This window comes from Acidovorax sp. SRI_002, from assembly GCF_057586455.1.
In genome coordinates this window covers 56117-109689 of the sequence record NZ_JBYCZW010000010.1, presented here as the reverse complement: position 1 = coordinate 109689, position 53573 = coordinate 56117, and the positions used below count along the sequence as shown (strand labels likewise).

Sequence of the window (53573 nt, the reverse complement as noted above, 5' to 3'; positions counted from 1 at the left end):
GATTGAAAGGCGCCTGGGCCCCAGCGACGCACTGTTGCCTGTGGCGCTCGACGTGACCGACGAAGCCCAGGCACGCCACGCTGTGGGCGCCGCGCTGGAGCGCTTTGGCCGCATCGACGTGCTGGTCAACAACGCGGGCTACGGCCTGCTGGGCGCTGTCGAGGAATCCACCGCCGACGAAGTGCTGCGACTGTTCGACACCAACGTGTTCGGCCTGCTGCATGTGACCCGGGCCGTGCTGCCCGCCATGCGCGCGCGCCGCGCAGGGCACGTGATCAACATCTCGTCGCTGGGTGGCGTGCGCTCCAGTGCCGGTTTTGGCGTGTACTGCGCCACCAAGTTCGCGGTGGAAGGCCTGACCGAGGCGCTGCACGCCGAACTGGCACCGCTGGGCATCCATGCCACGGCGGTGCAGCCCGGGTACTTCCGCACCGAGTTCCTTGATGGTGCCTCGCTGGCCGTGGCGCCAAGTGTGCTGGACGACTACGCCGCCAGCGCGGGCGCCGTGCGCGAGGCTGCGCGCCGCATCAACCTGAACCAGCCCGGCGACCCCCTGCGCCTGGCCCAGGCCGTGATGAAGCTGGTGGCCAGCCCCACGCCGCCGCTGCGCCTGCCACTGGGCACCGACACGCTGCAGACCATTGCCGACACGCATGCCTTCGTGGCGCAAGAGACCGCGCAGTGGCGGGCCGTAGCGGCGTCCACGGATTTTCCGGTGCAGGAGCGTGAGGAGGCCCAGGCGCTGTCTGCTGGATAAAAGCTCCTGATTTAATAGCTGTTAGTGCTTGTGGGATAAGCGCTGTAGGCTATTTTTGCTCTCAATCAATGGCGATGGTGTGGTTGGATGGAATGGCGGATGCCCTGCCAGCCGGCCACCCCTGCAATGGTGTGCAGGGCCTCACACCGGCCGCGCAAACTCCATCACCCAGTTGACTTCCCAGGTGGCCCCACCGTCGTCCGAAAAAGCCTGCTGCCAGCGCGGTGCGCCGGTGTGCATCTGCGACCACTCGAAGCGCACGTGCACGGGGCGGCCCTCGAAGTTCTCCTGGCCTTCGAAGATGCCCACGCCATCGCGAAACCCGCCCACCACGGGCGGATGCAGCAGCCCGGTGGCCGCGTCCACGCCGCCGGTGGTGTTGTCCAGCCAGTAGATGCTCCAGCGCTGTGCCTCAGGGCTGAACACGCGCAGCGCCATGCCCACAAAGCCGGGCTTCCAGGTGGTGGGGATGAAGTCGTCGTAGTTGCCGATGCCGCCGGGCAGCGGCCGCGCGGTGCCGGTGGCGTCGAACACCTCCCAGTCGTTGCAGCCCTGAAGCCGGTGCACCAGGCGCGTGTTGCGGATGTGCCAGGAGCCCATGAGGAAGTCGAAGTCGCGGGCGGCGTGGTGGCCGGTGGCCGGGGTTGTGGTGGTGTCTTGCATGGTGTTCGGTGATGGGGTTGCGTGAGGGGAGAGGGATCAGAACGACGATCAGGGCGACGCCATGGCCTCGTTGGGATGAACCCAGCCGGGCAGCGCGCGCAGGGAGTCCAGCCAGCGCGACACATGGGGGAAGTCCTCTTTGGCCAGGCCCGCCTCGGGCAGCCAGAAGAGATACGCAGAGCAGGCGAGGTCTGCGATGGTGGGGCCGGAGGGCACCAGGAACGCCGAGCTTGCGAGTGTTTCGTTCAGCGTGGCAAGGTCTGCCATGGCGCGTGCGCGCAGGTAGGCCAGAACCTCGGCGGGCTGTGGCACCCACCGCAGTGCAAAGCGCAGGTTGGGCACGCTGAAGCCAATGCGGTTCGTCTCCCAGAAAAGCCATTCCAGGATGGCGCTCCCTTCCGCCGCAGCGCCACAGAACGCGCGGGTGCGCTGCGCCATATGGAGCAGGATGGCATTGGATTGGCAATAGGCGGTGCCGCCATCGACGAGGACCGGCACTTCACCGAAGTGGCTGGCTGCCACAAAGTCCGCCGGGCGCTCGGCCCGGGGCGTATCGAGCGCAATGGGCTGGTAGCGGTGCGGGGTGGCAGTCAGTAAAAGCAGCGACCGAACCTTGTACGAATGGCCGGAACCTGCTGCGCCGTACAGCAGCGGGGAGGCGGGTGTGGACATGGGCTCTTCTCCTTTCCGATCAGGCATGCAGCGCCGAGCGCGCCGTGGGCTGCAGCCGGTGCGCCTCGGGCGACCGGGTCAGCCAGGGAGCAAGCCCCGGGGCTACGTCCCGCGCCCAGGCGCCGCTGTTGGCAAAGGACTGCAGCGCCGCTGCATCGCCAAACAGCGCCAGCCCCAGCAGCACATGCTCGCCCGCGCGCACCGGCAGGCGGGGAAAGGTGTTGGGGCTGGCTTCGGTGCTGTACCACGCCACCTGGCGCGCACCGCCGCGCTGCAGCGCGGGGGCCATGCGGCGGCGGCAATAGTCCAGCAAGGCCGGGGTGGCGGGCTCGTGCAGAGAGAACACCGTGGCGTCCAGCACACCCGCCGCAGTGCCTGTGGCGCCCGGCGCGGGCCGGGCGTGTTGCGGCAACGTGGACGCCGCCCCGGGCCACGCGGGGCGCAGCAGCAGCACGTTGTCAGAGTCGATCATGGTGGCGTTGGCGGCAGCGCGGTGCGCCGCCCACACGGGGCCGCCATAGAAGGCTTCGAGCGCGCGGTGGCGTGCGTCCATGTCGGCAAAGCCGCGCAGCCAGACAAACAGGTCGGGCTGATCGAGGTCGCGGAACTGGCCCAGCACGCGCATGCCATGGGCCTCCTGTGTTTCAACGAACTCGCGGTCGAAGAGGTCGATCAGTGCGTCGCGCTGCCCTGGGTGCAGGGTGTATTGGCGCAGTTCGACGATGGGGTGGTGGTCGGCGGTGGGCATGCGGGCTCCGGGTTCGTGGGGGTAAGACAAGCTCATGATCGGAGTCTGCGCCGCAATACCTGCCAACCCATGGCAGGTATTTGCGCTATCTTTCGCCTTCACCCTAGTACCCCCAGTACCCCACACAACCGCCTGCCCATGCGCGCCAGCCGCCTGCTTTCCCTTCAGATGCTGCTCGAAACCCAGGGCCGCATGAGTGCGCAGGCGCTGGCCGAGGCACTGGAGGTCTCCGTGCGCACGCTGTACCGCGATGTGGACCAGCTCAGTGCGGCCGGTGTGCCCATCTATGCCGAGCGCGGGCGCAACGGTGGCTTTGCGCTGCTGCCAGGCTGGAAGACCACGCTCACCGGGCTCACGCCTTCCGAGGCGCAGGCCGTGTTCTTGAGCGGCCTGCCCGGGCCCGCGCAGGACCTGGGGCTGGGCGGCGATGTGGAGGGCGCGCGGCTGAAGCTTTTGTCGTCGCTGCCCGCTTCGTGGCGCGAAGACGCCCAACGCGTGAGCACCCGCCTGCACCTGGACCCGGTGGACTGGTACCGCGAGAGCGACCCCACGCCCCACCTGCCCACCGTGGCCGCTGCGGTGTGGAGCGGTCACCAGATCGCGATGCGCTACGAGAGCTGGGCCGACACGGTGGAGCGTACGGTGAGCCCGCTGGGGCTGGTGCTCAAGGCGGGTGTCTGGTACCTGGTGGCAGGGCCTGCGGGTACGACAGAAGGCGGACCGCGCACCTACCGCGTGTCGAACATCCGGGCTGCCACGGCGCTGGCCACACCCGTGCGCCGCCCGGCGCAGTTTGACCTGGCCAGCTATTGGGCGCAGTCGATCCAGCGTTTTGAAGCAGGGATCTACACCGGCGAGGCGGCGTTGCTGGCCACACCGGCCGGGCTCAAGGGCCTGCGCGCGCTCAGCAGCGCCGTGGCCCGCGCGGTGGCTGCGGCCCCGCCGCCCCGCCGCAAGGACGGGCGCGTGGCCGTCACCATTCCCATGGAGTCGGTGGAACACGCCTGCGGGCAACTCATGCGGCTGTCTCCGCAGGTGGAGGTGCTGCGGCCTGTGGCGTTGCGCCGCGCGCTCATGGAGCGGGTGGCGGCCACGGCGCGCCTGTATGGGTTGCCGTGATCTGGGTTGTGGGGGGTGCTATTAAATTTGCAGCTGTTTGCACAATGTAGATAAGCGCTAGGGCCTAAAAATCTTCTAAAACTGAGCAGGCACTTCAACGCAGACCGTGCCCTGCCACTGCAGCCGCCCTGCCGGTTGGGTGGTGTTGGGGGTGTCACATGCGCGACACGTGCCCCCACTACCTTCGACAGGCTTTAACAATGGCCTGCGGTGATGCAAACAGTGATGGTGGTGTCGGGGGCGTCCGAGCGGTTCTGGAACCAGACCCCCTTTCGTTCGTATTTGTTCAATGCGTTTTCGCTGCTGCTGCCCTCGGGGGAGCAGTTTGTGATCCGGGCGATGGAAGACGCTGTCACGCGCCTGCCCGAAGGGGCACCTTTGCAGGAAGAGGTGGCCCAGTTCGTGCGCGAGGAGCGCGCCCACCAGCGCGCGCACCGCTTGTACAACGCGCAGTTGGCGGCCCAGGGCTACAACGCCATGGCCCTGGAGGCGCGCATCGGGCGCGCCGTGCAGGGCCTGGAGCAGGCGCTGGCCTGGAAGGAGCGCCTGGCCCTGGCGGCGGCGCTGGAATACCTGACAGCGCTGATCTCGCGCCAGGCACTGCGCGGCGAGGGTTGGCTGGTTCACAACGCGTCCCGCCAGTCCAGCCTGTGGCGCTGGCACTGCGAAGAAGAGGTGGCGCACCATGGCGTGGCGCTGCGCCTTCTCAATGAGGTGGGCCAGGTGGGCTATGGGCGCCGTTTGGGGCTGTATGTGCTGGCGTCCCTGATATTGCTGGGCGATGTGGCGCGCCACACCTGGGACTTCTTTCAGACCGATCGCGCGCAGGGCCGGTTGACCTGGGGTGGTGGTGCCCGGTCTGCGGCGGGGTTTGTGCTGCGGCAGGGCATGGGCCTGGCCCGCATGGCGGTGGGGTGGCTGGGCTACGGGCTGCCGCTGCACCGCCTGGTGCCTGCGCCGCACGCGGGCCGAAACGCAGAGAAGACCCGCATCGAAGTGCGCCCGCTGAAGGCCCGCGACATTCCCCGCCTGCTGGTGCTGGAGCACCGGAAGTGGAGCGACGACCAGGCCGCCAGCGCGCAGGCCATGGCGCAACGCATCGCGGCCCACCCGCAGCTGTGCATGGGGGCGTTCTGCCCGCGCACGGGCGAGGCGCTGGCCTCGCTGTTCCTCAAGCCCATTTCAGCGGCACAGTTGCAAAGCGCCCGCACCTGGGCCGATTGCGCGGAGGTTGGAAGCCAGGACGGGGCACAGCCCAGCCGTGACCTGTTTGGCATCAGTCTGAGCAGCGTCAGCCCGCAAGGGGTGGAGGCGATCTTTGCGTTCTTCTGGCCGCGTGCGCTGAAGGCTGGCTGGCGCCAGATTTACCTGGGCTCGCCCGTGCCGGGCCTGGCCCGCTGGCGCAGGAGCGAGACCCATGCCCCGGTGGAGTCGTATGTCTACGCCACCCGCCGGGGCATGCCGCAAGACCCGCAGCTGCGCTACTACTGGCAAAAGGGCTTCAAGACCATCGTGGCCTGCAAGCCAGACTACTTTCCGCATGCCGCGTCGCTGGACTACGGGGTGGTGGTGCGGGGGCGCATCCCGTTGTCGTCCCTGGCGCCGCTGTGGCGCCATGTGCCGCTGCCCTGGTTGCGGGGGATGCAACGCTGCATGGCCAGGGTGCTGTGATGGCAGACCATGAAAGCGCGTGGGAGCCGCTGGGCGCGCAGGTAGCTTCCGTGGCCGAGGCCGTCGGCCGCCGCGAGCCCTGTGTGTTGCGCCAGCGCGCGGCCCATTGGCCCGCAGTGGCGCAGTGGACCTGGGAGCGCCTGGGGGCGCTGGCCCCCGACCTGCCCGTGCGGCTGGTGCAGGGCAACCGCGAGCTGGGCGCCACCGTGTTCCAGCCTTCCACTCTGGGCGCTTATCTCCAGTCCCTGCAAGGCCCCGCCACCGCCGGTGAGGCGCCGCTGTACCTCAAGGAGTTCAACCTTCTGGGTGCCTTTCCCACGCTGCGCGCCGATGTGCGTCCGCAGGAGCTGTTTCCGCCGGGGGCACTGCACGATGCCCAGACCTGGATCGGCCCCGCAGAGGCCAGAACGGGCTTGCACCACGACTACCTCGACAACCTTGCCGTGCAACTGGTGGGGCGCAAGCGCTTTTATCTGCTGCGCCCCGGGGCGGTGGAGCGGCTGGGTGCCGTTGCCGCCAAGCATGACCGCTGGGCGGCCCTGGCTTCACTGAATGCTGATGCCGTGGTGGACCGAGGTGTGGTTGCAGGCGACGCCTGGGTGGTGGACCTGGAGCCCGGGGACGTGCTCTATGTGCCCGCGCGCTGGTGGCATGAAGTGGTGAACCACACCCCCAGCGTGTTGCTGAGCGGGTTTTTTGGCACCCGCACGACGGTGTACGCGCAGTGGGTGTGGCGCCAGGCTGTGCAGGGTGCACATCTTGCAGGCCTGTGGCGGCGTGGGCACTGCACCTGCCATCCGGCGCGGGTCTAAATCCCCCGCTCCACCATGTCCAGCAGCCGCTGCCCCAGCCCGTCCAGTAGGGGCTGCGGCGTGCCGCGCAGTGGCCCGTCGATGCTGAGCAGCGCCATACCGTGCACGGTGGACCATGCCAGGTACTCCGCGCCGGGGCGGCGCTCGGCTGGCAGGGCGCCAGCGGTGACCAGGTCATCCAGCGCGGCGCTCAGGTGCTGAAAAGGATTCAGGCCCGTGGCGCCGCCCATGGCCGGGTCGGGATGGGTCTGCACGGTGAAGCGGCCTCCGAACGCGGTGCGGAACAGGCCCGTTTCGGCATGCGCAAACCGCATGTAGCCTGCGCCCACGGCGCGCACCTTGGCGTGGGCCTGTTCGGTGCGGGTGCCGGTGGAGGGTACCTGGGCCAGTTCGGCCTCCATGAAGTGCGCGGCAGCGGCCACGGCGGCGGCGCGCACGGCGGCCAGCAAATCGTCGCGGTTGGCAAAGTGGCGATAGGCCGCGTTGGGCGCCACCCCCGCGCGGCGTGTGGCCTCGCGCAGCACCACAGCGTCGGGGCCACCCTGTCGGGCCAGCTCGACACCGGCGTCCAGCAGCGCGCGCCGCAGGTCGCCATGGCGGTAGGTGGCGCGCGGGGCGGGGCCTGCGCTGGCAGTCTTGGCAGTGCTAGCGGCGAGGGCGTTGCGATTGGTTACGGGCATGGCGGACTTGGATGTGGACACTGTCCATTATCTTTGCTATTGTTTGTGGACGGTGTTCACAATGAGGTGGACACTTTCTTTTTATGACCCTCCCAGGCCTTCATGCGATGAACGGCCTGGTTTGCAAGGAGACCCCATGAAAGTCGAGTCCTACCTGATGTTTGAAGGCCGTTGCGAGGAAGCGCTGGACTTCTACCGCAGCGCCCTGGGCGCCAAGGTCGGCACCCTCATGCGCTACAAGGACAACCCCGAGCCCGCAGCAGGACAGGGTTGCGCCGACGGCAGCGGCCCAGGCCCCACGCCCGAGATGGTCATGCACGCCGAATTCACCGTGGGCGAGACGACGCTGATGGCATCGGACGGCATGGGGTCGGGCAAGGCCAGCTTCCAGGGCATCTCGCTGGCGCTGAGCCCCGCGAGCGAAGCGGAGGCCCAGCGCCTGTTCAATGCGCTGGCCGACGGTGGCCAGGTGCAGATGCCGCTGGCCAAGACCTTCTTCTCGCAGGCCTTCGGCATGGTGGCCGACCGCTTCGGCGTGCCGTGGATGGTGGTGGCGCCCGAATGAGCGAAGCGCACCAGAGCCCCAACACAGGTACGGTCATGCTTGCCCTCTATGGACACCCTTTCTCGTCGTACACCCAGAAGGTGCTGACCGCGCTGTATGAAAACGGGACTCCCTTTGAATTGCGCAATCTCGACCCCGCTGCGCCGGGCAACCATGCGCCCGAATGGCTGCGCCGCTGGCCGTTGGCAAAGTTTCCGCTTCTGGTGGATGGCGATCACACGGTGGTGGAGAGCAGCATCGTGATCGAGCACCTGCAGATGGCCCACCCGGGGCCCGTGCAGCTGATACCGGACGACCCTGCAGCGGCGTTGCAGGTGCGGTTCATGGACCGCTTCTTTGACCTGCACGTGATGGCGCCCGTCCAGCACGCGGTGAACGCTGCGTTGACTGGCGACCCCGCCAAGCGCGTTGACGGCGTGGCCTGGGCCGCTGACAAGCTGGAGAAGGCCTATGCATGGCTGGAAGGCGAATGGGCCCGCCGCACCTGGGCTGCGGGCGACGGCTTCACGATGGCCGACTGCGCAGCAGCGCCCGCGCTGTTCTATGCCGATTGGACGCACCCCATTGCCGCCAGCTACCCCCTGCTGCGCGCCTACCGCGCGCGACTGCTGGCGCGACCCTCATTTGCGCAAGCCGTGGAGGGCGGCCGCCCCTACCGCCACTACTTTCCGCTCGGGGCGCCAGACCGTGATTGACGGGATCGCCCCCCCAAGCTGACTGAATTGCCAAACCCCAACCACCAAGGAGACCGAAATGATGAATGCCGAACCCCACGCCATGCACCGCTGGCTGCAGCAGCTGATTGGCGACTGGACCAGCGACGCCAACTGCGACGCTCCACCCGGCGAGTCCGGCGCCCCCGCTCAAGAGCAATCCACTGGCTCCGAGCATGTGCGCGCCCTGGGCGACCTGTGGGTGCTGTGCGAAGGCACGGGCACCATGCCCGGCGGGGGCGAAGCCCACATGCTGATGACGCTGGGCTACGACCCCGAGAAGAGCGTGTTTCGCGGCACCTGGGTGGGCTCGATGATGACCCACATGTTCGTGTACGAAGGCACGCTCGATGCCGACCAGAAGGTGCTGACCCTGGAGACCGAAGGCCCGAGCTTCAAGGACGACGGCAAGACCGCCCGCTACCGCGACGTGATCACGCTGGTGAGCGCAAACGAACGCACCTTGACATCGTTCGGGCTGCAGCCGGATGGCAGCTGGTCGCAGATGATGCAGGCAACGTACCGGCGCAAGTGATGGGGGCGGGCCCCGGTCCGCGTCCGCCGAACGAATACGTGGCGCCCACAGGCGGGCGCATCCCTTGGTCAACCTCACAGGAGTCAAGCTATGTCCTACATCGATGGTTTCGTGATCGCGGTCCCCACCGCCAACAAGCAGAAGTTCATTGAGCACGCGCGCCATTTCGACGCGATGTTCATCGAGCTGGGCGCGATCCGTGTGATCGAAGGTTGGGGCGACGACGTCCCCGACGGCAAAGTCACCGATTTCCGCCGCGCGGTCCAGGCCACGGCCGAGGAGACGGTGGCCTTTTCGTGGGTCGAATGGCCCGACAAAGCCACGCGCGACGCGGGCATGAAGAAGATGATGGAAGACCCGCGCATGGACCCGTCCCAACCCGGCAACCCTCCCATGCCCTTTGATGGCAAACGCATGATCTTCGGCGGCTTCGAGCAGGTGGTGGAGGTGAAGGCTTGAACAGCCGTCGAAACTGATAGCAATCGGTGCTTGGTGGACAAGCGCCAGGGCCGGACTTGGCTAGGGATGTCCTGCACGACCCGCCCGAGGCCGTGCCATCACAGACCGCAGGGAGTTATGCAGGTCATCCTTATGTGTTCTGTAAGAGCACGCGGTGCAAAGCCCCCACTGTCCTGCCCGCCGCATCGCACTGTTCCACCCACAGCACTTCTGCTCAGGCACCATAGGCTCCATATTCCACAGGCATACCGCCCGATCGTGGCGGTGCACAACATGAGGAGCCCCCGTATGTCGTCGCCCACACCTGCTGCAGCAAGCACCGCTCTGGTGCCCATCGTGCGCGCCCAGCTGCTCGGTCCGCAGTGGCCCACGCTCGACCCGTTTCTTTTCTGCGCCCACCACGACGATGCCTACCCGGCAGGCAACGCAGCGTTCGGCCCCGCCGTGCCGATTGAAGACCGCCAGATCGGCAGCGACTTCAGCGGCAAGGACGGCTGGAGCATGTACCACGGCGACACCGTGCCGGGCTTTCCGGGCCACCCGCACCGGGGTTTTGAGACGGTGACGCTGGTGCGCAAGGGCCTCATCGACCATTCCGACTCGCTGGGCGCGGCCGCGCGTTTTGGCGGCGGCGACGTGCAGTGGGTCACCGCTGGCAAGGGCATCGTGCATTCCGAAATGTTCCCGCTGCTCAACGCCACGGAGCCCAACCCTCTGGAGCTGTTCCAGATCTGGTTGAACCTTCCTGCCAAGAACAAGATGGTGGCACCGCACTTCACCATGCTGTGGAACGAGCGCATCCCGCGCCTGGTGCACCACGACACTGCAGGCCGCGCCACCACGGTGACGGTGGTGGCCGGTGCGCTGCCCGGCGCGCCCGATCCGCTGTCGCCGCCGCCCGAATCCTGGGCCTCCCAGCCCGAAGGCGAAGTCGCCATCTGGACGCTGCACCTGGAGCCCGGTGCTGAATGGACACTGCCTGCGGCGAAGGGTGAGACCACGCAGCGCATGCTGTACTTCTTTGTGGGCGACAGCCTGCGCGTCGGCCCGCAAGACGTGGACCGCCACGCCGCGCTGCAGGTGCGGGCCACCGAGGACTGGACCCTGACCAACACTGGTACCACCGCCGTCGAATGCCTGGTGCTGCAGGGCCGCCCCATTGGCGAGCCCGTGGCGCAGTACGGCCCGTTTGTGATGAACACGCAGGCGGAGATCATGCAGGCCATGAACGACTACCGCCGCACCCAGTTCGGCGGCTGGCCTTGGCCCGACCAGGATCCGGTGCACGGCACCGAGGCACGGCGGTTTGCGCGGTATCCGGGGCAGGCGGAAGAAGAGCGGCCGGCAGAGGCGGCGGCTGGCGCGTAAGCCGGGGCGGCGCGCCCCGCCCCCGAGGTGCCCGGCGGCCACCGGGCGCCTCGTGGACAATGCACGCTTTTAGCGCAAGCAGATACCACCATGGCCACCACCATCACCAAAGACACCGCCGTCACCATCACGTACAAGGTCACTACACCGCAGGGCAAGCCGCTGGACGCGGGCAGCCTGTCATACCTGCACGGTGGCTATGAAAACATCTTCCCCAAGGTAGAAGCCGCCCTCGAAGGCCAGGCCGTCGGCTTCACCACCGCGCTGGACCTGGCCGTGGAAGACGCCTTCGGCGCCCGCGACGAAAGCCTGGTGCGCACCATCCCCAAGACCGAGTTCCCCCCGGGCGTGAAGGTGGGCGGCCAGCTGCAGGGCATGGGCACTGACGGCCAGCCCGCTCTGTTCAACGTCGTCAAGATCAAGGGCCCCGAAGTGCACCTGGACGGCAACCACCCGCTGGCCGGGCAGGCGCTGAAGTTCAGCTGCAAGGTCACCGAAGTGCGCGCTGCCAGTGCTGAAGAAATTGCACACCGGCATGTGCACGGGGCGCACGGCCACCAGCACTGATCACGACAGATTGCTACACGGCCCCCAGCACCGTCGCAATCCCCTGCCCGCCGCCTATGCACTGCGTTGCCAGCGCATAGCGGCCCTTCTCCCGCTGCAGCAGCGCCGCCGCCTTGCCGGTGATGCGCGCACCTGTGGCGCCCAGCGGATGGCCGATGGCCAGGCCGCCACCGTCCAGGTTGATCGCGTCCTCGCGCAGGCCCAGCTCGCGGATGCAGGCCAGGGCCTGCGATCCAAACGCTTCGTTGATTTCCACCACATCCAGATCTTGCGCTGCAATGCCTGCGCGCGCGAGTGCCTTGCGCGTGGCTGGCACCGGGCCCATGCCCATGTAGGCGGGGTCTACGCCCGCAGTCGCCATCGCCAGGATGCGCGCCAGCGGCGCCAGGCCGTGGCGGGTGGCATACGCCTCGGTGGTGACCAGCACGGCCACTGCGCCGTCGGTCAGTGGCGATGAGGTGCCTGCGGTGACCACGCCATCGTCCCTGAACGCAGGGCGCAGCGCGGCCAGGGCCTCGGGCGTGGTGCCGGGGCGGATGCAGCCGTCCTGCGCCACCACATCGCCGGATGCGAGTGTGATGGGCACGATCTCGGCCTGCAGCCGCCCGGCGTCGCGCGCGGCGGCGGCCTTGCGGTGCGATGCCACGGCCATTGCCTCCTGGTCGGCGCGCGTCACCGCATAGCGTTGCGCCACGTTCTCGGCCGTCTCGCCCATGCTGATGTAGGCGTCGCTGTGTTCGTACAGCGCGGGGTGGGGCGAGAAGTTGAAGCCGCCCTGCGGCACCATGGTCATCGACTCGACGCCGATGCACAGGTATGCCTCGCCCAGGCCCGCCTCGATCTGCGCGGCGGCGATGTGGATGGCTGACATGGACGAGCCGCAGAAGCGGTTGACCGTCATGCCGCCCAGCTCCTGCGGCAGGCCCGCGAGCAGCGACACGATGCGCGCGATATTGTTGCCCTGCGCCGCCTCGGGGTAGGCGCAGCCGGCGATCACGTCTTCGAGTGTGGAGGGGTCAATGCCGGTGCGCTGCAGCAGGCCGGTGACCACCTGCGCGGCCAGGGTGTCAGGGCGCATGTCGGCCAGCGCGCCCTTGCGCGCAAAGTGAAAGGGCGAGCGTGCATAGGCGGTGATCAGGGCTTTCATGGCGATGCCTTTCGGGGGTGACGTTTGGTGGGGTGGGTTGCGGGTTAGGCGGCAGCGGCGGCCAGGTAGCGGCGTGCCGGGTCGCGCAGCGACAGGAAGGGGCCCAGCGCGCGGCGGGCGTCTTCCAGTGCGGTCCATTCATGCACGGCTTCTAGCGACGGGATGGTCACCTCTTCACCCTGGTCCAGGCCTGCCAGCGCTGCGTCCACCATGGTGTCCACATCCATCAGCATCTCTTGCGGCAGGTGGGCGATGGGCGTGCCCGCGCGGTCCCAGATCTCCGTGCGTGTAGCGCCCGGCAGCACAGCCTGCACGCGCACGCCGTGGCGGCCCAGTTCGGCCTGCAGTGACTTGGAGAGGTTAAGCACATAGGCCTTGGTGCCGCTATAGGTGCCGCTGAACATCTCGGGCACCAGCGCCAGCACCGATGCGATGTTGATCAGCGTGCCCGCCTTGCGTGCTGCAAACCCCTTGGCCACGGCCGCTGCAAGCCGCGTGGGCGCCACCACATTGAGCGCAATCATGCGTTCCACCGCATCGATGTCGGACTCGAGGAACGTGCCGCTCACGGCCATGCCTGCGTTGTTGAGCAGCAAGGTGATGCTGGCGTCCGACTGCAGGCGCTGCTCCACGCGGGCCCGGTCGGCGGGGTTGGTCAGGTCGGCCTGCAGCACCTCGGTGCGTACGCCGGTCTCGCGTGCCAGGCGGTCGGCCAGAGCCGTCAGGCGTGCAGCGTCGCGGGCCACCAGCACCAGGTCATAGCCGCGCCGGGCCAGGCGGTCGGCATACACCGCTCCTATGCCGGACGATGCGCCGGTGACAACAGCCGTGCCCAGGGATGGCATAGAGGTGCGGGATGAATGGGATGCAGCAGTGGACATGAAGGCTCCTGAAGAAAACAGAAAGAAGGCGAAAGATGCTTTATATGATGATCATCATGTTTAAATTATATGACGATCATCATTTAAAATGTCAAGCGGGTGATTTCAGACAGCGCAGCAAACAAGGGGAATGCGATGAAAGTCAGCAAGGAACAGATGGCAGAAAACCGTGAGCGCATCCTGGACACGGCCGCGCAGCTGTTCCGTGAGAAAGGTTTCGATGGCATTGGCGTGGCCGACCTCATGAAGAGCGCGGGGCTGACGCACGGTGGCTTCTATGGTCACTTTGCATCCAAGGACGACCTCATGGCGCAGGCCACCGAACGCGCGCTGGGCAAGCTGCACACCGCTTGGGCTGCGCTGGCGCGCGACGCTGCACACAACGGGCAAGACCCGCTGGGAGCGGTGGAATCTGCCTACCTGTCAGCCCGACATCGCGACGCGCCCGGCCACGGCTGCCTGCTGGCCGCGCTGGGCAGCGACGCCGCGCGCCAGGGCCCCGCCGTGCGGCAGGCCGTGACCGATGGGGTGCAAAAACAGGTGGACGCCCTGGCTACGCTGATGCCCGGCCGCACCAAGGCGGTCAAACGCCAGCGCGCGCTGGCCGACTACGCGAGCATGGTCGGCGCCATGGTGCTGGCGCGCGCGGTGGACGATCCGGACTTTTCGGACGAGATCCTGCAGGCCACGGCGGCGGCGCTGCGCGTCTGTGCACCACCTGCAGCTTGAGACCCTGGAGGGCTGTTCATGTGATCGCGGCTGAGAAAGCGGCGCGATCGGCCTGCATGTCAGGGCGCGGTGGGCGTGGCTGGAGCGGCCGCAGTGGGCGGGGACGTTGGCGCGGCGTCCACCTTGCGTCGGGGGACGAACTGCTCGTCGAGCAGCGCCTCGATGCGGGCAAAGATCTCGTGGCGCGAGAACGGCTTCTTCATGAAGTCGTCCGCGCCGATGCGGTTGGCGTAGAACTGCTCGGTGGCATGCTCGTTGCCGCTGATCATGATCACAGGGATGTGCTGCGAAGCGGGCAATTTGCGGATCGCGCGCAGCGCGTTGAACCCGTTCATGCCCGGCAGGATGATGTCGAGGAAGATCAGTTCGGGCGCTTCCTCTGCGATCAGGGCGAGGCCCTGCTCGGCGTCGAGCGCCTCGCGGGTGTCATAGCCTGCAGATCGAAGTGCCTTGCGCAGCACGGCCACAACAGTCGGCGAGTCGTCAATGATCAGCACCGTGGTGCCCTTGCGGGCGTTGACGCGTTTGCGCTGGCGGCGTTCCACGGGTGCCGCTGGTGGGAAGGGGGGGGCTTCGGGCTTCCCCGTCGGTTTGCGCACACTGCCCAGAAGCCGGTCGAAGATGCTCATGGTGCTGTCTCGTTTCTTTCGTTCTTGGATGGCGGGCGGCGGGTCATTGCGTTCGCTGGGTTCCAGCGGATGGCCGCAGGATGGGTGAGTGACGGGCGCGTTCGCACATCTCGTGTCCACAGGGCGCAAGTATTCCAGATGCGGCCGCCGCTCCGGGCGGCGTGTTCCGTGTCATGGTGAATGAGCGGGCTACGGTCCCATCCCAGTCGAACAACGTCGCCTCGCAAAAACTTCAAAATTGATAGCTACTAACGCTTTATAGATAAGCGCTAGAGGCCAAAAATACTCGAAGTATGGCCTGTCACTGCGCACCGCCGCGCACCAGCCCACGCCCGCGCAGCACCGGCTCTGCCGCCAGCCGCTCGCGCGCAAACTCCACAAACGCGCGCACCTTGGCCGGTGCGCGCCGCCCGGCGGGGTAGACGATGTGCACGGGCACGGGCGGCAGTTCGTGCTCGGCCAGCACGATGCGCAGCCGCCCCGCGCGCAGGCTGGCGGCGGCCTGGTAGGCCAGGCAGCGCGTGAGGCCCAGGCCTGATTCGGCAGCGGCGATGTCCACCTCGTTGCTGTTGCTGATCCATGCAAACTGCGGCTGGCCCGTGGCGCCGTCCTTGAACTTCCAGGGCGCCACGGCCCGCGCATCGAATGAGAAGCCGATGGCGCGGTGCGCGGCAAGCTCGTCGGGGTGCCGGGGCTCGCCGTGTTGCGCCAGGTAGGCGGGTGACGCCACCACCAGGCGGCGCAGCGCGCCCACCTGCACCGCAGTGAGGCCCGAGTCGGGCAGGTGCGCGATGCGGATGGCCACGTCCATGCCTTCATCAAGCAAATGCACCAGCCGGTTGACGAACAGCGTGCGCACCTGCACACGCGGCTGGGCGTGCAAAAAGCCCTGCACGATGGGCGCCACGTGCTGGATGCCGAACATCTGCGGTGCGGTGATGGACAGCAGCCCCTGGGCCTCGGCCTGTGCACCGCTGGCTGCCTGCTCGGCCTCGTGCAGGTCGTTCAGGATGGGGCGGCAGTCCTGCAAAAAGCGCTCGCCCGCTTCGGTGAGCCGCACCAAACGCGTACTGCGCTGGAACAGCAGCACACCCAGCCGCGCCTCCAGCGCCGCAATGGCGCGCGTGACGGCCGTGGCGGAGCAGCCCAGCCGACGGCCTGCCACGGCAAAGCCGCCCGCATCGGCCACGGTCACAAAACAGCGCAAGGTGTCGAGGTAGTCCATGTGACCCATTATTGCGGATGCCGCAATTATGAAAAGCGGTGATTGGCTATTCACATCGCAGCTTGCAATAGATATCGTCGAGCCATCTTTTCACTCACCCACCGACGAGGCTTCACCATGTTCCCCTCCACCCCGCTCCAGCTGTACCGCATGCCCATCTCGGGCCATTGCCATCGTGTGGAGCTGATGCTGTCCCTGCTCGGCTTGCCCTATGAACTGATTGATGTGAACCTGCTGCGCGGCGAACACCAGCGCGCGGAGTTTCTGGCGCTCAACCCGCTGGGCCAGGTGCCCGTGCTGGTGGACGCGGGCCAGGTGCTGAGTGACAGCAATGGCATCCTGGTGTACCTGGTGCAGCGCTACGCCCCCGGCAGTGCCTGGCTGCCACAAGACGCCGTGGGGCAGGCTCAGTTGCAGCGCTGGTTCAGCCTGGCGGCGGGCTTTCTGGCGCCGGGCATCGGAGGGCCGCGCTTTGCGACGTTGACGGGCCGTGCCGTGAACGAGGTGGCGCAGGCCACCGGCAAGCGCCTGCTCGCCTTCATGGAGGACGAACTGCAGGGGCGGGCCTGGTTGCTCGGGGGTTCAGCGCCCAGCCTGGCCGATGTGGCCATGGTCAGCTACACCTCGCAGGCCCACCTGGCGGGGCTGCCGCTGGATGCCTACCCGCGCATTGCGGCCTGGGTGGCGCGCATGCAGGCCTTGCCGGGCTATCCGGTGCTGGCCGACCAGCTGCCCGCTGCCGAGCAGGTGGCGGCATGACAGCCACCGTGCCCGCTGCATCGGTTGTGGTGCCGGTGCCGCCCGAGGCATTCCACCCCGGTGAGCAGGCCTTGCAGGCGCGCGTGGGTGTGCGCGAGCGCATGGCGGCCGTGGGTGCGATGGTGCTGCGCGACCACATGCCCGACCAGCACCGTGAGCTGTTTGAAAAGCTGCCCACCTTGCTGCTGGGGACGCTGGATGAACAAGGCCAGCCGTGGGCCACGATGCTCGCTGGCCCACCTGGGTTTGTGCACACCCCCGATGCGCAGCGCATGGAGATCGCGACCGCGCCGGATTCCCAGGACCCGGTGCTCACACACCTGGCGCCTGGCGCGGCCGTGGGCGTGCTGGGGCTGGAGCCGCACACGCGGCGGCGCAACCGCATGAACGGGCGGGTGGCAGCGTTTGGCGATAGCGGCCTGGACGTGCAGGTGGTGCAGAGCTTTGGCAACTGCCCCAAATACATCCAGGCGCGGCAGCCAGGCCTGCGCGCTGCGCTGGCCGCTCCGGGCCCGGTGCAGTGGCTGGGCGCCGGACTGGACGCCGACGCCATTGCGCGCGTGCAGCGTGCCGACACCCTGTTCATTGCCAGTGCCTCGGCGCCACGCCCTGGTGCCGGGCACAGCGAAGGCGTGGATGTATCGCACCGGGGCGGCGAGCCAGGCTTTGTGCAGGTGGCGCACACGGAGGCCGGCGTGGTGCTGAGCCTGCCGGACTACCCTGGCAACCAGTTCTTCAACACCCTGGGCAACCTTGCGCTGCACCCGCTGGCAGGCTTGCTGGTGGTGGACTATGAAGAGGGCGGCTTGCTGCACATTGCCGCGCAGGCCGAGGTGCTGTGGGACCGCGCAGCGCGTACTGCCTGGCCCGGCGCACAGCGTGTGCTGCGGCTCACGGTGTTGCGCGCCCTGTGGCGGCCGCAGGTGCTGCCGTGGCGCTGGACACCGCCGGTGTCGGCCCCTCAGTTCCGGGTGATGCGCGAGGCGGCGCTGGACTGAGTGGGGCACCACCAGCGGGCCGCGCACGGGGTGCCGTTGTCCCCGCGATGCGCCTGCGCGGCACGGTGGCCTCGGCCTCCACCATCTTGGCGCTGCGCTCGTGCGCTGTCTGCGCCAGCTCGGTGATGAGCGCGGCCTCGGGCAGGTTGTGCCAGTAGCGCGTGGGCATCTCCTTCTTCATCATGGCCAGCTTGAGCCGCGCGGGGTTGAAGATGTGGCGGTAGTAGGTGAGCCACAGCGCCTCGCCCGCATCGGGCGGCGGCGCGTCGCTGCGCTGCGCGCCGGGGCCGGTGTGCAGCTGGTGGCCGTCCCAGCGCACGCTGGCGTCGGGGGTGAGGATGGCCCAGCGCATCTGTGTGAAGCGGCGGATGAAGAAGCCCGCGTTGGCCACGGTGATGTAGTGGTCGGGCTCGAACCAGGCCATGTGCAGGGTCTGGCCGTCGGGTTCCACCACGGGCCGAAAGCGCACAAAGGCGTGCATCTTGTGTTTGTCGCGCCCCACGGCACGGGCCATGTGGTGGGCCAACATGCGGTCGGCGTCCAGCGGGTCGTGTCGCGCGCTGTCGGCTTCATGGCCGCCCTGCGCCATGCGCCACAGCAGGCGGTACATCAGCGCAAAGCGGCCCCGGTCGCGGTGCAGGATGAGCTGCTCGCACAGGTGCACAAAGTCGGGCGGTACGCGCAGCGGCGGCGCATCGGGGGCTGGGCTGGGCCGGGTGTCGCTGGCTGCAGGCTCGGGCGCGAACAGGTCCTCAGCGGCATCCGCCTGGCAGCGCCAGTCCACAGCCTGCGGAGGCACGTTGGCTTGCACCAGGGCGCGTGCCGCTTGGCGAAAACCGGGCCAGTCGGTGGCGTGGTCCAGCGTGATGGTGTGGCGCTGCATCCGTGCCGCTCCAGCTCAGAACAGGCTGCGCTGCACCGGCGGCGGCGTCAACTGCGCGGCGAGGTCGGCAGCGTCCAGCGCACGGCCGGGGCGGTAGTCGGCCGCTTCCACAAAGGGCAGCACTTTCTTCAGCGGCACATGCAGCCGCGCCAGGTCCGCATGCCGCAGGCGGCGCACGCGGCGCGCGGCCAGCAGGCGCTCCACCGTCTGCACACCAAAGCCGGGCACGCGCAGCAGCAGTTCGCGCGGGGCGGTGTTGAGGTTGACCGGAAAACGCTCGCGGTGCGCCAGCGCCCAGGCCAGCTTGGGGTCCATGTCCAGCGCCAGCATGCCGGCCTGGCTGCCTGGGTTGCCTTGGCTGGGCGGCACGATCTCGTCGTGGGTGAAACCGTAAAAGCGCATCAGCCAGTCGGCCTGGTACAGCCGGTGCTCGCGCACCGTGGGTGGCGCGGCCAGTGGCAGGGCGCGGGCCGCGTCGGGGATGGGGCTGAAGGCCGAGTAGTACACGCGCCGCAGCCGGTGCACGCCGTACAGCCGCGCGCTGGTGGCGAGGATTATGCGGTCGCTGGTGGCATCGGCCCCCACGATCATCTGCGTGCTCTGCCCGCCGGGCGCAAAGTGCGGCACGCTGGCCCGGCGCGTGGTGCGCGATTGGGGCATCGACACGATGGCCTGTGCAGCCTGCTCTTTGCGCGCGGCGCGCGGCGCGCGACTCGCCGATGTGCACCGCCATGCGGGCCATGGAGCGGTCAATCGCGGCGCTGTCTTTTTCTGGCGCCAGGGCCGTGAGGCCTTCGGCCGTGGGCAGCTCGATGTTGATGGACAGGCGATCGGCATAACGGCCAGCCCGCTCCATCAGCTCCGGCGCTGCATCGGGGATGGTCTTGAGGTGGATGTAGCCGCGAAAGTCGTGCTCTTCGCGCAGCACGCGGGCCACCTCCACCACCTGCTCCATGGTGTAGTCCGGGCTCTGGATGATGCCGCTGGACAGGAACAGCCCCTCGATGCAATTGCGGCGGTAGAAATCGAGCGTGAGCTGCACCACCTCATCGACCGTGAAGCGCGCCCGGGGCACGTTGCTGGTCACGCGGTTCACGCAGTACAGGCAGTCGTGCTGGCAGAAGTTGGTGAGCAGAATCTTGAGCAGCGAGATGCACCGCCCGTCCGGCGCATAGCTGTGGCAGATGCCCATGCCCTCGGTGGACCCCATGCCGCGCCCGTCCACCGAGTTGCGCGGCGCAGCACCGCTGGATGCGCACGAGGCGTCGTACTTAGCGGCGTCGGCCAGGATGGCGAGTTTGGATTGTAAATTCACTGTATGAATTTACAGTAAATACAATGCCTGACGCCAGCCTGTGGGAAAGCTGGCGGAGGTCAATACTCCTGAATTGATAGCTGCTTGCGCATGATGGATAGGTGCAGGCAGCCAAAAAGGCTTGAACTTGACGAGGTCAGACCGTTTCCAGTGCCATGACTGCGGTCGCCGTGTTCGAGATCGGGATGTGGTAGTTGCTGTGCACGCGCCGCACGCCCGCGCTGGCGGTGGCCAGCGCCCCACGCATCGCCAGCCACATCAGCAGCTCCACGCCCTGGGTGCCGGTCTTTTCCACCAGCTCGTGCACGCTGAACTGCGTGGCCCATTCGGGGTTGGTGGCGAGGCTCTCGATGAACTGCAGGTCAAACGCCTTGTTGATGAAGCCCGCGCGCTCGCCATCGAGCTGGTGGCTGAGGCCGCCCGACGCAATCACCGCCACATTCTTGTCGCTGTCCCAGCTCTGGATGGCCTGGCCCACGGCCTTGCCCAGCGCGTAGCAGCGCCTGGCCGAGGGCAGCGGAAACTGCACGGTGTTGATGCACACCGGCACCACCGACACCGGGCAATCGCCCTCGGGCCAGAAGAGCTTGAGCGGCAGTGTGCAGGCGTGGTCCACCAGCATCTCCTGGCAGGTGGTCACGTCAAACTCCTGGTCGATCAGCGTGTTGATGAGGTGCCACGACAAGTCCACCTCGCCCGGAAAGGGCGGCAGCGTGGGGATGCCCCAGCCCTCGTCGGCATTGTTGTACTGGGCCGCCGCACCCACGGCAAAGGTGGGCATCTTGTCGAGAAAGAAGTTCAGGCCGTGGTCGTTGTAGAACATCACCACCACGTCGGGCTGCTTCTCGCCCAGCCACTGGCGAATGGGCGGAAAGCCGTCGAAGAAGGGCTTCCAGTAGGGCTCGTTCTGCAGGCCCTTGTGGATGGCGTTGCCAATGGCCGGGATGTGCGAGGTGCCGAGGCCGCCGATGAGTTGTGCCATGTTATTTTCCTGATGAAGGTTGTTGTGGCGTGTGTCGCCTCAGGCGGCGCCGGGCCGCCCCAAGCCGCCTGCGGCCCCCGGGGGGGCAGCGAACCACACGCAGTGGGGAGCGTGGGGGCTCAGTCTTTTCCTGCGGCCACGAGCTTGGCCTTGAATTCGTCTTTGGTCATGCCCGTCTGCTGCGCGCCGATGTCCTGCATGTCCAGCTTGAAGATGCCCGCGAACTTGGCCAGGTAATAGGCGTTGCCGCCCGCGGCAATCAGCTGCAACACGTTCTTGGCGCGGATGGCGGCGGCCTGCTGCTCGTTCAGGCCGTATTGCTTCATGTACGCCTCTTCGTCGGCCAGAAAGGCCTTGCGGTTGGCCTCGTCGTTGAACGAAAAGCACATCTTGTTCAGCGCATAGCCCTTGCGGGCCTGGTCGCCATCGAACGGCGTGGTGCCGGGGATCGGGGGGTTGCGGGAAGGCATGGAAGTCTCCGGGGCTTGATGTAAGTCAGCCCGCAGTGTCGCGACGGCATTGCCAAAGATGAAGGGGCCCAAGATCATTGAATGCATGAGCAAATTCGATGGATCAGCGCTGGACGGGCACCTGCTGAAGCTGCTGTTGGCCGTGCTGGAGACGGGCAGCATCACGGCGGCGGCTGATCGCCTGGGCGTCACCCAGTCGGCCGTGAGCCACCTGCTCGACAAGCTGCGCGCCATTACCGGCGACCCGCTGTTTGTGAAGCGCGGGCGCGGCATCGTGCCCACCGCCCGGGCCGAGGCCCTGGCCCAGCCCGCGCGCGACATGCTGCACCAGATGCAGCGGTTTGCCCAAGGGGCCGAGTTTGACCCGAGCGCCTGGCAGACCGAGCTGACCATCGCCGCCAACGACTTTCAGCGCGACCTGCTTTTGCCCGCGCTGGCCGCGCGCCTGCGCACTGCCGCACCGGGCGTCACGCTGCGCGTCGTGCCCAGCGGCGCGCCCAGTGCCGAGCTGCTGCGGTCTGACGCGTGCCAACTGGTCATCAGCCCCCGCCCGCCCGAGGGCACCGACATCGTGCAGAAGCGTCTGTTTGAAGACCAATACCGCGTGTTCTATGACCCGGCCGTGCGCAGCGCTCCGGCCTCAGAGGCGGAGTTCCTGGCGGCGGACCACGCCACGGTGGCTTACGAGGCGCACCGGGGGCTGGAACTGGACCGGCAACTGGAAGCACGTGGCGTGCGCCGCCGCCTGGTGGTGCGCGTGCCCGGCTTTGCCGCGCTGCCCGCGTTTGTGCGGGGCACCTCGCTGCTAACTACAGCGCCGTCGCTGATGGGGCGTACCGCGTTGGCCGCGCTGGCGGGTGTGCCGGTGCCCGTGGCCTGCCCCAGTCTGCCCATGTACCTGATCTGGCATGTGCGCTACCAGCAAGACGCGGCACACCGCTGGCTGCGGGCGCAGCTGCAAGATGTCTTGGCCGCTGTGTTGCCTGTGGAAGGAGCCTGACCCGCAGGGTCAGTCGCGCTGCCGTGACAGCGCCTTTCGCAGCCGCCGCGCCGCCCGTTCCCGCAACGAAGGCGCGGGGCGCAGCACCGGCCGTGGGTGGGCCTTGGCCTGTTCGCACGCCGCCAGAAAGTCATTCAGGATGGCCGTGTCGTCCAGCGTGTCTGAACCCTGCTTGTGGAACTCCGGGTGCCATTGCGTGGCGGCGATGTAGCCGCGCCCTGGCGCGGGCTTGAGGCGAATCGCCTCGGGCACGCCGTCGGGCTCGCTCAGGGCCTCGACCACAAACTCGGGCGCCACGCGTTTGATGCCCTGGTGGTGGATGCTGTTGACCCGCGCGCGCGGCATGTTGGGGTACAGCTTGGCCAGGTGCGAGTCGGGCAGGATGTGGATGTCGTGAAAGTGCTGGTCGTAGGTGCTGGCGTTGCGGTGCTGCTGCGCACCGGGGTGCTGGGTCTCGATGTCCTGGTACAGCGCGCCGCCAAAGGCCACGTTGATCAGTTGCAGGCCCCGGCACACGCCGAAGATGGGCTTGCCCACCTGGGCAAAGGCCTTCACCACGGCCAGGTCGTACAGGTCGCGCACGCGGTCGCCCACCCACTCCTCGCGCAGGGGCTCCTCGCCATAGTTGCCCGGCCACACGTCGGCGCCACCGTGCATCACGATGCCGTCGAGCCACTCGGCATAGTGGTCCAGCGTCACGTCGCCGCGTGCCGTCTCGCCCGTGGGGCAGGGCACCATCACCACCATGGCACCGGCCGACATGAGCCAGTGGGCGATGGACTGCTCGACGTACTGCAGCGTCTTGCCGGTGAACAACGGGCGGGCGGGGTCGGCGTGTTGAAAGCAGGCGGACAGGCCAATCTTGAGGCGGGGGGCGGCGGGCATGGGTGGTGGGCTCCAGGGAACACGCGCGGGGCGTGTGATCAATGCAATCTTGGGTTACCAATTTGTAGCACCGCCCCCGCGCCACGTCTGTAGGAAGGGGCCGTGCAGGACCGCGCGAGGCCTGCCGCCGGTAAAGCAGTGCTACGAAATGTGGCTTTCTTCATGAAAATGCAACCGTGCGGTGTCTCGCAAGAGGCCGGTTGGGGCGGTGGGCTGGCCATAATTTCGGCTCGCCGGGCGCCAGGGAGGCTGCGCCAGGTGGTGCCCCTCCAGCCTTCCCCGAAAGCCCACGACATGTCCCACAAGAAGCATTGCCTGCCCGCGCTCACGGCGCTGGCCACGTTGACCGCCCTGGCCTGGCCGCTGCTGGCCCAGGCCGCTGTGCCAGCAGGTGCTGCCGCCGAGATCGTCAGCCTGCAGGGCACGGGCGACCAGCGTGCCGCAGCTGCAGCCGACTGGCAGCCCGCTCGCCCGGCCCAGGCCCTCGCCACGGGCGATTTCGTGCGCACCCGGCAAGCCGCGCGGATGGCCCTGCTGTTTGCCGACGACACCCAGCTGCGCCTGCACCAGAACACGGTGCTGCAGGTCAAGGGCGTGGCCACACCCGCCCAGCCGGTGACCACGCTGCTGCTCAACGCGGGCCGGGCCTGGACGCAGACGCGCCGCGCCGATGGCTCCCGGCTGAACCTGGAAACCCCGGCGGCCACGGCGGCGATCCGGGGCACCGACTGGGACATCAGCGTGGAGGACGACGGCCGCACCTTGCTGACCGTGCTGTCGGGCACGGTGGAGTTCTCCAATGCGCAGGGGCAGGTGTCGGTGGGCGCCAACGAGGCCGCCTATGCCGAAGTGGGCAAGGCACCGGTCAAGCTGGTGCTGAGCCAGCCGCGCGACCGCATCCAGTGGGTCAACGCCCTGCGCGCCGACCCGCTGCCGCACCTTGCCGCCGAGACCGTGCCCGAAGCGCTGGCCCCGGTGCACACCGCGCTGGTGGCCCGCGATCTGCCCGCCGCGCGTGCCGCGCTGGCGCAGGCGAAAGCAAACGGCAGCGCACCCGCACCCTGGGTGGCCGTGATGGAGACTGCCATCGCGCTGCAGGCGGGCGATGTCCTCGCTGCGCGCGAACAGCTGGCCCGCCAGGCGGCCACGCCGGCCGCCCCGCTGCCGGTCTGGCTCATGCAGTCGGACGTGTTGCTCATGGAAGGCGACGCGGCCGCTGCGGCCACCACGCTGCGCGCCGCCCTGCAGCGCTGGCCCGCGCACCCGGCCCTGGTGGCCCAGCTGGCCCGGGTGCAACTGCTGAGCGACCGCGTGGACGAGGCCACCGCCACGCTGGCCCCGGCACAGGGCACGGCGCATGCAGAGCTTGCGATGGTGCGGGCTGAATTGGCCCGCCGCCGGGGAGATGCCCCCGGCACGCTGAGTGCGTACACCGAGGCCACGCAGCTCGCGCCGCAAGACGCCCGGGGCTGGCAGGGCCTGGGCAGTGCCCACACCGAACGCGAAGACGCCCGCCCCGCCCGCGCCAATCTGCAGCAGGCGCTGGCGCTGTCGCCCCAAAACCCCGGCGCCTGGGGCGAACTGGGCACGCTGGAAACCTTCACCAACCAGTTCACCGAGGCGGGCCAGGCCTTTGCCACCGCTTTGGGCGACAACCCGGCGGACTACGTGGCACTCACCGGCCAGGGGCTGCTGCACCTCAAGCAGGGCGACCCTCAGGCCGCGCTGGATGCCTTTTTGCGCGCGGGTGTGATGGAGCCCCGCTACGCCCGCGCCAAGACCTGGACGGCCGTGGCGTACTACCAGCTCGGCCGCCACCAGGACGCTCTGGCCACGCTGCGCCAGGCCAGCAGCCTGGACGACAAGGACCCCGTGCCCTACATGCTGCTGGCGCAGATCCACACCGACCTGTTCCAGCCCGGCGAAGCCGTGGAGGCTGCGCGCGCAGCGGTGCAACGCATGCCCTACCTCAAGTCGCTCAACCAGGTCGCCAACGACCAGAAAGGCAGCGCCAACCTGGGTGCCTCCATGGCCTTCTTTGGCATGGAAGACTGGGCGCTGGAACTGGCGCAGCAGAGCTTCTATCCGTACTGGGGCGGAAGCCACCTGTTCCTGGCAGACCGGTATGCGGGCGAGTTCAACAAGAACTCGGCGCTGTTCCAGGGTTTCCTCACAGACCCGATGGCGTTTGGGGCGAGCCAGCGGTATTCGTCGCTGCTGCAGCAACCCGGGGCGCATGGGGCGGTGGGGGTGACGCTGGACAAGGAGGATGCACGGTCGCGTGCACCCGCCATCACGCTCAATGGCATGAACAACAGCTATGTGCCCACTTCCTGGTTCTTCAAAGCGCAGTCGGTCAGCGTGAGCGAGTTGCCTTTTGATCTGCTGAACAATCAGGCCCCGGCGGTGCGGGGCGGTTATGGCGATCTGACCGGGCGCGCCGTGACTGCAGGTGTTGGCATGCAGCCTACGGAGCGCATCAATCTCTTTGCCTATGTGAACCAGTTCGAGGCACGTATGCGGAGCCAGAATCTGTTTGAGACGTCCATTGACAACACGAACAGCCAAGGCGCTTTGGGCCTAGCGTACCGCTGGGGGCCGACGGAGCAGACATGGATCAAGCTGGGCCGCAGTGTGGAAAACAACGAGTATCTGCGTTACCCCACGGCGTATATCGACCCACCTTTGGTGACGGTGACGGGCTTCAGCACTGCACCACGCAAACAGTTGACCGATCTGCAATTGCGCCACACTTTGGACACGGCACCGGGCAGTCGTTGGAGCCTTGCACTTGAGCACGTGCGTGAGCGGCAGAACAATGTGTTGGCAGGCGAAACCGTGGTGGCGGCCGACATCCCCGGCGTGGGGCTTTACACGGACTATTTGATTGCGCTGGGCTACAACCGGATTGACCGGCGGTACACCGGCCTTACTCTGGCGACCACCCAGCGGCTGGACGCTGCGTTGAATCTGGATGCCGCACTGGGGATTCAACAGATTCGCCACCGCGTCGATGGCCTCACCAGCTACTACTTGGCGAACCTTGATGTACTTACCGAAGAAAATGCTGGCCGCGCAGAGATGGAGCGCGTCGTCACCCCCCGCGTAGGCATGGTGTGGCAACCCGCCGCAGGCACCACCGTGCGCATGGCCTACCAGGACTGGCTGCGGCCACTCAGCGTTTCCACCCTCACCAGCGTGGAAACTGCAGGCATTCCCGTGGAAGACCGGCTGGTGGAAGCTGGTGGCCGCCACAAGCGCACCGTGGCGCAACTGGGCATGGAACTGGGAGCCAATACGTTCCTGAGCCTGCGTGCAGACCATCTGCGTGTGCGCAACCCCGGTACCGTGGGCGTAGACCTGCGCACCCCCAGCCTGCCGTTCCTGGAAGAAATGCGCAACGTCCAGCTGGTCAACCTCTCCACCACCGATCTGCTGGAAGACACGCCCAGCTTCGACGCTGGCACCCTCAAGACACTGGGTGCCGGTGTCAACCATATGTTCAACCGGCGCTGGTCGGGCTACGCCAAGTACCTCTACCAGGGCAGCGAAAGCCATATCTACGACACGGAAGGGCCGGCAGGGCGCATCCCCTACATTCCGCGCCACACCGCAGTGCTGGGCGCCACCTGGGTCAGCCCGCAGCGGTTTTATGTCAGCGGCCGTGCGGTGTACCGGTCGGAGCGTTTTGAAGACAAGGAAAACCTCACGCGCATGGCGCCCGGCTGGGGCCTGGACCTGATGGGTTTCTGGGAATCGCAGGACAAACACTGGGTGGTGGGCGTGGCCGCATTGAACCTGTGGGCGCCGAAGTCAGACCGCAGAAAGACCCGGTATGTTCTGGACGCGCGCTACCGCTTCTGATTCCGCATCACCAGCGGTCCGGCGCCAGCAACAGGTCTACGCGCTGGCAGCCTGCGCGCTGGCGCTGCTGCTGGTGGGGGCGGCCACGTTCAGCCGCACCTGGCACGCGCTGGAGTTCAAGACCTTCGACGTGCTCACGGCCTGGACTGCGCCGCAGCGCACGGCGCTGCCCGTGGTGATCCTGGCGATTGACGAACCTACGTTTCAAGAGCTGCAACACACCTGGCCCTTCCCGCGCAGCGTGCATGCAGCGCTTTTGCAGCGTTTGCACGACGAGGGTGCCGCCGCTGTGGGCCTGGACATCGTGTTCGCCGACCCATCAACCGAAGCCGAAGATGCCGCACTGGCGCAGGCCATCGCAGAGACCGGCCCCGTGGTGCTGGCCGCCACCCGTGAAAAGATCGACAGCAGCAACGCTGCGCTGTGGCTGGACGTGATGCCACTGCAGCGGTTTCTGGACGCCGGAGCCGATGCGGGCGATGCCGGGGTGGAGCCCGACGATGACTTTGTGGTGCGCCGTGTGCCCGTGGCGCGCGAGGGTTTTGCCCTGCGGCTGGCCCAGCGCGCGGCCGAGGCGCGCGGCAAGCTGCCGGTGCTGCGCCACTTCGACTGGATCGGCTACCGGGGCCCGCGCGGCACGTTTGACACGCGCTCGTATTACCAGGCGCTGGAGCCGGGCCTGCTGCCAGCGGGCTTCTTCAAGAACAAGATCGTGCTGGTGGGGCGCTCGGCGCGCACCGCGACCGAGTTGTCGCGGTCGCAGGCCGACCTGTTCAATTCACCGTTTGGCACCGCAGGGGGCGAGCGCCTGTTTCCCGGTGTGGAACTGCAGGCCACGCTGGTGGACAACTACCTCACCGGCGGCGGGCTGCGCACCGTGCCCGAAGGCTGGACGCTGTCCCTCGTAGCGCTGCTGGTCCCCTTGCTGCTATGGGGCAACCGCAGGCTGCACCCGGCGGGCGCCGCAGCGCTGGCGGCGGCGCTGGTGGCGGCGATAGCGGGAGCCTCGTGGTGGCTGTTCGGGCGCTTTCAGCTGTGGTGGCCGCCCTTGCTGCCTGCGGCGGCGGCATTGGCGGTCTACGGTGCAGCGGCGCTGGCGGGTTATGCCTTTGTGCGCCGGCGCGCGCGCCAGACGCGGGTGATGTTTGCGCAGTATGTGCCGCCCGCCGTGGTCTCGCGCCTCATTGCGCAGCCCGAGCTGATGCGCCTGGGCGGAGAGGCGCGCGAGGTCACGCTCATGTTCACCGACCTGGCCAACTTCACCACGCTATCGGAGCAGCTGAGTGCCGAGCAGACGGTGGAAGTGCTCACCGCGTATTTCAACGCCATGACGCCCATCGTGCACGCCACGGGTGGCACGGTGGACAAGTTCATCGGCGACGCGGTGATGGCCTTTTGGGGGGCGCCGCTCGACGACCCGCAGCACACCGAGCACGCGGTGACTGCGGCCATCTCCATGCAGCAGGCCATGCAGGTGCTGGTGGCCGACCTGCGTGCGCGGGGCCTGCCGCCCATCCACATGCGCATTGGCCTGCACACGGGGCGGGTGGTGGTGGGCAACGTGGGGTCGGAGCAGCGCTTTTCGTACACCGCGATTGGCGATGCGGTGAACCTGGCCGCACGGCTGGAGGGCGCCAACAAGGCCTTTGGCACCGGCATCCTGCTCTCTGCCGCCACCGCCGCGCAGCTGCCTTCCTCGGTGGCTCTGCGCGCGCTCGATGATGTGGTCGTGAAGGGAAAAACCGAGCCCGTGCGTGTGTTCACACCGTGTGGCGATGCCGCTGTGCGGGACGCCAGCCTGGCCGCGCTCAATGCCTTCCACGCGCGCGATTGGGACGGTGCCAGCGGCTATCTGGCGCAGGTGCTGGCACGCGTGCCTGGGGATGCGGCGGCGCTGCGCCTGCAGCAGCGCGTGGCAGAGGCGCGCGCCTTGCCCGTTGGCAGCGACTGGTCGCCCGCCGTGGCGCTGGACAAGTTGTAGGAGCCTGTTCAAGGTCTTTTCGGGGTCGCACAAGGCACTTGCCCGAAGGGTTGGAGTGAAATCGGGCCGATGAACTCGGAGCTTTGGCGCCCCGGCTGCTTGCATGGGCACGAGCCCATGCGGCGCATCTGAAGCATCCACTCATCCCGATTGCACTCCAATGCGATCCCCGAAAAGACCTTGAACAGGTTCTGAGGATGTTTTGACATGTGTTTTCCGGGGTCAAGGCCTGCGGTGCCATCATGGACCCCTGAGTAACGTCATCTGAAAGGAACTCTGATGCAAGTACAAGTGAACACTGACGACCACATCCACGGCGGCGAGTCGCTCGCGCAATGGATCACGGACGAGTCCAAGAGCCGCCTCACGCGCTTTCAGGACCACATCACGCGGCTGGAGGTGTTTCTGTCAGATCTGGATGCGGGCAAGTCCGGCGCCAATGACAAACGCTGCCGCATCGAGGCCCGCGTGACCGGCCGCCAGCCCGTCACTGTGACCGACGAAGCCGACAAGATGGCCAACGCCTTCATCGGCGCAGTGGACAAACTGGCCCGCGCGCTCGACACCGACCTGGGCCGCGTCAAAGACCGGCACGGCCGCGACACGATCCGCACGGCCGTGGAAGAGTGAGTTTTGAGTGAAATTGGCTGCTAGCGCTTGATGGATAAGTGCCAGCAGCTATCAATTCAGGAGTTTTTCGGCCAAACCCTCGCGAGCCCCACGCGGGGGACGCCTGGCAAGGGCCGCCCCGCAGCGAGGGCGTCGTCCCCCTTCAGGGGGAAGGCGCCGCAGGCGACTCAGGGGGTATTCAACTTCACAAATCCAGCACCAGCAGCTTGCTGCGCGCGCGCGAGCAGCAGGGCATGAACTGCTCGTTGGCTGCCTTTTCTTCGTCGGTCAGGTACATGTCGCGGTGGTCCACCTCGCCCTCCAGCACGCGCGTGAGGCAGGTGCCGCACACGCCCTGCTCGCACGAGGTCAGGATGTCGATGCCCTCCTTGCGCAGGGCTTCCACCACCGACACGTCGGGCGCAATCGCGTAGACCTTGCCCGTGCTGGCAATGCGCACGTCAAAGCCCTGATCGCCCGAGGTGTCCTGCGCAGGGGCGCCAAAGTATTCGAGGTGGATGTGGTCCTGCGCCCAGCCCAGGGCCTTGGCACTGTTCACCACGTGGTCGATGAAGCCCGCCGGTCCACATACATACAGACGCTTGTCGGGGCCGGGGGCTGCCAGCACGGTGGCGATGTCCAGCTTCTGTTCGGGCGGGCCCGCATCGAAATGGAAATGCACACGCGGTGCCATGGCCGATGCGGCAATTTCGGCAGCAAACGCCGTGCGTTCGGCAGAGCGCGTGCAGTAGTGCAGCGCAAAGTCGGCGCCCGTGCGCGCCAGCCGGTCGGCCATGCACAGCAGCGGCGTGACGCCAATGCCACCGGCCAGCAGCACCGTGCGCTGCGCGGGGTGCAGCGCAAAGTGGTTACGGGGTGTGCTGATGGTGATCACATCGCCCTGGTGCACGCTGTCGTGCATGGCGACCGAGCCGCCACGCGACGCTGGATCGCGCAGCACGGCAATGCGGTAGCGGTGCGATTCGTGCGAGGCGTTGCACAGCGAATACTGCCGCGTCAAACCTCCGGGCAGATGCACATCGATGTGCGAACCCGCGCTGAACGGGGGCAGCGCGGCGCCGTCCACGCGCGCCAGCTCGAAGCTGGCAATGCCTTCGGCCTCGGCCTGCTTTTTGACGACGCGGACCTGGATCGTTTCCTGCGCGGTCATGCGGCCACCGCCGGGGGTGCAGCGGCGGCCTGCTCGGCCGCGATGATGCGGTCCAGGATCTTGCGCGACTGCACGCCGCCTGCGTCGATGTTCAGCATGAGCAGCTTGCGGTCGGGGTAACGCAGCAGGTTCTGCTGCTGCTGTTCCAGCATGTCCTGGTCTTCGGCAAAGATGTTGCCCTGGCCCTCGCGGATCTGCGTGGTGAGCGAGGGGTCTTGCGGCTTGAAGTTGCGCGCCATGCCCCAGAAGTAGTGGATCGAAGTCTCGGTCTCGGGCGTGATGAAGTCCACCACGATGCTCGATGCCTTCTTGTCCGCCGGCGCGTCATAGCCGCCGTTGCCCGCCAGCGCCACGCCCACCTCGATCAGCACATGGCTGGGTGGTGTGAAGTGGCAGATCTGCCAGCGGTCCACCGGCTGGTCGTCGGGCAGGCCGTTCATGCGCAGCGCCATCTTCCAGAAGGGCGGCGCTTCGATGCCTTCCATGAAGCGGCTGGTGATCACCTCGTCGCCCTCCACGCGGGTCTTGCAGGGCACCTCGTCGATCTCCTTTTGGCCGATGCTGGTGGAGTGCACGTAGGTCTCGTGCGTCAGGTCCATCAGGTTGTCGATCATCAGGCGGTAGTCGCAGGCAATGTGGTACAGCCCGCCGCCGTAAGCCCATTCGGGGTTGTTGGCCCAGGGCAGGTGGTGGATGGTGGCGGGGTCGGCCTGCGCCGCGTCGCCGGGCCACACCCAGATGAAGCCGTAACGCTCCACCACCGGAAAGCTGCGCGCCTTGGGAAACCCTTGCACGCGCTGGCCGGGCATGGACACCGACTTGCCCGTGCATTCCACCCTGAGGCCGTGGTAGCCGCATTGCAGGTGGCCTTCGCACACCGTGCCCAGCGACAGTGGTGCGCCCCGGTGGGGGCAGAAGTCGTCCAGCGCGGCGACCTGGTCGGGCGCGGGGCGGTAGAAGACGATCTTCTCGCCGCAGATGGTGCGGCCCAGGGGCTTGTCGGCAATCTCGTCAGGGGTGCAGGCTACGTACCAGGCGTTTTTGGGAAACATGCTTGTCTCTCTCCGTGGGGTGGTGGGATGTTGTTGGCCTGGCCCGCAGGCCGCCTTCAGCGCTTTGGTGTTGTGAAGCGGATTGTGCAAAAAAGGCCATTCGATGTATACATTCAATCGTTGAAAATCAGCTATCGCGAATGGGTATATCGCATATGCCCTTGTTTTTGAAGCTATTTTTTGAATTTTCTAGTTGATTTGGTTTTTGTATGTATACATTAATGGGCCGCCGGGCTGCCCCAAGCCTTGGTTGTATGGTTTTTTTGATCATCTCTCCGCACACTCCACATGAACCTCTCTGAGCCCCTCCTGGCGGATTCCGCCCCGGGCGACGCTGCCGAAGGTGGCGCTTCGCAGTCGGTGAAGGCGCAGCTGCGCCTGCGTGAAATGATCCTGGCGGGCGAGTTGCCGGGCGGTGCGCGCATTGCCGAGCTGGCCATCGTCGAGAAGCTGGGGGTGTCGCGCACGCCCATCCGCGCCGCGCTCATGCGGCTGGAGCAAGAGGGCCTGCTGCAGCTGCTGCCAGGGGGTGGGTACGCCGTGCGCACCTTTTCCGAAACCGATGTGGCCGACGCCATTGCGCTGCGCGGCACGCTGGAAGGGCTGGCCGCGCGCCTGGCGGCCGAGCGCGGGGTGGATGCCGCCGTGCTGGCCGACGCCCATGCCTGCCTGGATGCCATCGACACCACCTTGGCCCCTTCCACGCTGGACGACGTGGGTTTCTCGCGCTATGTGGAGCTGAACGCACGTTTTCACCTGCTGCTGGGCCGCATGGTGGGCAGCGATGTGGTGGCGCGGGAGCTGGAGCGGGTCAAGGGCTTGCCGTTTGCGTCGCCCTCGGCCTTTGTGATGGTGCAGACCCATTCGCCGCAGGCGCGCGACTTGCTGGTGGTGGCCCAAGACCAGCATCGCCAGCTGCTGGACGCCATCGAGCACCATGAGGGCGCGCGGGCCGAGGCGATCATGCGCGAGCACTCGCGCCTCGCGCAGCGCAACCTGCGTGCAGCCTTGTCGGGCCAGGCCGGTGGGCAGGTGCATGCCGACATGCCCGCCCTCACGCTCATTCGGCGGGGGTGACGGGCAACCCACCAAGCGCGAGGGTTGCAGGGTCTGCGGGTTTCACCGGTTTCATAACGTTACGGCATAGCTGAAAGTCCGTCATAGAACTGGCATGTGGATGCGACTGCATGCACAGTGGGGGCGGGACAGTGTCCCGCTCCATGCCGCAGATTCTCTGCGGCCCTGGGGTGTGGCCTCGCAGATGTGCAGATAAATCGAGACCGGAGACAAAAAATGAACTTCTTCAAGCGACGCGCCGCATTGACGGCCCTGGGGGCGGCGGCCCTGGCAACGGTGGCTGGCAGTGCCATGGCGCAGACCGTGACCTTGCGGCTGCACCAGATGCTCCCACCCCAGGCCACCATCCCGGCCAAGGCCCTGGTGCCCTGGGCCCAGAAGGTCGAGGCCGACTCGGGCGGCAAGATCAAGGTGCAACTGTTCCACGCCATGCAACTGGGCGGCGCGCCGCCACAGCTGTTTGACCAGGCGCGCGATGGCGTGGTGGACTTCACCTGGACGGTGCTGGGCTACACCCCGGGCCGCTTCCCCAAGACGGAAGTGTTCGAGCTGCCCTTCATGAGCGGCAACGCTGAAGCGTCTTCGCGCGCCATCCAGGAATACGTCGAGAAGTTCGCGGCCGATGAGTTCAAGGACGTCAAGCTGATCGCCGTGCACACCCACGGCCCTGGCCTGTTCCATACCAAGACGCCCGTCACCGGCCTGGAAAGCCTGCGCGGCATGAAGGTGCGCGGTGGCTCGCGCATCATCAGCAACATGCTCACCAAGCTGGGCGCCACGCCGGTTGGCATGCCTGTCCCTGCCGTGACCGATGCGCTGAGCAAGGGCACCATCGACGGCACCACCATCCCGTGGGAGGTGACGCCTTCGCTGAAGGTGACCGAGCTGGTGCGCAACCACACGACCTTTGCTGGCAAGGAAGGCCTGTACACGCAGACTTTTGCGTTCTCGATGAACAAGGCCAGCTATGACAAGCTTCCGCCGGACCTCAAGGCCGTGATCGACAAGAACTCCGGCATCGAGACCGCCGCCATGTTTGGCCGCGCCATGGACGAGGGCGACAAGGTGGGCCGCCAGATTGCCGAGCGCGCCAAGAACAACATCGTTGCCCTGGACCTGGCCGAGACGCAGCGCTGGCGCCGCACGGCTGCCAGTGTGGAAACCGACTGGATCAACGAGGTGAAGGGCAAGGGCATCGACGGTGCCAAGCTTGCTGCTGAGGCGCGGGCCCTGATCGAAAAGCACAGCCGATAACCTCGGCGGTGTCGCCAGGCGCACCCGATTGCGCTGCTCCATGCCGATCCGCTCTGGTGGGTACCGGAATGGATCGGTTTGATTTTTTGACAGGACCCTGCCTTGAAGTTCCTATCGTTTCTCGCCCAGGCTTGCGCGGTGCTGGCCGGGGTCATTCTCACGGGGGTGACGCTGGTCACCTGTGCAAGCATTGTGGGCCGCAACACCACGGGCTGGACTGTCCTGGGCGACTACGAACTCACGGCCGTGGCCGCAGGGGCCGCGATCGCGCTGTTCATGCCCTGGTGCCAGTTGCGCCGCCAGAACATCATCGTGGACTTTTTCACCGCCCGGGCCTCCTCGGCCGTGAATGCCCGGCTGGACCGCTTCGGCGCACTGCTGCTATCGGCTATGTTCCTCGTGCTGGCCTGGCGCACGGCCACGGGTGGGCTCAGTGCCCGCAACTCCATGACCACCACCATGATGCTTGGGTTTCCTGAATGGATCACGTACGCTGCCATGGTGCCGCCCCTGTTGCTGACGGGGGTGATTGCCCTGGTGCAGGCCTTCGGCCCGGCGCACATTGAAATTGAAGAAGAGGATGCCGCATGAGCCCGCTGGCCCTCGCTCTTTCGATTTTTGGTGTGATGCTTGCGCTCATGGTGGTGCGTGTGCCCATTGCGGCGGCGATGTTTGGCGCTGGTGCCTTTGGCTACCTCTACCAGGTAGGGCTACCGCCGTTTCTCAACAACCTCAACGGCCTGGCCTTTGCGCGGTTTGCGAGTTATGACCTGTCGGTGATCCCCCTGTTCATCCTCATGGGCAACTTCGCCACGCAGGGAGGCATCTCCAAGGCGCTGTTCCAGTTTGCCAGCGTGCTCATGGCGCGCTTCAAGGGCGGGCTGGCCATGGCAGCGGTGGCGGCGAGTGCGGCCTTTGGCGCCATTTGCGGCTCGTCCATTGCCACCGCAGCCACCATCACGTCGGTGGCGCTGCCCGAGATGAAGCGGCACGGCTACTCCGGCCGCCTGGCCACCGGCACGCTGGCGGCGGGGGGCACGCTGGGCATTCTGATCCCGCCCTCGGTGCCTCTTGTGATCTACGCCATCCTGACCGAGCAGAATATCGCCAAGCTGTTTGCTGCGGCCACCATCCCCGGCATCATCGCCATGCTGGGCTACATGATCGCGATTGCGATCTACGTGCGCATCCGCCCCGGCCATGCGCCGGACCACACCGTCGATCTTCCCAAGATGTCCTTGCAGGCCCTGCTGGGAGTGCTGCCCATTGCCATCGTGTTCCTGGTGGTGTTTGGCGGCATCTATGGCGGCCTGTTCACACCCACCGAGGGCGCGGGGGTAGGCGTGGCCTGCACCTTCCTTGCGGCGCTGCTCAAGCGCGAACTGACACTGGAGAAAATCAAGCAGTGTTTCCTGTCCACCGCGTCTGCCAGCGCCATGATCTTCATGATCTTCATTGGCGCCGACATGATGAACACGGCGCTCGCATTGACGCAGGTGCCTGGTCAGCTGGCGGGCCTGATCCAGGGCTGGAACGTTTCGCCCTATATGGTGGTGGCCGGCATCCTGCTCTTTTACGTGGTGCTGGGTGCGGTGATGGACGAGTTGTCCATGATCTTGTTGACCATCCCCATTTTCTTCCCGGTGATCATGGGCCTGGACTTCGGCATGTCGCAGGAGCACACAGCCATCTGGTTTGGCATCATGGTGCTCATGACGGTGGGGTTTGGCTTGCTTGCGCCGCCCGTGGGCCTTAACGTGTACGTGGTCAATGGCCTTGCGAAAGACGTACCCATCGCTGAGAGCTACAAGGGCGTAATGCCTTTCCTCGCCAGCGATGTGGTGCGGACCACGCTGCTGCTGGTGTTTCCGCCCATCTCCTTGTGGCTGGTGCAGTTCGTCGGCTGATGGATCGCCGGGCAGCACTCCTCGCGCTGGGCCTCACCCCCTGCACCGTGCTGCGTGCGCAGCCCGCATTTCCAACCAAGGCGCTGCGCATCGTTGTGCCCTTTGCGGCGGGCGGCGTGGGTGACCTCACTGCACGCGCCGTGGCCACGGGGCTGGCCGCGCGGCTGGGGCAGCCCGTGGTCATCGACAACCGCCCCGGCGCCGGGGGTGTGGCGGCTGCCGATGCGGTCGCACGCGCGGAGCCCGACGGGCACACGCTGTTCCTGCTGTCCAACGGCACGGCGGTATCCGCAAGCCTTTTCAAGTCGCTGCCCTACGACACGCTGGCCGACTTCGCTCCGGTCAGCACGCTGGGTTTCTTCGATATCGCGGTGCTGGTACCTGCCGATTCGCCCCACCGCACGCTGGCCCAGCTGCTGGCGCATGCGCGGGCCCATCCAGGCCAACTCAATATCGGCAGCATCAACATCGGGAGCACCCAGCACCTGGCGGCCGAGCTGTTCAAAAGCAGCGCGGCCATTGATGCGCAGGTGGTGCCGTTCAACGGCACGCCCGCACTCATCACCGCGCTGCGGGGTCGGCAGGTGGATGTGGGCGTGGAGATTCTGGGCCCCACCTTGCCGCAGGTGCGCGCCGGGGCGTTGCGTGTGCTGGCGGTCACGGGCGAGCAGCGCTCTGTGGTGTTGCCCGATGCGCCCACGGCGGTGGAGCTGGGCGTGAAGGGTTTTGTGGCCGCTTCATGGAACGCGCTGGCCGTGCCCTCGCGCACACCGCGCGCGGTGGTGGACCGGCTGCAGCGCGAGGTGGTGGCCACTGTGGCGACACCCGCTGTGCAGCAGCAGCTGCGCGCGCTCAACGTCGAGCCCCGCACCTCCACACCGGAGCAGGCCGCTGCCCTGCTCAAAACCGACATCGACCGCTGGCGCGCCGTGATGGAGCGCGCGGGCATCCCCAAGCAATGAAACCTGATAGCACCATGCAGACCGAAGAGAACCCAGTCTTGCCCCCTGTGGACCGCGTGGACCGCCTGGGTATCGTCGGCTACGGCGAGGTGGGCCGCATCTTTGCAGCGGGCCTGCGCAACGCCGGTGTGAGCGATCTGGCGGTATGGGACCTGAAGTTCATCGACCCTGCGAAGGGCCCCGAGCCGCTCGCCCACGCACAGGTGGCGGGCGCGGTTGCGGCCGACAGCGTTGCGGCCCTGTGCGCCGGGCGCCAGCTCATCGTGTCGGCCGTGACGGCCAGCAACACGCTGGCGGTGGCCGAGGCGGTGGCGCTGCACATTGCGCCTGGCGCGTTCTTTCTGGACCTCAATTCCGCGTCCCCCGGCACCAAGCAGCAGGCCGCCGCGTTGATCCATGCGCGTGGCGCCCGGTACGTCGAGGCGGGGGTGATGACGTCGGTGCCGCCCTATGGCATCGCCGTCCCCATGCTGCTCGGAGGCCCCCACGCCGCCACGCTGGCGCCTGTGTTGCACGGGTGGGGCATGGACGCCAAGCCGGTCAGCGACCAGCTGGGCGTGGCCAGTGCCATCAAGATGTGCCGCAGCGTCATGATCAAGGGGCTGGAGGCGCTGGTGATGGAGAGCTATGCAACGGCCCGCCACTACGGTGTGGAAGACCATGTGCTGCCCACCTTGGCTGAGACCTTTCCGTCCATCGACTGGCAAAAGCAGGGAAGCTACTTCTTCAGCCGCGTGGTGCAGCACGGCCAGCGCCGCGCCGAAGAGATGCGCGAGTCGGCCCGCACCGTGGGTGAAGCAGGCATGGCGCCGCTGATGGCATCAGCCATTGCCGACAAGCAGCAGTGGGTGGCCGACCTGGCGCGCGAAGGCATCTTTCAAGGTCTGCCCCAGGACGCGCGCTGGCAGGACTATGCGGATCGCTTGTTAGAAAGTTTGTCATCACCTGGGGCCGCGGGCTGACGCCTCGGTCCCTTTGATGGGCCTCTGCTCCAAGCCTGCTTGTACAGGCTTGGACGTTCGCGAAGAGCTGCCACCTCGGGCGGCTGCACCGGGGCGCGCAGCGCCTCAGGGGGGGCTCCTGTACAACGCTTGCAAGGTGCTGCGAATCAGTTCCGCCATCGCCTGCTGCGTGAGCGTGGCCGGGCGCTGCGAACTCACTGCCAAGAAGAGCTTGCTGCGCAGCCTTGCACTGTCCTCGCCATCCATGCTCGCACCCAGAATCGGCCGCGTAATGAACACCTCGGGCTTGCCCGACGTGGTGACCGCATTCATGGGCAGCACCGCGCAGCCCGCGCCATCGGCCACCAGGTCCAGGATGGCGGCCACACCGTCGATCTCCAGGCTGATCTGGGGGCGTTTGCCGCGCGCGGCCAGTTCCGATTCCACGAGCATGCGGATCGAGTTGGGGCGCGTGGGGATCACCAGCGGAAAGCGGGGCAGCTCGTCCAGCGGCAGGGGCGTGCGGGCCAGGGTATCGGCCTCCGCCTCGCTCTGGCCCACGGCGCGGCGCTGCACCAGAAACAGGTCTTCCTCCAGCAGAGCAGTGATCTCGATGCCCGGCGCAGGGGGCGTGTTGTAGAGCAGCGCAATGTCGAGCAGCCCTGTGGTCAGCGACTCGCGCATGGCCACCGACAGCCCTTCGCTGATGGCCAGCGCCGCATCGGGCAGCTTCACGCGGAAGGCGCGGGTCAGCGGCACGGTCAGCACCTTGGCAATGCTGGGCGGCAGGCCGATGGCCACACGCCCGGCGAGGGCGCCGCGCACGCGGCCCAGCTCTTCGCGCGCACGCTCCACCTGGTGCAGGATGCCCCGCCCATGCTCCAGCAGCAGCTTGCCCGCCTCGGTGGGTGTGGCACCCCGGCCATTGCGCACCAGCAGGTTCTGGCGCAGCTCCACCTCCAGCAGGCGCACCTGGCGGCTCAGGGCGGGCTGGGCAATGTCCAGCACCACAGAAGCCCGGGTAAAGCTACCCAGCTCGGCCACGCGCACAAAGTATTCGATCTGCTTGAGGTCCATGGGGAATGCTCTCTGCTATTTGAATAGCTCCAAGTCAACGATCACGGAATGATATATCTGGTAGTGCCGGTGCCGCCTTCTTGTTTGGCCCTGCGCTGACCACAATCAGCGCCATGGAACCCCAGCGCACGCAACGCGCGGGCCACCCGCAGCCCGGCAGGAGACACAGCATGACCCCCCCAGAAATTCGCGGCATTTCGTCGATGGCCACGCGCCAGGTGCTGGCCGATCTGGGGGCCGGGTTTGCGCAGCAATCGGGCACGCAGGCCGCCATCGAATCGGTGGGCGGCGTGGACGCGGCCAAGCGTGTGGCGGCCGGTGAGGCGTTCGACGTCGTCATTCTTGCCTCCGACGCCATCGACAAGCTTTTGGCTGCGGGTCACCTGCTGCCCGGCAGCAAGGTGGACTGGGTGCACTCCGGCGTGGCCGTGGCCGTGCCTGCAGGCGCACCGTTGCCCGACATCCGCACCGAAGAAGCAGTGCGCCAGGCCGTGCTGGCCGCGCCCAGCATCAGCCTGTCCACCGGCCCCAGCGGCGTGGCACTGGCCAAGCTGTTCGAGCGCTGGGGCATTGCCGAACAGATCGCACCGCGCATGGTGCAGGCGCCCCCTGGGGTGCCGGTGGGCTCGCTGGTGGCCAAGGGCGAGGTGGCGCTGGGCTTTCAACAGTTGAGCGAGCTGCTGCACGTGCCGGGCATCCAGATCGTGGGCCCGCTGCCACCCGCCATCCAGATCACCACCACGTTTTCAGCGGGCATTGGCGCGTTGTCGCAACAGCCGGAAGCTGCCCGCGCCTTGCTGGCCTACCTGGCTTCGCCCGCTGCGGCCGAAGCCAAGCAAAAACAAGGCATGACCCCTGCCTAACCAATCACAAGAACACCTTCCAGGAGCACCCAAAAAATGAGCCTCATCATCGACTGCCACGGCCACTACACCACGGCCCCCAAGGCGCTGGAGAACTGGCGCAATGCGCAGATCGCCGGCATCAAAGACCCCGCGGCCATGCCCAAAGTGTCAGACCTGCACATCAGCGACGACGAGCTGCGCGAGTCCATCGAGACCAACCAGCTCAAGCTGATGAAGGAGCGCGGCAGCGACATTACGCTGTTCAGCCCGCGCGCCAGCTTCATGGCCCACCACATTGGCGACTTCAACGTGTCCAGCACCTGGGCGGCCATCTGCAACGAGCTGTGCTTTCGCGTCTCCACGCTGTTCCCCGACCACTTCGTGCCCGTGGCCATGCTGCCGCAGTCGCCCGGTGTCGATCCCGCCACCTGCATCCCCGAGCTGGAAAAGTGCGTGCACGAATACGGCGCCGTGGGCATCAACCTGAACCCCGACCCCTCCGGCGGTCACTGGACCAGCCCGCCGCTGACCGACAAGCACTGGTACCCCATCTACGAAAAGATGGTGGAGTACGACCTGCCCGCCATGATCCACGTGAGCACCAGCTGCAACGCGTGCTTTCACACCACCGGCGCGCACTATCTGAACGCCGACACCACGGCCTTCATGCAGCTGATCCAGGGCGATCTGTTCAAGGACTTCCCCACGCTCAAGTTCCTGATCCCGCACGGCGGCGGCGCGGTGCCGTACCACTGGGGCCGGTTCCGTGGCCTGGCGCAGGAGATGAAGAAGCCCCTGCTCGACGAGCACCTGATGAACAACGTGTACTTCGACACCTGCGTGTACCACCAGCCCGGCATCGACCTGCTCAACACCGTGATCCCGGTGAAGAACGTGTTGTTCGCCAGCGAAATGATTGGCGCGGTGCGCGGCATCGACCCCACTACCGGCAACTACTACGACGACACCAAGCGCTATATCGAGGCGTCCACGATCCTGAGTGCCGAAGACAAGCACCAGATCTACGAAGCCAACACGCGCCGTGTTTTCTCCCGACTCGATTCACGCCTGAAGGCAAAGGGGCTCTGAAATGTTTGAACTTGGCGTTGTCTACCGCAACATCACCCGTGCCGACCGCGCAGCCGCTGACGGCCTGGCTGCCCTCGGCTCGGCTACCGTGCACGAGGCCATGGGCCGCGTGGGCCTGCTCAAGCCTTACATGCGCCCCATCTACGGCGGCCAGCAGGTCAGCGGCACAGCCGTCACCGTGCTGCTGCAGCCCGGCGACAACTGGATGATGCATGTGGCGGCCGAGCAGATCCAGCCCGGCGATATCGTGGTGGCAGCCGTCACCTCGGAGTGCACCGACGGCTATTTTGGCGACCTGCTGGCCACCAGCTTCCAGGCCCGTGGCGCCCGCTCGCTCATCATCGACGCCGGTGTGCGCGACGTGAAGACGCTGCAGGCAATGAACTTCCCCGTGTGGAGCAAGGCGATCAGCAGCAAGGGCACCATCAAGGCCACGCTGGGCTCGGTCAACATCCCCGTGGTGTGCGCTGGTGCGCTGGTCACGCCGGGCGACGTGATCGTGGCCGACGACGACGGCGTGGTGTGTGTGCCTGCCGCCCGCGCTGTGCAGACGCTCGAAGCCGCGCAAAAGCGCGAAAGCTTTGAAGGCGAAAAGCGCGCCAAGCTCGCCAGCGGCGTGCTGGGCCTGGACATGTACAACATGCGCCCCGGCCTGGAGAAGGCAGGCCTCAGGTACATCGACTGAACCCCGGTCTCAAGTCTTTTTGGCCTCTAGCGCTTATTCAATAAGCGCTAGCAGCTACTAATTTTATAGCTATCGTTTTTCTTCTGTTCTGTATTCCATGACGTTCTCTGTGTCTCCCTCTTTCCGTCTCCGCCGCACGTTGTCCCTGGCATTGGGCGTGGCCGCGGCCGCAGCTTTGGCGCCGCAATTCGCTGCCGCGCAGCAGTTCCCCACCAAGCAGGTGCGCATCATCAGCCCCTTCCCCGTGGGCGGTGGCCCCGACGGCGTGGCCCGCCTGGTGGCCGACAAGCTCTCGCGCACCTGGGGCACGGGCGTGATCGTGGAAAACCGCCCCGGTGGCAACGGCTTCATCGCCATCGACGCCTGGAAGCGCGGCGCCAAGGACGGCCACGACCTGCTCATCCTGGACAACGTGCACCTGGCCGCCTACCCCAGCCTGTTCAAGAAGCTGCCCTACGACGTGGCCAAGGACTTCGACACGCTGCTGCCGCTGTTCAAGACGCACTTCTTCTTCACTGTGGGCACGGGCAGCAAGTACAAAACCGTGGCCGACATCGTGGCCGATGCCAAGGCGCGCCCCGGCAAGCTCAACTACGGCAGCTGGTCGGTGGGCAACCCGGTGCACCTGGGCTCGGAGCTGTTCGAATCGGCCACCGGCACACAGATGGAGCACGTGATCTTCAAGGAGACCACGCAGCTCTACACCTCGGTCTCCACCGGCGAGATCGACTTTGCGCTGGGCAGCGCCGCCACAGCAGGCCCGCTGTACCGCGCGGGCAAGCTGCGCCTGCTGGCGTTTGCCGGGCCCCAGCGCTCGGCCGAGTTCCCCGACGTGCCCACCGTGGCCGAATCGGGTGGCCCCAAGGACTTTGCCGTCACGGGCTGGAACGCCATTGCCGTGCCGCCCGGCCTGCCCGCTGCCGTGGCCGACAAGATCCGCAAGGACATCGAACAGGCCCTGACCGGCCCCGAAGTGGCCGAGAAGTTCAAGACCTTTGGCTACGAGCAGTTCCCCACCACCCGCGCCCAGTTCAACCAGTTCGTCAAGGACGAGAGCCAGCGCTTTGGCGACGTGATCCGCAAGGCCAACGTGTCCCTCGACTGATCTGCGAGCCTGCAAAAAAACCAAGGAGTACGCGCATGAGCGAATTCACAAAAACCCCTGGCTGGCTCGACTGGTACGCGGGTCCGAGCAAACCCCGGTTCCAGGTGCCCGCAGGCGCCGTGGATGCCCACTGCCACGTGTTCGGCCCCGGCGCCGAGTTCCCCTACGCCCCCGAGCGCAAGTACACGCCCTGCGACGCGAGCAAACACCAGCTGTATGCGCTGCGCGACCACTTGGGCTTTGCGCGCAACGTGGTGGTGCAGGCCACCTGCCACGGCGCGGACAACCGCGCCATGGTCGATGCGCTGGTGCACTCGGGCGGCAAAGCGCGTGGCGTGGCCACCGTCAAGCGCTCGGTCACTGACGAAGAACTGCAGGCCATGCACGACGCCGGTGTGCGTGGCGTGCGCTTCAATTTCGTCAAGCGTCTGGTGGACTTCACGCCCAAGGACGAGCTGATGGAGATTGCCGCGCGCATCCACCAACTGGGCTGGCATGTGGTGATCTACTTCGAGGCGGTGGACCTGCCCGAGCTGTGGGACTTCTTCACCGCCCTGCCCACCACCGTGGTGGTGGACCACATGGGCCGCCCCGATGTGAGCAAGCCCGTGGATGGACCGGAGTTCGAGCTGTTCCTGAAGTTCATGCGCCAGCACCCCAATGTGTGGAGCAAGGTGAGCTGCCCCGAGCGCCTCTCCGTGACTGGCCCCAAGGCCCTGAACGGCGAGCAGAACGCCTACACCGACGTGATCCCCTTCGCCCGCCGCGTGGTGGAAGAGTTCCCCGACCGTGTGCTCTGGGGCACCGACTGGCCCCACCCCAACCTCAAGGACCACATGCCCGATGATGGCCTGCTGGTGGACTTCATCCCGCACATCGCAACGACACCGGAGTTGCAAAAGAAGCTGCTGGTGGACAACCCCATGCGCCTGTACTGGCCCGAAGAAGTCACCGTGGAGGACTGACACCATGTCTCTCGATAAACCCTACCTCGACGTGCCCGGCACGACCATCTTCGACGCCGAGCAAAGCCGCAAGGGCTACTGGCTCAACCAGTTCTGCATGAGCCTGATGAAGGCCGAGAACCGCGTCCGCTTCAAGGCCAACGAACGTGCCTACCTGGACGAATGGGCGATGACCGAAGAGCAGAAGCAGGCCGTGCTGGCGCGCGACCTCAACTGGTGCATTCGCCTGGGCGGCAACATCTACTTCCTGGCCAAGATCGGCTCCACCGACGGCAAGAGCTTTCAGCAGATGGCGGGCAGCATGACCGGCATGACCGAAGAGGAATACCGCAACATGATGATCAACGGCGGCCGCAGCGCCGAAGGCAACCGCTACGTGGGCGAAGATGGCGACGCTCAGGCCCACCGCCAGCCGCAAGGTAGCGCGGGCAAGAAAGGAATTTGACGATGGCCAGAATCACCGCCTCCGTGTTCACGTCGCACGTGCCAGCCATTGGCGCGGCCATGGACCTGGGCAAGACCCACGAAGACTACTGGAAGCCCGTGTTCGCGGGCTACGACTTTGGCAAGCAGTGGATCAAGGACAACAAGCCCGACGTGATCTTCCTGGTCTACAACGACCACGCCACGGCCTTCAGTCTGGACCTGATCCCCACGTTCGCCATCGGCACCGCAGCCGAGTACGAAGTGGCAGACGAAGGTTTTGGCCCGCGCCCCGTGCCCAAGGTCATTGGTCATCCTGACCTGGCCGCGCACATTGCGCAGTCGGTCATCCAGCAGGACTTTGACCTCACCATCGTCAACAAGATGGCCGTGGACCACGGCCTGACCGTGCCCCTGTCGCTGATGTTTGGCGAACAAGACCCCGTGAAGGGCGCCTGGCCCTGCCCGGTGATCCCGTTCGCCGTGAACGTGGTGCAGTACCCCGTGCCCAGCGGCCGCCGCTGCTACAACCTGGGCCAGGCCATTCGCAAGGCTGTGGAGAGCTATGACGAAGACCTGAACGTACACATCTGGGGCACGGGTGGCATGAGCCACCAGCTGCAGGGGCCGCGCGCAGGCCTCATCAACAAAGAGTTTGACAACGCCTTCCTCGACAAGCTCATCAATGACCCCGAGGCCGCCGCCAGCATTCCGCACATCGACTACGTGCGTGAAGCGGGCAGCGAGGGCATCGAGCTGGTGATGTGGCTCATCGCGCGTGGCGCGATGGCCGACGTGGCCGGTGGCAAGCCGCCGAAGCTGGCGCACCGCTTCTACCATGTGCCCGCGTCCAACACCGCCGTGGGCCATCTGATTCTTGAGAACACGTAAAAGGACACACACCATGACCATCAAAGTCGCACTCGCCGGCGCCGGCGCCTTCGGCATCAAGCACCTGGACGGCATCAAGAACATTGACGGCGTCGAAGTCGTCTCCCTCATCAGCCGCGACCTCGCCAAGACCCAGGAAGTGGCCGACAAGTACGGCATCAAGCATGTCACCACCGAGCTGAAGGACAGCCTGGCCATCAAGGAAGTGGACGCCGTCATCCTGTGCACACCCACGCAGATGCACGCCAGCCAGACCGTTGCCTGCCTGGAGGCGGGCAAGCACGTGCAGGTCGAGATCCCGCTGTGCGACGTGCTGGCCGATGGCGAGAAAGTCGTCGCCCTGCAAAAGCAGACCGACCTGGTGGCCATGTGCGGCCACACCCGCCGCTTCAACCCCAGCCACCAGTACGTGCACAAGAAAATCACGGCGGGCGAGTTCAACATCCAGCAGATGGATGTGCAGACCTACTTCTTCCGCCGCACCAACATGAACGCGCTGGGCCAGGCCCGCAGCTGGACGGACCACCTGCTGTGGCACCACGCTGCGCACACCGTGGACCTGTTCGCCTACCAGGCGGGCAGCCCCATCGTGAAGGCCAACGCCATCCAGGGTCCTATCCACCCCACGCTGGGCATTGCGATGGACATGAGCATCCAGCTCAAGGCGGCCAACGGCGCCATCTGCACGCTGAGCTTGAGCTTCAACAACGACGGCCCGCTGGGCACCTTCTTCCGCTACATCGGCGACACCGCCACCTACATCGCGCGCTACGACGACCTGGTGAATGGCAAGGAAGAAAAGATCGACGTGAGCAAGGTCGATGTGAGCATGAACGGCATCGAGCTTCAGGACCGCGAGTTCTTCGCCGCCATCAAGGAAGGCCGCGAGCCCAACGCCAGCGTGGCGCAGGTGCTGCCGTGCTACCAGGTGCTGCACAACCTGGAGCTGCAGCTCAACGCAGGCTGATTTCAAGCCAAATAAGCTGCTAGCGCTCATCCATCAAGCGCTAGCAGCTATGTATTTAATAGCTTAAAGGGGCGTGCTGCTTCACCCCTTCAAAGCCGCTTTGTTCTCGATGATGCGCGAGACCAGGCCGTAGTCCACCGCCTCTTCGGCCGACAGCCAGTGATCGCGTTCGATGTCGGCCAGCACCACCTCCAGCGGCTTGCCCGTCTGCCGGGCAATGGTGCGCGCAATGCGCTCGCGGGCTTTCACAATCTCTCGCGCCTGGATGGCAATGTCGCTGGCCGGGCCACCTGCGCCCCCGCTGGGCTGGTGGATCAAAAAGCGCGTATTCGGCAGGCAGAACCGCCGCTCGCGCGGCGCCGCCAGGTACAGGTGCGTCGCCGCGCTGCCCACCCAGCCGGTGCCGATCATGTTCACCGGCGCGGTGATGAAGCGCACCAGGTCATGCATCGTGTCGCCCGACTCCAGGTGCCCACCGGGCGAGCTCACCAGCATGTCGATGGGCTCGGCGCTCTCGGCATCCAGCGCAATCAGCCGCCGCGCCACATCGGCGGCCAGGGTGTCGGTGATGGTGCCGAAGACCAGCAGGGTGCGGGCCTTGAAGGCCTTTTCTTCCAGATACGACGTGCGCGGCTCGGAGCCTTGGGTGGAGGATGGGTTGTTGGTGTCTGGCGTGTCCATGGGGGCAGGTCCTTGAAAAGAGTGACAGGACTGCCTTGACGAACGAGACACGCCGGGCGTGACACCCCTCAGCCTGCGGCCACGCGTTGCCCCGGTGCAATGGTGGGCGGCGCCGCATTCAGCGTCTCGATCGCAAACCCCGCCGCCGCCTTGTAGCGGGCCATGAAGCCCTCGCGCTCTTCGCGCGGCAGCACGTCGTCGATGTGCTCGAACACCCCGCCGCAGCACTCGTCCACCAGCCCCAACAGGCCAAAGGGGCCGGAGCCCCGGTTGCGCAGCACCAGCGCCGAGATGTCCTTGCACAGCTGGTCGTCATAGGCCCGCAGCGCCTGCGGGCCCACGCCCTGCGCGATGAACTGCGCCCCCAGCACGCGCGCATCCACAATGGCCTGGCTGGCGCCGTTGGAGCCCACGGGGTACATCACATGTGCGGCATCGCCCAGCAGCGCCACGCGGCCGTCCACCCAGGTGGGCACGGGGTCGCGGTCGATCATAGGGTACTCAAAAATGTCCTTCGCACCCCGCAGCATCGCGGGCACGTCCAGCCAGCTGTAGTTCCAGCCGTCAAAGTGGTGAGCGAATTCCTCCAGCGCCACACGCCGGTTCCAGTCGCCCTGCTGCCAGCCGCCCTGGTTGTCCACCGTGATCTCGGCGATCCAGTTGATGGTGGCCAAGCCCGTGGCCGGGTCGGGCGGTGTGATGGGGTAGAACACCACACGGTGCCGCAGCGAGCCCACGCCCACAAACGAAGCACCCGTGCGCACAGGCACCCCCGGCGTGGTGCCGCGCCACATGATGGCACCGCCCCACTGGATGGGCGGCTGCGCGGGGTGCATCTGCGCCCGCACGGCCGAGTGCAGGCCATCGGCGGCGATCAGCAGCGATCCGTCCACTTCCCGGCGTTCACCATCGCGTGTCTCGATGATCGCCGTCACACCGTCGGCATCTTGCCGGTAGCCCACCACCCGCTGTCCCAATTGCACAGCATCGTCACCCAGGCGTTCTCGCACGGCGTTGAACAGCATCATCTGCAGCTGCCCCCGGTGCACCGAATACTGCGGCCAGTGGTAGCCCGCCTGCAGGCCGCGTGGCTCGGCGTACACCTCGTTCCCGTTGCGGCCCACCAGGGCCCATTCGCGCGCCTGCAGGCCAATGGTGTCCAGCACTTCGTTGCCAAACCCCAGGTCGTGCAGTTCTCGTACGGCATTGGGCTGCAGGTTGATGCCCACGCCCAGCGGCTGCAGCTCGGGCACTGATTCAAAGACGATGCAGGGCACGCCGATCTGGTGCAGGGTCAGGGCAGTGGCCATGCCACCAATGCCACCACCGGCGATCAAGACGGGGTGGGCGGAAGAGGGATGTGAAGTGGTAGTAGGTGCGCCAGACATGCCGAGATTGTCCATGCAATGGCGGGCGGAGCTTGTCGCGGACGCCGCAGGCGAATGCGGCGCTGGTGTATGCCGGGGCGGGGGGCGCAGGCAGAGGCCACCCGTTCAGAAAGCCGTTCTTGTCAGGCGTAGGTATCGACGTTGTTGCCCAGCCCAGCAGGTGGATTCTTTACCGATTGGGCCTTCTGCTGCTGCGCGGCACTGGCCGCCGCGCCTTCGGCCTTCGCCGCCTGGGCCCGTTGCTGCTCTTGCTGTTGCGCGCGCTGTATCGCCGTGATCTGGGCCTGCACCATCTGAATCTGGGCCTGCAGCAACTTGGCCTTCTGCTGCTTGGCCTTGGCGTCCATGTCGGAGCTGGCCACGCCCTTGAGCTGCTCGGTCAACTCGCGCAGCTGCTTTTGCAGCTTGGCGATGTCGCTGCTGCCATTGGACGAAGAGACCGGGCCGGTGGTGGAGGTGGTGCTGGCAATTTGCATCCCTGGTTATCGGCAAGGCGCCGGGAAAGTTGACCGGCCGCCCCCTCGCGCTGCGGTCTGTTGAACGCCGCCAACCCATGTGACGGAGGTAGTGACAACAGCCTGCGAGTCATTGCCCTGCCGATGTGTGGCCTGCTTCAGCCTGTGGCACCATGCCCCGATGCAGAACGATGAACACCTGTTGGCGCTGGTGAACGCCAGCCGCAGCACCTTGCTGCGTGCCGCTACGCGCCTGCTGGGCCCGGTCGAGGCCGAGGACGCCGTGCAGGACGCCTATGTGCGTGCGCTGGAGGCCAACGCCCCGGCGCTCAATGCCGCCCAGGCGTGGCTGCTGACGGTAGTGCGCAACCTGGCCATTGATCGACTGCGTCGCCGTCAGTGGATGGCGCAGTGGGCGGCAGAGACCATCCAGGCAGCGCAAGGGGATGCCCTCGTTTCGGTCGCGCCTTCGGCAGAGGCCGATGCCGCGCTGGCGCAGCAAGCCACGCTCGCGCTGCGGCGACTGGCGGCGTGTGTGACGCCCGTGGAGGGGGCTGCGGTGCTGCTGCATGCGGTGTTCGATGCCAGCCACGCCGAGCTGGCGCAGGCTACCGGCCGGACGGAAGCGGCCAGCCGCCAGCAATTGCGCCGCGCGTTGCAACGCCTGCGGCGGGCCGAAGAGGAGGCCCGCTGTGGTGATGGGCGCGATGAATCCAAGGACGCCGACCCTGCGGTGCTGCGCCTGTACCTGCAGTCGCTGCAATCGCGGGACGCACAGGGCCTGTGGGCCCTGCTGCGCCAGCCGCCGGTCAGTGCATTGGCCATACATGGTGCGGTGCATGCCGTGCTCCCGTTGCAGCACCAAGCCCGACGCCCACGGGCCACGGCGGGTGGTGTGGTGCAGGTAGGCGGGCAACTGGGTTTGGTGCTCACGCTCGACGGCGTGACACTGTGCGTGTTGCCCCTGGGGCCATGCGCCGAGCTGGCGCACGAAGGCGTGGTGTCCTAGCCGACGCACCCGCACAACAGCAATTGCCAGCCGCCCGCCTTCACAAAAAGACGTTCGCAGCACCATGGCCTCCCAGACCACCCCCACCTTCTTTGCCACCCCGAAGGCGTTCCGCCAGTGGCTGGAGCGCCATGCAGACAGCGCGCCGGAGTTGCTGGTGGGCTTTCACAAGGTGGGTTCGGGCCGCCCCAGCATGGGATGGTCGGAGTCGGTGGACGAAGCCCTGTGCTTTGGCTGGATCGATGGCATCCGGCGGCGCATTGACGAGCACACGTATTCGATCCGCTTCACCCCGCGCAAGCCGTCGTCCATCTGGAGCGCTGTCAACATCGCCAAGGTGGAGCAGTTGCAGGCGGCGGGCCGCATGACGCCCGCGGGGCTCGCGGCCTTTGCCCACCGCAAGGCGCACAAGTCGGCCATCTATTCCCACGAGCAGGCGGCAGTGGTCGAGCTGCCGGCGTCGCTGCAGCGCGCCTTCCAGCGCAACAAGGCCGCGTGGCGGTTCTTTCAGGAGTCCACGCCACCCAGCTATCGCAAGAGCATGCTGCACTGGGTCGCATCCGCCAAGCGCGATGCGACCCGCGAGGCACGGTTTGCGGAGTTGGTGGCCGCCTGCGCTGCGGGTGAGCGCATTGAGCTGTGGGCCAAGCGGCCATCGGCCGCAAAATCTTAGGCCCCGCACCCAAGCCCGAGCCACCCGCTGGGTTGCCGCGCTTGCCGTAAGCTCGCGGCATGCAACAAAGAAACCTTGGACCTTTCTCCGTCTCGGCCATCGGCCTGGGCTGCATGAACCTGTCGCACGCCTATGGCGCGCCGGTGTCTGCCGAGCAGGGCGAGCGCGTGCTGCTGGCTGCACTTGATGCGGGCGTGACGCTGTTCGACACCGCCACGCTCTATGGCTTTGGAGCCAACGAAACCCTGGTGGGCCGTGTGATGAAGCAGCACCGCAGCCGCTTCACGCTGGCCAGCAAATGCGGCATGCAGGGCGTGGATGTGGCGGGTGACGGCAAGCTGGTGCGCGTGATCGACGGGCGGCCAGATACGCTGCGAAAGACCTGCGAAGACAGCCTGCGCCGCCTGCAGACCGATGTGATCGACCTGTATTACCTGCACCGCTGGGACAAGAGCGTGCCGATTGAGGAAAGCGTGGGCGCACTGGGCGAGCTGGTGCGGCGGGGGCACATTCGCACTGTGGGTCTCTCCGAGGTGTCAGCTGCCACGCTGCGCCGCGCGCATGCCGAGTTCCCGATCACGGCGGTGCAGACCGAGTATTCGCTGTGGACGCGCAACCCCGAGATTGCCGTTCTGGACGCCTGCCGCGAGCTGGGCGTGGCCTTTGTGGCGTTCAGCCCGGTGGCGCGGGGTTTCTTGTGTGGCGGCTTGACCGATGTGAGCACGCTGGACGCCAAGGACATCCGCCGTGCCATGCCGCGTTTTGCACCCGAGGCGTATGCGGCCAACCTGAAGCTGCTCGATGGCTACCAGGCGATTGCACGCGATGTGGGCTGCACACCCGCCCAGATGGCCCTGGCGTGGCTGCTGCACCAAGGCGAGCACATCATCCCCATCCCAGGAACCACGAACGTGGAGCATCTGCACGACGACCTGGGTGCCGTGAACGTGCGACTGGATGCGGCCACCATGGAGCGTCTGGGCGCGCTGATCAATGAGCGCACGGTGGTGGGCAATCGCTACAACGCCCAGAGCGCGAGCGAAGTGGATACCGAAACGTTTGAAGACCGCGCGGCGTAAGCGGCGCGGTCTTTGAAGCGTTTATTGATATAGGCCGCAGAAACCGGCGTGGCTCAAGCCAGTGGCCGCCGGGCAGCGCCTCAGGGGGGTACTTTATCTCCCGCGCAGGTTGCCCTTGTCATCGGCGATCACGATCTCCACGCGGCGATTCATCGCACGGCCTTCGGGCGACGCGTTGTCGGCCACGGGGTGGGCCTTGCCGTAGCCGCGTGCGGTGATGCGGCTGGTGTCCACACCGCGCTGCACCAGCGCGTCGCGCACGGCTTGGGCGCGGCGGTCTGACAGGTCCTGGTTGTAGCTGTCGCTACCCACGCTGTCGGTGTAGCCCTCGATCAGCAGTTTGCGGTCCGGGAACTGTTTGAGGAAGTTGGCCAGCTTGTCCAGGCGCGGGCCGGCTTGGGCGGAGAGCTCGGCCTTGTTGAAGGCAAACAGCACATCGCCCAGGGTGACCAGCAGGCCGCGTTCGGTTTGCTGGGCTTCGAGTTCGCGCAGTTGTGCTTCGAGGGCGCGCACACGGTCTTGTGCGGCGTTGGCCTGGGCCATGGCGGCCGTGGCCTGGGCCTGCTGTTGGGCTGCACGTTGCTCTGCGCTCATCGCCTGTTGTTGGGCTTGCTGGGCGCGCAGGCGGGCTGCGTCAGCCTCTTGGGTGCGGGCCTGCAGGCGGATGCGGTCGGCTTCGCTGCCCGCTTGCTGGATGTTGGCATCGAGCTGGCGCGCGCGGGCCGCATTGGTGGCGATCTCGGCGCGTTGGCGGGCGATGTATGCCAAGTGGTTGGTCTCGGACGTGTCGCGGTCATCGGCCCACACGCGGTCGGCCTTGGCGAGTGCGTCGGTGGCTTGCTTCAGTTCGAGCTGCGCGTACTGGTTGACGGCCGGGTCTCCTGCAGCGGTGCTCACTGCGGTACGGGCCTCTTCCAGCGCGGGCGATGGGGTGGTGCTGGCGCAGGCGGCCAACAGGCCTACGGCAATCAGGCTGGTGCACAGAGCGGTGGTTCGGTGAAAAAAGCGATGCATGGTCAGGTGTTCCTTGAAATGGGGGGAGGTCAATCGCGGGGCCTCAACGGTGTTGGGCGTGAGTCGAAGCCAGGTTGGGCGCTAAGGCTTCAACGTCTGGCGCTGGCCTAGCGCGGCGATCGGCGGTTGATTTCTTCTTGCAGCGCTCGGATGCCGTCTTGCACTTGCGTCAGGTTGGCGGCATTGCTGGCGGCGTCGGCGCGGGTTTCGGCCACGCGGGCATCTACCTCGGCCTCAGCGGCCAGGCGGCGCGCGGCCACATAGTCCTTTTCAGCCATGGCTTTTTCGGCCTGCATGAGCTTCTCGCGCGCTTGTTGCAACTGCACGGGGGCGCTGGTGGCCACCGCCGGGGCAGCCGCAACGCGGTTCACGGTGGTGCGGCTCACGGCCATTTGCTCGGTGGGTGCGGGGGTGGAGGAACAGGCGGCCAGTGCGCCCAGTGCGAGTGCCGCTGTGGCGGTGCGGATCAGTGCGGATGAATGCATGGTGTGGTGGACTCCTGTGGAGGTTGTGGGATGTGCCGCACCGAGATTTCGGGCGGGCAGCCAGCGGTGTTCTGGTGTTGATGCATTGTTGGGGCCCGCGCAGTACCGGGGCGTAGGCCCTGCCTCTGTATTGCTGTGGGGCATGTCTTACGAACACTTGCAAACGGGGCAGACCAGCGGCGCATTGGCCGTTGTCTGATCAACTGCGGAACTCTGACTTCCACGGGGTCTCGATCAAGGACGTTGCGCACCTCAGCGCTCCATTGCGGGGCTGAAGCGCCCTGCATGGCCGAGGTCACGGGTGACCCCGTGTATCAGCCCCGCCCCCGCGCGCCCCATCCCGTCACTGCACCACGAAGAGGAGAGTCCCCGCATGCAGCCATCCACCTTTATGACCTGGGTCCAGGAGACCACCTTTGCCGGCGTGCCGTTGTGGAGCCTGTGCGTGGCCCTGGCAGCCACCACGGCCACCTATGCAGCCATCCTTGTGGTGCTGCACCTGCTGACCCGCCGCGCCAAGGTGTGGGCCACGCAGTCGCACAGCGGCATGGCGCTGACCATGGTGGATGTGCTGGAAGGCACCAGCCGCACACTGATGCTGGTGGTGGCTCTGCTCGTGGGCGCGAGCCTGCTGGACCTGCCCGGCCGCTGGGAGAGCCGCCTGAGCCAGCTGTGGTTTGTGGCTGTGGCGC

General features: G+C 66.7%; 55 protein-coding genes and 1 pseudogene (2 of these 56 running past the window's edge). 35 read left to right on the top strand and 21 right to left on the bottom strand.

Annotated elements, in window-relative coordinates:
- Positions 1-757 carry the 3' portion of an oxidoreductase gene (locus tag AC2YJX_RS24270; RefSeq protein ID WP_487257499.1) on the top strand. Its footprint begins 143 nt before the window's first position, so 757 of the gene's 900 nt are visible here — the last part of the coding sequence; its start codon lies off the left edge, out of view; it ends in the stop codon at positions 755-757.
- A 141-nt stretch (positions 758-898) separates the two neighbouring features.
- Here the strand turns inward: AC2YJX_RS24270 and AC2YJX_RS24265 are convergent, their stop codons facing one another.
- The 3 genes from AC2YJX_RS24265 to AC2YJX_RS24255 are packed head-to-tail and all read right to left on the bottom strand — an operon-like array spanning position 899 to position 2840.
- Positions 899-1420: a hypothetical protein gene (locus AC2YJX_RS24265; protein WP_487257498.1), complete on the bottom strand. Its 522-nt coding sequence runs from the start codon at positions 1418-1420 to the stop codon at positions 899-901.
- 48 nt (positions 1421-1468) lie between these two features.
- Entirely contained in the window at positions 1469-2092 is a 624-nt protein-coding gene (locus AC2YJX_RS24260; protein WP_487257497.1) for a glutathione S-transferase family protein, read from the bottom strand.
- A gap of 19 nt (positions 2093-2111) precedes the next feature.
- Positions 2112-2840, bottom strand: a complete 729-nt coding sequence (locus tag AC2YJX_RS24255) for an NIPSNAP family protein (protein WP_487257496.1) — start codon at positions 2838-2840, stop codon at positions 2112-2114.
- Between the two features lie 138 nt (positions 2841-2978).
- On the opposite strand from AC2YJX_RS24255, the gene AC2YJX_RS24250 reads away from it, so the two are divergent.
- The 3 genes from AC2YJX_RS24250 to AC2YJX_RS24240 all read left to right on the top strand — a co-directional run bounded on the left by AC2YJX_RS24250 (position 2979) and on the right by AC2YJX_RS24240 (position 6442).
- Positions 2979-3959 (top strand): helix-turn-helix transcriptional regulator, encoded by a 981-nt coding sequence (locus tag AC2YJX_RS24250; RefSeq protein WP_487257495.1) that lies wholly within the window; start codon positions 2979-2981, stop codon positions 3957-3959.
- A gap of 213 nt (positions 3960-4172) precedes the next feature.
- Positions 4173-5630, top strand: a complete 1458-nt coding sequence (locus AC2YJX_RS24245) for a metal-dependent hydrolase (RefSeq protein WP_487257494.1) — start codon at positions 4173-4175, stop codon at positions 5628-5630.
- Entirely contained in the window at positions 5630-6442 is an 813-nt protein-coding gene (locus AC2YJX_RS24240; RefSeq protein ID WP_228897235.1) for a cupin-like domain-containing protein, read from the top strand. The genes AC2YJX_RS24245 and AC2YJX_RS24240 overlap by 1 nt, the downstream gene beginning before the upstream one ends.
- Here the strand turns inward: AC2YJX_RS24240 and AC2YJX_RS24235 are convergent.
- Positions 6439-7122: a TetR/AcrR family transcriptional regulator gene (locus AC2YJX_RS24235; protein WP_228897236.1), complete on the bottom strand. Its 684-nt coding sequence runs from the start codon at positions 7120-7122 to the stop codon at positions 6439-6441. The genes AC2YJX_RS24240 and AC2YJX_RS24235 overlap by 4 nt on opposite strands.
- Before the next feature lie 136 nt (positions 7123-7258).
- Here AC2YJX_RS24235 and AC2YJX_RS24230 point away from each other — a divergent pair, with 136 nt between their 5' ends.
- The 6 genes from AC2YJX_RS24230 to AC2YJX_RS24205 all read left to right on the top strand — a co-directional run bounded on the left by AC2YJX_RS24230 (position 7259) and on the right by AC2YJX_RS24205 (position 11329).
- Complete coding sequence (locus AC2YJX_RS24230; protein WP_121508236.1) at positions 7259-7687, top strand: VOC family protein; 429 nt, start codon at positions 7259-7261, stop codon at positions 7685-7687.
- Positions 7688-7722: 35 nt separating this feature from the next.
- Positions 7723-8382, top strand: coding sequence for a glutathione S-transferase family protein (locus AC2YJX_RS24225; RefSeq protein WP_228897237.1), 660 nt, complete (start codon positions 7723-7725; stop codon positions 8380-8382).
- A gap of 58 nt (positions 8383-8440) precedes the next feature.
- Complete coding sequence (locus AC2YJX_RS24220) at positions 8441-8935, top strand: DUF1579 domain-containing protein (RefSeq protein ID WP_228897238.1); 495 nt, start codon at positions 8441-8443, stop codon at positions 8933-8935.
- A 90-nt stretch (positions 8936-9025) separates the two neighbouring features.
- Entirely contained in the window at positions 9026-9394 is a 369-nt protein-coding gene (locus AC2YJX_RS24215; RefSeq protein ID WP_055397674.1) for a DUF1428 domain-containing protein, read from the top strand.
- Between the two features lie 288 nt (positions 9395-9682).
- A complete protein-coding gene (locus AC2YJX_RS24210; protein WP_487257493.1) occupies positions 9683-10762 on the top strand; it encodes a pirin family protein in 1080 nt (359 codons plus the stop codon).
- Positions 10763-10852: 90 nt separating this feature from the next.
- Positions 10853-11329 (top strand): FKBP-type peptidyl-prolyl cis-trans isomerase, encoded by a 477-nt coding sequence (locus AC2YJX_RS24205; RefSeq protein ID WP_055397684.1) that lies wholly within the window; start codon positions 10853-10855, stop codon positions 11327-11329.
- Between the two features lie 13 nt (positions 11330-11342).
- On the opposite strand, the gene AC2YJX_RS24200 is transcribed toward AC2YJX_RS24205, so the two are convergent.
- Both AC2YJX_RS24200 and AC2YJX_RS24195 read right to left on the bottom strand, forming a co-directional pair.
- Positions 11343-12476, bottom strand: a complete 1134-nt coding sequence (locus AC2YJX_RS24200; protein WP_487257492.1) for a thiolase family protein — start codon at positions 12474-12476, stop codon at positions 11343-11345.
- A gap of 44 nt (positions 12477-12520) precedes the next feature.
- Positions 12521-13357 (bottom strand): SDR family NAD(P)-dependent oxidoreductase, encoded by an 837-nt coding sequence (locus AC2YJX_RS24195; RefSeq protein ID WP_487257491.1) that lies wholly within the window; start codon positions 13355-13357, stop codon positions 12521-12523.
- Positions 13358-13492: 135 nt separating this feature from the next.
- Between AC2YJX_RS24195 and AC2YJX_RS24190 the strand changes: the two genes are divergently transcribed.
- Positions 13493-14086, top strand: a complete 594-nt coding sequence (locus tag AC2YJX_RS24190; RefSeq protein ID WP_487257490.1) for a TetR/AcrR family transcriptional regulator — start codon at positions 13493-13495, stop codon at positions 14084-14086.
- A 59-nt stretch (positions 14087-14145) separates the two neighbouring features.
- Here AC2YJX_RS24190 and AC2YJX_RS24185 read toward each other — a convergent pair whose 3' ends face one another.
- Both AC2YJX_RS24185 and AC2YJX_RS24180 read right to left on the bottom strand, forming a co-directional pair.
- Positions 14146-14715 (bottom strand): response regulator, encoded by a 570-nt coding sequence (locus tag AC2YJX_RS24185; RefSeq protein ID WP_487257489.1) that lies wholly within the window; start codon positions 14713-14715, stop codon positions 14146-14148.
- Between the two features lie 301 nt (positions 14716-15016).
- Positions 15017-15940, bottom strand: a complete 924-nt coding sequence (locus AC2YJX_RS24180; protein WP_487257488.1) for a LysR family transcriptional regulator — start codon at positions 15938-15940, stop codon at positions 15017-15019.
- A gap of 117 nt (positions 15941-16057) precedes the next feature.
- On the opposite strand from AC2YJX_RS24180, the gene AC2YJX_RS24175 reads away from it, so the two are divergent.
- Complete coding sequence (locus AC2YJX_RS24175) at positions 16058-16699, top strand: glutathione S-transferase family protein (RefSeq protein ID WP_121421529.1); 642 nt, start codon at positions 16058-16060, stop codon at positions 16697-16699.
- Complete coding sequence (locus AC2YJX_RS24170) at positions 16696-17697, top strand: pyridoxamine 5'-phosphate oxidase family protein (protein ID WP_121421528.1); 1002 nt, start codon at positions 16696-16698, stop codon at positions 17695-17697. The genes AC2YJX_RS24175 and AC2YJX_RS24170 overlap by 4 nt, the downstream gene beginning before the upstream one ends.
- On the opposite strand, the gene AC2YJX_RS24165 is transcribed toward AC2YJX_RS24170, so the two are convergent.
- The 4 genes and pseudogenes from AC2YJX_RS24165 to AC2YJX_RS24150 form a co-directional block, all read right to left on the bottom strand.
- The gene (locus AC2YJX_RS24165; RefSeq protein WP_487257487.1) at positions 17591-18580 is read right to left on the bottom strand and encodes a TIGR03915 family putative DNA repair protein; all 990 of its coding nucleotides are present in this window, start codon (positions 18578-18580) and stop codon (positions 17591-17593) included. The genes AC2YJX_RS24170 and AC2YJX_RS24165 overlap by 107 nt on opposite strands.
- Before the next feature lie 15 nt (positions 18581-18595).
- A pseudogene (locus AC2YJX_RS24160) lies at positions 18596-19895 on the bottom strand (putative DNA modification/repair radical SAM protein).
- A gap of 136 nt (positions 19896-20031) precedes the next feature.
- Positions 20032-20877 (bottom strand): class III extradiol dioxygenase family protein, encoded by an 846-nt coding sequence (locus tag AC2YJX_RS24155; protein ID WP_487257486.1) that lies wholly within the window; start codon positions 20875-20877, stop codon positions 20032-20034.
- A gap of 119 nt (positions 20878-20996) precedes the next feature.
- On the bottom strand, positions 20997-21347 hold the full coding sequence (locus AC2YJX_RS24150; RefSeq protein ID WP_426305533.1) for a protocatechuate 4,5-dioxygenase subunit alpha: 351 nt from the start codon (positions 21345-21347) through the stop codon (positions 20997-20999).
- A gap of 76 nt (positions 21348-21423) precedes the next feature.
- On the opposite strand from AC2YJX_RS24150, the gene AC2YJX_RS24145 reads away from it, so the two are divergent.
- A complete protein-coding gene (locus AC2YJX_RS24145) occupies positions 21424-22347 on the top strand; it encodes a LysR family transcriptional regulator (protein WP_487257568.1) in 924 nt (307 codons plus the stop codon).
- A 9-nt stretch (positions 22348-22356) separates the two neighbouring features.
- Here AC2YJX_RS24145 and AC2YJX_RS24140 read toward each other — a convergent pair whose 3' ends face one another.
- Positions 22357-23232, bottom strand: coding sequence for a gamma-glutamyl-gamma-aminobutyrate hydrolase family protein (locus AC2YJX_RS24140; protein WP_121421524.1), 876 nt, complete (start codon positions 23230-23232; stop codon positions 22357-22359).
- Positions 23233-23526: 294 nt separating this feature from the next.
- Here AC2YJX_RS24140 and AC2YJX_RS24135 point away from each other — a divergent pair, with 294 nt between their 5' ends.
- From AC2YJX_RS24135 to AC2YJX_RS24125, 3 genes are all read left to right on the top strand, one after another.
- Complete coding sequence (locus tag AC2YJX_RS24135; RefSeq protein ID WP_487257485.1) at positions 23527-27096, top strand: TonB-dependent receptor domain-containing protein; 3570 nt, start codon at positions 23527-23529, stop codon at positions 27094-27096.
- Positions 27068-29077, top strand: coding sequence for a CHASE2 domain-containing protein (locus tag AC2YJX_RS24130; protein ID WP_487257484.1), 2010 nt, complete (start codon positions 27068-27070; stop codon positions 29075-29077). Before AC2YJX_RS24135 ends, AC2YJX_RS24130 begins: the two co-directional genes overlap by 29 nt.
- A gap of 279 nt (positions 29078-29356) precedes the next feature.
- Positions 29357-29707 (top strand): HPF/RaiA family ribosome-associated protein, encoded by a 351-nt coding sequence (locus tag AC2YJX_RS24125; protein ID WP_055398493.1) that lies wholly within the window; start codon positions 29357-29359, stop codon positions 29705-29707.
- 184 nt (positions 29708-29891) lie between these two features.
- On the opposite strand, the gene AC2YJX_RS24120 is transcribed toward AC2YJX_RS24125, so the two are convergent.
- Complete coding sequence (locus AC2YJX_RS24120; protein WP_487257483.1) at positions 29892-30857, bottom strand: PDR/VanB family oxidoreductase; 966 nt, start codon at positions 30855-30857, stop codon at positions 29892-29894.
- Positions 30854-31909 carry an aromatic ring-hydroxylating dioxygenase subunit alpha gene (locus AC2YJX_RS24115; RefSeq protein ID WP_055398491.1) on the bottom strand — a complete coding sequence of 352 codons (1056 nt, stop codon included), beginning with the start codon at positions 31907-31909 and terminating at the stop codon, positions 30854-30856. Before AC2YJX_RS24115 ends, AC2YJX_RS24120 begins: the two co-directional genes overlap by 4 nt.
- Before the next feature lie 288 nt (positions 31910-32197).
- On the opposite strand from AC2YJX_RS24115, the gene AC2YJX_RS24110 reads away from it, so the two are divergent.
- The 6 genes from AC2YJX_RS24110 (at position 32198) to AC2YJX_RS24085 (ending at position 38071) form a co-directional block, all read left to right on the top strand.
- Positions 32198-32986 carry a GntR family transcriptional regulator gene (locus tag AC2YJX_RS24110; RefSeq protein WP_055398490.1) on the top strand — a complete coding sequence of 263 codons (789 nt, stop codon included), beginning with the start codon at positions 32198-32200 and terminating at the stop codon, positions 32984-32986.
- A 216-nt stretch (positions 32987-33202) separates the two neighbouring features.
- On the top strand, positions 33203-34240 hold the full coding sequence (locus AC2YJX_RS24105; RefSeq protein WP_055398489.1) for a TRAP transporter substrate-binding protein: 1038 nt from the start codon (positions 33203-33205) through the stop codon (positions 34238-34240).
- Positions 34241-34342: 102 nt separating this feature from the next.
- Entirely contained in the window at positions 34343-34831 is a 489-nt protein-coding gene (locus tag AC2YJX_RS24100) for a TRAP transporter small permease (protein ID WP_121421517.1), read from the top strand.
- Positions 34828-36147, top strand: coding sequence for a TRAP transporter large permease (locus tag AC2YJX_RS24095; protein ID WP_055398487.1), 1320 nt, complete (start codon positions 34828-34830; stop codon positions 36145-36147). The genes AC2YJX_RS24100 and AC2YJX_RS24095 overlap by 4 nt, the downstream gene beginning before the upstream one ends.
- Positions 36147-37109: a Bug family tripartite tricarboxylate transporter substrate binding protein gene (locus AC2YJX_RS24090; RefSeq protein ID WP_055398486.1), complete on the top strand. Its 963-nt coding sequence runs from the start codon at positions 36147-36149 to the stop codon at positions 37107-37109. Before AC2YJX_RS24095 ends, AC2YJX_RS24090 begins: the two co-directional genes overlap by 1 nt.
- A 14-nt stretch (positions 37110-37123) precedes the next feature.
- Entirely contained in the window at positions 37124-38071 is a 948-nt protein-coding gene (locus AC2YJX_RS24085; protein ID WP_055398485.1) for an NAD(P)-dependent oxidoreductase, read from the top strand.
- Positions 38072-38176: 105 nt separating this feature from the next.
- Here the strand turns inward: AC2YJX_RS24085 and AC2YJX_RS24080 are convergent, their stop codons facing one another.
- Positions 38177-39127 (bottom strand): LysR substrate-binding domain-containing protein, encoded by a 951-nt coding sequence (locus AC2YJX_RS24080; RefSeq protein ID WP_055398484.1) that lies wholly within the window; start codon positions 39125-39127, stop codon positions 38177-38179.
- A 170-nt stretch (positions 39128-39297) separates the two neighbouring features.
- On the opposite strand from AC2YJX_RS24080, the gene AC2YJX_RS24075 reads away from it, so the two are divergent.
- From AC2YJX_RS24075 to AC2YJX_RS24040, 8 genes are all read left to right on the top strand, one after another.
- Positions 39298-39990, top strand: a complete 693-nt coding sequence (locus AC2YJX_RS24075; RefSeq protein ID WP_487257482.1) for a substrate-binding domain-containing protein — start codon at positions 39298-39300, stop codon at positions 39988-39990.
- Positions 39991-40026: 36 nt separating this feature from the next.
- The gene (locus AC2YJX_RS24070; RefSeq protein ID WP_055398483.1) at positions 40027-41061 is read left to right on the top strand and encodes an amidohydrolase family protein; all 1035 of its coding nucleotides are present in this window, start codon (positions 40027-40029) and stop codon (positions 41059-41061) included.
- 1 nt (position 41062) lies between these two features.
- Entirely contained in the window at positions 41063-41746 is a 684-nt protein-coding gene (ligK, locus tag AC2YJX_RS24065) for a 4-carboxy-4-hydroxy-2-oxoadipate aldolase/oxaloacetate decarboxylase (protein ID WP_055398482.1), read from the top strand.
- Positions 41747-41843: 97 nt separating this feature from the next.
- Positions 41844-42851, top strand: coding sequence for a Bug family tripartite tricarboxylate transporter substrate binding protein (locus AC2YJX_RS24060; RefSeq protein ID WP_055398481.1), 1008 nt, complete (start codon positions 41844-41846; stop codon positions 42849-42851).
- A gap of 35 nt (positions 42852-42886) precedes the next feature.
- Positions 42887-43816: an amidohydrolase family protein gene (locus tag AC2YJX_RS24055; RefSeq protein WP_228897258.1), complete on the top strand. Its 930-nt coding sequence runs from the start codon at positions 42887-42889 to the stop codon at positions 43814-43816.
- A 4-nt stretch (positions 43817-43820) separates the two neighbouring features.
- Positions 43821-44261, top strand: coding sequence for a protocatechuate 4,5-dioxygenase subunit alpha (ligA, locus tag AC2YJX_RS24050; RefSeq protein ID WP_055398479.1), 441 nt, complete (start codon positions 43821-43823; stop codon positions 44259-44261).
- A gap of 2 nt (positions 44262-44263) precedes the next feature.
- Positions 44264-45130, top strand: a complete 867-nt coding sequence (locus AC2YJX_RS24045) for a class III extradiol dioxygenase subunit beta (RefSeq protein ID WP_487257481.1) — start codon at positions 44264-44266, stop codon at positions 45128-45130.
- 13 nt (positions 45131-45143) lie between these two features.
- Positions 45144-46097, top strand: coding sequence for a Gfo/Idh/MocA family oxidoreductase (locus AC2YJX_RS24040; RefSeq protein ID WP_487257480.1), 954 nt, complete (start codon positions 45144-45146; stop codon positions 46095-46097).
- A gap of 81 nt (positions 46098-46178) precedes the next feature.
- Here AC2YJX_RS24040 and AC2YJX_RS24035 read toward each other — a convergent pair whose 3' ends face one another.
- The 3 genes from AC2YJX_RS24035 to AC2YJX_RS24025 all read right to left on the bottom strand — a co-directional run bounded on the left by AC2YJX_RS24035 (position 46179) and on the right by AC2YJX_RS24025 (position 48642).
- Positions 46179-46778 carry an ATP-dependent Clp protease proteolytic subunit gene (locus AC2YJX_RS24035; protein WP_218300931.1) on the bottom strand — a complete coding sequence of 200 codons (600 nt, stop codon included), beginning with the start codon at positions 46776-46778 and terminating at the stop codon, positions 46179-46181.
- A gap of 68 nt (positions 46779-46846) precedes the next feature.
- Positions 46847-48166, bottom strand: coding sequence for a flavin-dependent oxidoreductase (locus AC2YJX_RS24030; RefSeq protein WP_487257479.1), 1320 nt, complete (start codon positions 48164-48166; stop codon positions 46847-46849).
- A 122-nt stretch (positions 48167-48288) separates the two neighbouring features.
- Positions 48289-48642: a FlxA-like family protein gene (locus tag AC2YJX_RS24025; protein WP_487257478.1), complete on the bottom strand. Its 354-nt coding sequence runs from the start codon at positions 48640-48642 to the stop codon at positions 48289-48291.
- Between the two features lie 160 nt (positions 48643-48802).
- On the opposite strand from AC2YJX_RS24025, the gene AC2YJX_RS24020 reads away from it, so the two are divergent.
- The 3 genes from AC2YJX_RS24020 (at position 48803) to AC2YJX_RS24010 (ending at position 51382) form a co-directional block, all read left to right on the top strand.
- Positions 48803-49630: a sigma-70 family RNA polymerase sigma factor gene (locus AC2YJX_RS24020; RefSeq protein ID WP_487257477.1), complete on the top strand. Its 828-nt coding sequence runs from the start codon at positions 48803-48805 to the stop codon at positions 49628-49630.
- 64 nt (positions 49631-49694) lie between these two features.
- Positions 49695-50303, top strand: a complete 609-nt coding sequence (locus tag AC2YJX_RS24015; RefSeq protein WP_487257476.1) for a YdeI/OmpD-associated family protein — start codon at positions 49695-49697, stop codon at positions 50301-50303.
- 59 nt (positions 50304-50362) lie between these two features.
- Complete coding sequence (locus tag AC2YJX_RS24010) at positions 50363-51382, top strand: aldo/keto reductase (protein ID WP_487257475.1); 1020 nt, start codon at positions 50363-50365, stop codon at positions 51380-51382.
- A 93-nt stretch (positions 51383-51475) separates the two neighbouring features.
- Here the strand turns inward: AC2YJX_RS24010 and AC2YJX_RS24005 are convergent, their stop codons facing one another.
- Positions 51476-52396 carry an OmpA family protein gene (locus tag AC2YJX_RS24005; RefSeq protein ID WP_055398498.1) on the bottom strand — a complete coding sequence of 307 codons (921 nt, stop codon included), beginning with the start codon at positions 52394-52396 and terminating at the stop codon, positions 51476-51478.
- A gap of 107 nt (positions 52397-52503) precedes the next feature.
- Entirely contained in the window at positions 52504-52881 is a 378-nt protein-coding gene (locus tag AC2YJX_RS24000; protein ID WP_055398468.1) for a DUF4398 domain-containing protein, read from the bottom strand.
- Between the two features lie 373 nt (positions 52882-53254).
- Here AC2YJX_RS24000 and AC2YJX_RS23995 point away from each other — a divergent pair, with 373 nt between their 5' ends.
- Positions 53255-53573, top strand: partial view of a mechanosensitive ion channel family protein gene (locus AC2YJX_RS23995; RefSeq protein WP_487257474.1) — the beginning only. The gene runs 830 nt beyond the window's last position; 319 of the gene's 1149 nt are visible here — the first part of the coding sequence; it begins with the start codon at positions 53255-53257; its stop codon lies off the right edge, out of view.

What these genes read in the sequence shown, in the direction of transcription:
- AC2YJX_RS24265 (WP_487257498.1), bottom strand. Translation starts at nt 1,420, where the DNA reads ATGCAAGACACCACCACAACCCCGGCCACCGGCCACCACGCCGCCCGC.
- AC2YJX_RS24260 (WP_487257497.1), bottom strand. Translation starts at nt 2,092, where the DNA reads ATGTCCACACCCGCCTCCCCGCTGCTGTACGGCGCAGCAGGTTCCGGC.
- AC2YJX_RS24255 (WP_487257496.1), bottom strand. Translation starts at nt 2,840, where the DNA reads ATGCCCACCGCCGACCACCACCCCATCGTCGAACTGCGCCAATACACC.
- AC2YJX_RS24250 (WP_487257495.1), top strand. Translation starts at nt 2,979, where the DNA reads ATGCGCGCCAGCCGCCTGCTTTCCCTTCAGATGCTGCTCGAAACCCAG.
- AC2YJX_RS24245 (WP_487257494.1), top strand. Translation starts at nt 4,173, where the DNA reads ATGCAAACAGTGATGGTGGTGTCGGGGGCGTCCGAGCGGTTCTGGAAC.
- AC2YJX_RS24240 (WP_228897235.1), top strand. Translation starts at nt 5,630, where the DNA reads ATGGCAGACCATGAAAGCGCGTGGGAGCCGCTGGGCGCGCAGGTAGCT.
- AC2YJX_RS24235 (WP_228897236.1), bottom strand. Translation starts at nt 7,122, where the DNA reads ATGCCCGTAACCAATCGCAACGCCCTCGCCGCTAGCACTGCCAAGACT.
- AC2YJX_RS24230 (WP_121508236.1), top strand. Translation starts at nt 7,259, where the DNA reads ATGAAAGTCGAGTCCTACCTGATGTTTGAAGGCCGTTGCGAGGAAGCG.
- AC2YJX_RS24225 (WP_228897237.1), top strand. Translation starts at nt 7,723, where the DNA reads ATGCTTGCCCTCTATGGACACCCTTTCTCGTCGTACACCCAGAAGGTG.
- AC2YJX_RS24220 (WP_228897238.1), top strand. Translation starts at nt 8,441, where the DNA reads ATGATGAATGCCGAACCCCACGCCATGCACCGCTGGCTGCAGCAGCTG.
- AC2YJX_RS24215 (WP_055397674.1), top strand. Translation starts at nt 9,026, where the DNA reads ATGTCCTACATCGATGGTTTCGTGATCGCGGTCCCCACCGCCAACAAG.
- AC2YJX_RS24210 (WP_487257493.1), top strand. Translation starts at nt 9,683, where the DNA reads ATGTCGTCGCCCACACCTGCTGCAGCAAGCACCGCTCTGGTGCCCATC.
- AC2YJX_RS24205 (WP_055397684.1), top strand. Translation starts at nt 10,853, where the DNA reads ATGGCCACCACCATCACCAAAGACACCGCCGTCACCATCACGTACAAG.
- AC2YJX_RS24200 (WP_487257492.1), bottom strand. Translation starts at nt 12,476, where the DNA reads ATGAAAGCCCTGATCACCGCCTATGCACGCTCGCCCTTTCACTTTGCG.
- AC2YJX_RS24195 (WP_487257491.1), bottom strand. Translation starts at nt 13,357, where the DNA reads ATGTCCACTGCTGCATCCCATTCATCCCGCACCTCTATGCCATCCCTG.
- AC2YJX_RS24190 (WP_487257490.1), top strand. Translation starts at nt 13,493, where the DNA reads ATGAAAGTCAGCAAGGAACAGATGGCAGAAAACCGTGAGCGCATCCTG.
- AC2YJX_RS24185 (WP_487257489.1), bottom strand. Translation starts at nt 14,715, where the DNA reads ATGAGCATCTTCGACCGGCTTCTGGGCAGTGTGCGCAAACCGACGGGG.
- AC2YJX_RS24180 (WP_487257488.1), bottom strand. Translation starts at nt 15,940, where the DNA reads ATGGACTACCTCGACACCTTGCGCTGTTTTGTGACCGTGGCCGATGCG.
- AC2YJX_RS24175 (WP_121421529.1), top strand. Translation starts at nt 16,058, where the DNA reads ATGTTCCCCTCCACCCCGCTCCAGCTGTACCGCATGCCCATCTCGGGC.
- AC2YJX_RS24170 (WP_121421528.1), top strand. Translation starts at nt 16,696, where the DNA reads ATGACAGCCACCGTGCCCGCTGCATCGGTTGTGGTGCCGGTGCCGCCC.
- AC2YJX_RS24165 (WP_487257487.1), bottom strand. Translation starts at nt 18,580, where the DNA reads ATGCAGCGCCACACCATCACGCTGGACCACGCCACCGACTGGCCCGGT.
- AC2YJX_RS24155 (WP_487257486.1), bottom strand. Translation starts at nt 20,877, where the DNA reads ATGGCACAACTCATCGGCGGCCTCGGCACCTCGCACATCCCGGCCATT.
- AC2YJX_RS24150 (WP_426305533.1), bottom strand. Translation starts at nt 21,347, where the DNA reads ATGCCTTCCCGCAACCCCCCGATCCCCGGCACCACGCCGTTCGATGGC.
- AC2YJX_RS24140 (WP_121421524.1), bottom strand. Translation starts at nt 23,232, where the DNA reads ATGCCCGCCGCCCCCCGCCTCAAGATTGGCCTGTCCGCCTGCTTTCAA.
- AC2YJX_RS24135 (WP_487257485.1), top strand. Translation starts at nt 23,527, where the DNA reads ATGTCCCACAAGAAGCATTGCCTGCCCGCGCTCACGGCGCTGGCCACG.
- AC2YJX_RS24130 (WP_487257484.1), top strand. Translation starts at nt 27,068, where the DNA reads ATGTTCTGGACGCGCGCTACCGCTTCTGATTCCGCATCACCAGCGGTC.
- AC2YJX_RS24125 (WP_055398493.1), top strand. Translation starts at nt 29,357, where the DNA reads ATGCAAGTACAAGTGAACACTGACGACCACATCCACGGCGGCGAGTCG.
- AC2YJX_RS24120 (WP_487257483.1), bottom strand. Translation starts at nt 30,857, where the DNA reads ATGACCGCGCAGGAAACGATCCAGGTCCGCGTCGTCAAAAAGCAGGCC.
- AC2YJX_RS24115 (WP_055398491.1), bottom strand. Translation starts at nt 31,909, where the DNA reads ATGTTTCCCAAAAACGCCTGGTACGTAGCCTGCACCCCTGACGAGATT.
- AC2YJX_RS24110 (WP_055398490.1), top strand. Translation starts at nt 32,198, where the DNA reads ATGAACCTCTCTGAGCCCCTCCTGGCGGATTCCGCCCCGGGCGACGCT.
- AC2YJX_RS24105 (WP_055398489.1), top strand. Translation starts at nt 33,203, where the DNA reads ATGAACTTCTTCAAGCGACGCGCCGCATTGACGGCCCTGGGGGCGGCG.
- AC2YJX_RS24095 (WP_055398487.1), top strand. Translation starts at nt 34,828, where the DNA reads ATGAGCCCGCTGGCCCTCGCTCTTTCGATTTTTGGTGTGATGCTTGCG.
- AC2YJX_RS24090 (WP_055398486.1), top strand. Translation starts at nt 36,147, where the DNA reads ATGGATCGCCGGGCAGCACTCCTCGCGCTGGGCCTCACCCCCTGCACC.
- AC2YJX_RS24085 (WP_055398485.1), top strand. Translation starts at nt 37,124, where the DNA reads ATGCAGACCGAAGAGAACCCAGTCTTGCCCCCTGTGGACCGCGTGGAC.
- AC2YJX_RS24080 (WP_055398484.1), bottom strand. Translation starts at nt 39,127, where the DNA reads ATGGACCTCAAGCAGATCGAATACTTTGTGCGCGTGGCCGAGCTGGGT.
- AC2YJX_RS24075 (WP_487257482.1), top strand. Translation starts at nt 39,298, where the DNA reads ATGACCCCCCCAGAAATTCGCGGCATTTCGTCGATGGCCACGCGCCAG.
- AC2YJX_RS24070 (WP_055398483.1), top strand. Translation starts at nt 40,027, where the DNA reads ATGAGCCTCATCATCGACTGCCACGGCCACTACACCACGGCCCCCAAG.
- ligK (WP_055398482.1), top strand. Translation starts at nt 41,063, where the DNA reads ATGTTTGAACTTGGCGTTGTCTACCGCAACATCACCCGTGCCGACCGC.
- AC2YJX_RS24060 (WP_055398481.1), top strand. Translation starts at nt 41,844, where the DNA reads ATGACGTTCTCTGTGTCTCCCTCTTTCCGTCTCCGCCGCACGTTGTCC.
- AC2YJX_RS24055 (WP_228897258.1), top strand. Translation starts at nt 42,887, where the DNA reads ATGAGCGAATTCACAAAAACCCCTGGCTGGCTCGACTGGTACGCGGGT.
- ligA (WP_055398479.1), top strand. Translation starts at nt 43,821, where the DNA reads ATGTCTCTCGATAAACCCTACCTCGACGTGCCCGGCACGACCATCTTC.
- AC2YJX_RS24045 (WP_487257481.1), top strand. Translation starts at nt 44,264, where the DNA reads ATGGCCAGAATCACCGCCTCCGTGTTCACGTCGCACGTGCCAGCCATT.
- AC2YJX_RS24040 (WP_487257480.1), top strand. Translation starts at nt 45,144, where the DNA reads ATGACCATCAAAGTCGCACTCGCCGGCGCCGGCGCCTTCGGCATCAAG.
- AC2YJX_RS24035 (WP_218300931.1), bottom strand. Translation starts at nt 46,778, where the DNA reads ATGGACACGCCAGACACCAACAACCCATCCTCCACCCAAGGCTCCGAG.
- AC2YJX_RS24030 (WP_487257479.1), bottom strand. Translation starts at nt 48,166, where the DNA reads ATGTCTGGCGCACCTACTACCACTTCACATCCCTCTTCCGCCCACCCC.
- AC2YJX_RS24025 (WP_487257478.1), bottom strand. Translation starts at nt 48,642, where the DNA reads ATGCAAATTGCCAGCACCACCTCCACCACCGGCCCGGTCTCTTCGTCC.
- AC2YJX_RS24020 (WP_487257477.1), top strand. Translation starts at nt 48,803, where the DNA reads ATGCAGAACGATGAACACCTGTTGGCGCTGGTGAACGCCAGCCGCAGC.
- AC2YJX_RS24015 (WP_487257476.1), top strand. Translation starts at nt 49,695, where the DNA reads ATGGCCTCCCAGACCACCCCCACCTTCTTTGCCACCCCGAAGGCGTTC.
- AC2YJX_RS24010 (WP_487257475.1), top strand. Translation starts at nt 50,363, where the DNA reads ATGCAACAAAGAAACCTTGGACCTTTCTCCGTCTCGGCCATCGGCCTG.
- AC2YJX_RS24005 (WP_055398498.1), bottom strand. Translation starts at nt 52,396, where the DNA reads ATGCATCGCTTTTTTCACCGAACCACCGCTCTGTGCACCAGCCTGATT.
- AC2YJX_RS24000 (WP_055398468.1), bottom strand. Translation starts at nt 52,881, where the DNA reads ATGCATTCATCCGCACTGATCCGCACCGCCACAGCGGCACTCGCACTG.